This is a genomic window from Pseudomonas sp. NUPR-001 (assembly GCF_052147955.1).
GTDB lineage: Bacteria > Pseudomonadota > Gammaproteobacteria > Pseudomonadales > Pseudomonadaceae > Aquipseudomonas.
Window position 1 is genome coordinate 407,018 of record NZ_CP197353.1, and the last position, 56,762, is coordinate 463,779.

Here is a 56,762-nt window from a genome sequence, read left to right on the forward strand (position 1 = left end):
GGGAATCCCCAGGCCAACCCAGGACAGCACGTCCCAGGCGTCATCACCGAGCAACGCGGCAAACAGCCCCGCGGCGCCCAGCAGGCCAATCACAAGGGGCCAGGCAAAGATCGTCCGGGTAGATTGCGAGCGATGGCTCATGCGCTGGCCTCCTGCACCCGCGGGCGCCGATGTTTGCTCCACCACAGGTACAGGCCGCTGCCCAGCACGATGATGGTCAGCACATCGAGCACGGCCCAGAGGATCTGCATCGGCCGGCCGCCGTAATCACCAAAGTGCAGCGGTTGCGACAGCAGCATCGCGTCCATGTACCAGGGACGGTCACCGACGGCGGTCACGGCCAGTGTCGAAGCATCGATCAGCACTGGCGTCAGCAGGTGCGAGGTGAGGTGTGTGCCGCCTTTCATGAACACGGCGTAATGGTGCTCGCTGGAAAAGCGCGTGCCGGGGAATGCGATGAAGTCCGGGACCATGCCGGGTGCGGCGCCTTCAGCGATATCCAGTACACGGCTGACTGGAGCCAGTTCGGTCAAGGGCGGAGCGTCCCGGTAAGGTGCGACCAAGGCACTCAGGCTGTCGTTGCGCCAGGCGGCGATCACCAGGTCCGACAGGGCGCTGATGACCCCGGTGACACCCACCACCAACGCCCAGGTCAGGGTGACGATGCCGATCAGGTTGTGCAGGTCGAGCCAGCGCAGCCGCGACGACTTCTCATGGCGCACGGAGGCGAATTTCAAGCGGCGCATGAAAGGCGCGTAAAGCACCACGCCGGAGATGATCGCCACGACGAACAGCAAGCCCATGAACGCCAGCAGCAGTTTCCCCGGTAGCCCGGCAAACATGTCCACGTGCAGGCGCAGCATGGTCATCATGAAGCCACCGTTGGAAGACGGCATTTCGACGGCTTCGCCGGTGCGGCCATCGAGCATGAAGGTGTGCGACAAGTCAGGGTGAGTACCGGCAGTGGCCGCCATGATGGTGATCACACCGTTACTGTCGTCTTCATCCCAGCCGAAATACTGCATGGCCTCGCCCGGGCGATGGGCCTGGGCCTTGAGTACCAGCTGTTGCAGGTCCAGCTTCGGCGTGTCGGCGGGCATCTCTTTGAGTTCCGGCGCATTGCCCAGCAAGTGGTCGATCTCGTGGTGAAAGATCAGCGGCAAACCGGTCAGCGCCAGCATCAGCAGGAACAGGGTGCAGATCAGGCTGGTCCAGGTGTGGATGAACGACCAGCGGCGTATGGTTGAGCTTTTCATTACATTTTATTTCTCAGCTTTCAGAAATACCAAAGCCGTCCACGGTGGGACGGCTTGGTCTTTACCCAGGTATTTTCAGGCCGTTACCACCTGTAGGTGGCGCTGGCGACAACGCTGCGCAGGTCTCCGTAGTAGCAATAGAAGCCGTCGCAGGTGGAGATGTAATCCTTGTTGAATACGTTGGTGGCGTTGACGGCCAACGATGCGCCTTTGAGGCTGTTGTCCAGGCGGCCCAAGTCGTAGTGCACGGCGGCATCGAACACGGTGTAGGCATCTGCCTTGCCCAGCCAGGTGTTGGCCTGGTCGCCGTAGGTGTTGCCGGTATAGCGCGCACCGCCACCGATACCAAAGCCATCGAGCACACCGCTGTGCCAGGTGTAGTCAGCCCACAGCGAGGCTTGCTGGTTTGGCATCAGCTGCAAGCGGTTGCCTTTGTACTGGCCGTCTTGCACTTCGGATTTGGCCAGGGTGTAGGCGGCGATCACTTTGAGGTTTTCAGTGACGTCGGAAACGGCTTCGAGCTCAAGGCCGTGGACTTTCACTTCACCGGTCTGGCTGGTGACGGTGATGTTGCCGATGTTGTTGGTCACTTCCACATTTTTCTGGGTGAGGTCATAAATCGCCGCACTCAACAGGGTGTTGGAACCTGGTGGCTGATACTTGATGCCCAGCTCCCACTGCTTGCCTTCGGTAGGCTTGAACGATTCTTGCGGATCAGCACTGGCGTTGCTGGTTGGCTGGAAGGATTCGGCATAGGACAGGTACGGTACAAAACCCGAGTCGAACACGTAGCTGATTGCAGCGTTGCCGCTGAACTTCTTGTCGCGTTCGGTGTTGGTGGCATCGCCTTTGTTATAGAACTTGGTGCCGGTATGAACCCAGTCCTCGCGACCACCCAGGGTCAGACGCCAGTTGTCGAGCGCCATTTGGTCCTGAATGTAGAGCCCGGTTTGGCGGGATTTCTGGTTGTAATCGAAATCGAAAGCGCCGGGCACCGTTGGGCGAACGATGGGGAGCCCGTATTCCGGGTGGTTCACATTCACGCCTGGCGCAGTACCGAACAACGACAGATAGTTGGTGTTGATGCGCTGGTGATCCAGGCCAATCAATAAGGTGTGGTTGATCTCACCTGTAGCGAAGTCGCCCTGGAAGTTGTTATCCACCGCGAACTGGCTGATGTCTTCATCCACGTTGGTGGTAGACCTGCCAGTGTTCCCTTCGTTGTCGACTTCAAGGCCGAATTCGGGGACATAGGCGCTGACGGTAATTGTCTGGAACGCCAGGTCCGATTTGGTATAGCGCAGGTTCTGGCGGAACTGCCAGACATCATTGATGCGATGTTCGAAGGCATAGCCCAGCGCGTAGTAAGTGCGGTCGTAAAACTCGTAATTCGGATCGCCCAGGTTCTTGTGGTGTGAGATATCGCCGAACGGCATGTCGATCTTGGTGCCCTGGATCGGGCGGAATTGACTGGTCACACCGGTATCGTCGCGGGTGAATTGCGACAGAAAGGTCAGTTTGGTGTCTTCGTCGATATTCCAGGTCAGGCTCGGAGCAATGTTGTAGCGCTTGTCGTCGACATGATCGATCTGGGTACCACTGTCGCGCAGTACGCCGCTCAGGCTGTAGAGAAACTGGCCTTCATCATCGATTTTACCGGTGCTGGCAAAGTTGATCTGACGATGATTATCACTGCCGTACTGGAGCTGAATTTCGTGAGCACTTTCGGCCTGCGGGCGACGGCTTACCATGTCCAGCAAACCACCGGGCGGCGTCTGGCCGTAGATTGAGGAAGCCGGCCCGCGCAGCAAGGCGAGGCGATCCAGGTTCCAGGTTTCGGCTTTCGGGTTGGCGTACACACCTCGTGGCAGCGGCAGGCCGTCGAGGAACTGCGTGGGCTCAAAGCCACGCACGCGCATCCAGTCATAGCGTGTGTCGCTGCCATAGCTGGCGGAGACGATACCCGGCATGTAGCGCACGGCATCATCCAGGCTGTGCACGCCGCGGTCGTCCATTTGCTCGCGGGTGGCGATAGAGATGGAGCGAGGTGCTTCGACCAGTGCGGTATCCGTTTTGGTTCCTGCTGCAGTACGTTTGGCGAGGTAGCCCTCTACCGGCCCCCAGGCATTTTCAGAATCGCCAACAGCGTTGATGCTGGTTTCCGGCAGCGCCATCGCACCTTCCGGGGTTGCCACCAGGCTGTAGGTGCCAGCGCTGCTTTGCTCCAGTTGCAGGCCGGTGCCACGCAAGGCCGCCTGCAGCGCGCCAACGCCGTTGTACTGGCCGTTGACCGGTGCCGAGGTGCGACCGTTGGCCAGGCTTGGGTCCAGGGCCAGGGCGATGCCGGCCTGGCTGGCGATCTGGTTCAGGGTGCTCGACAGCGGGGCAGCGGGCAGGTTGTAGGTACGCAGACCCGATTGCTCGGCAGCGACCAGCGAGCTGCTCACCACCGGGGCGGACAGGGCAATGGCGATGGCCAGCAAGCTGGGACGCAGGAAGTTTTGAACAACGCGGGACATGCAGCGACTCCTCGACGAATAAGTGCTAACTAGCTTCCTTGCCGAGTGAGTTGAGAAAAGTGATAGGGCTTAGTGAAAATAATTTAGATTTTGATTGCAGCGTAGACGGCAGACGCAGAATTTCGCGGGGCAAGCCCGCTCCCACTTGGAATTACAAACTCTGTGGGAGCGGGCTTGCCCCGCGATAGAGCCTTCAAGGCTTATCGCGTTTCGCCACCACCGTCACCCACCACGGGGTGTGTTGCTCGATCTGCACCGGCAGGGTCGGCAGCAATGAGGTCAGGGCCAGGTTGGTATCGGTCAGCGGGAAGCTGCCGGTAATGCGCAGGTCGGCCACTTCCGGGGCAACCCCCAGGTAACCGCTGCGGTAGCGGCCCAGCTCGTCAACCAGGTCTTCCAGGCGCACGTTGTCGACCACCAGCATGCCGCGGGTCCAGGCATCGGCGCCGATATTCAGGCCAGCGATCTGGCCGAGGCGGTCATGGCTCATGACTACCTGCTGGCCTTCATGAAGAATCTGTTCGTCGCCGCTGTCTTGTGGCTTGGCCGCCACTGCCGACTGCAGAACGCTCAGGCGCGTGCCCTGATCTTCCACCTTGACCAGGAAACGGGTGCCGAGCGCGCGTAGGCGCCCATCTTCGGTGGCGACAACAAAGGGTCGGTCGTCCTTGTGCCCGGTCTCGATAGAGATTTCGCCCTCGTGCAGAACGATCAGGCGTTCTTTGCCATCAAAGCGGATGTCTACCGCCGAGTGGGTATTGAGGCTGATCAGGGTGCCGTCGCTCAGGCGCAGGCTGCGTTGCTCGCCAGTTGCCGTGCGTTGGTCGGCCAGCCAGTAGCCCAGCGACTGATACGTGCTGACCCAGCTGAGCAACCCTGCCACCAGCACCACACTGGCCAGGCCGCTGCCGACTTTGCGCACGCGCTGGCGCAGGTTGGCGCGCGATTGCAACAAGGCCTGGCGCGCCGGCCCTGCGGCGGCATTGAAACGTTGATCGAGCATGCCCAGCTGCATCCAGGCCCGGGCGTGCTCTTCACTGGCGCCATGCCAGTGGGCGAACTCGGCCTGCTCCTCGGCGCTGCCGCTGCCGGAGTCCAGGCGCAACTGCCAGGCAATGGCGGCGTCGAGGACGCGAGCACTGACCGGTTTGTTGTTCATGTCGGCTCGCCGTACAGGGCGATGTAGCACTGGCGCATGCCTTGGGCCAGGTACTGGCGCACGCGGGACACCGAAACGCCCAGGCGTTCGGCAATTTCTGCGTGGTTGAGGCCGTCCAGGCGGTTGTACAGGAACGCCGCACGGGCTTTGCTCGACAACTTGCCGAGCAGGCGGTCAATGGCCTTGAGGTCTTCGAGAATCAGGTGTTGTTCTTCCGGGGAAGGTTGTTCGGCTTCAGGGAGCAGCGCCAGCTCGGCCAGATAGGCCTGCTCCAGCGCCGCACGGCGAAAGTGGTCGAACAGCAGGCCCCTGGCAATCGCCAGAAGAAAGGCTCGGGGTTCGCGCGGTGCAGGCAGCTGGTCGCGACTGAGCAGGCGCACGAAAGTGTCCTGGCTCAGGTCTTCGGCACGCTCGGCGCAGGCGATATTACGCCGTAGCCAGCCAAGTAGCCAACTGCGATGGTCGCGGTAGAGCGTACCGACCAGCTCACCGTGTGGGCTTTGTACGGACGACAAGACGTTCCCCGAAAAAGATACGTTAACTAACGATAATTATTCGCAATTGTTACAGGATCTTCTTGTGAAACGCAATTGACGCTCATCGGATGTCGTTAGAAGCCAAGGCTCTGCTGCCGTCTGCGCCGCGAACGCTGCAGGTGTTGATCGAGCTGCAGCGGGCTGTCCAGATGCTGGCGCCGGGCCTGACTGAACAGAATCAGGGCCAGCTCGGCGGTAACCATCGCATCGGCACTGGCGTTGTGCCGCTCGATGGCCTCCAGGCCGAAACAGGCCGTCCAGTCGTCGAGCCCGGCTTCGCGCAGGGTGATCTGCGGATTGAGCAGTGGCGCCAGTTCGGCGACATCGAAAAACACATGCTGCAAGCGATAGCCCAGGTGATCTTTCAGCGCCCGTGCCAGCATGCGTTGGTCGAAGGGGGCGTGAAAGGCCAGCACCGGGCTGTCGCCGATGAAGTTCATCAAGTCGAGCAGCGCTTCGGCCGGATCGCAGCCCGCGGCAATAGCGCTCGGCCCCAGGCCGTGGATCAGCACGCTGGAGGTCAGCTTGTGATCGCGCTGGTGCAGAGTGCGTTCGAACTGCTGACTGAAGTCGATGGCGCCGTCTTCGATCACCACTGCGCCAATCGACAGCACCTGATCGCGCTGGGTGTTCAGGCCGCTGGTTTCCAGGTCCAGCACTACCCAGCGTTGTGCCCGCAGCGAGTCGCTGCGCAGGGCAGTCGGGGCGGGCAGTTGCGCGACGCGCTGGCTGATCTGGTTATCGATTTGTCGGGGGCGCAACCAGGCAAACAGACTCACAGCTGATACCTCAGGGCCAGACTGCTTTGCAGGCGTTGGGCCTGGCGCAGCGACTCACGCAGGATGCGCCGGTCGAGGTGGTTGAGGCTGTCGGGATCGACGCGGTTGGAGTAGGGCAGGTTCTGCCGACTTTGCAGTTGATGTTGCTGCATGCGGGTTTGCTGGATGAAGTGATACGCCTCCTCGTAGGCGGCGCCGTCGAGCGGGTCGATCACTTCGCGGCTGACCAGTTCGCGCAAGCGTTCCAGGGTGTTGTTGGCGCTGATGCCGTTGGCCAGGGCCAACAGGCGTGCGCCGTCGACGAAGGGCGTCAGGCCTTGCACCTTGAGGTCCAGCGTGGCGGCCTTGTCACTGCCTTGGCGGGTCAATACGAACTCACGAAAGCGTCCAACCGGTGGCCGTTGACGCAAGGCGTTGTCGGCCATCATGCGCTGAAACAGGCGGTTATCGGCGACCTGGTCAAGAATGCTCTGGCGCAGTTGTTCGCAGGCGGTGTCGTCACCCCAGACCACGCGCAGGTCGAAGTAGATGCTCGATGCCAGCAGGTTCTCCGGGGTGGCTTCGCGAATGAACGCGGCAAAGCGCCTGGCCCACTCGGCACGCGACAGGCACAGCTCGGGGTTACCGGCCATGATGTTGCCTTTGCACAGGGTGAAGCCGCATTGCGCCAACCCCTGGTTGATGTATTGCGCCAGTGGCAGCAGGCGCCCGCGGATCTCGGCCGCGTGGGCGGCATCGCGGGCTTCAAAGAGAATGCCGTTGTCCTGGTCGGTGTGCAGGGTCTGCTCGCGGCGGCCTTCACTGCCAAAGCACAGCCAACTGAACGGCACGCCCGGGTCGCCTTTTTCCTGCAGCGCCAACTCGATCACCCGGCAAACGGTGTGATCGTTGAGCAGGGTGATGATCTGGGTGATCTGCGTTGACGATGCGCCGTGGGCCAGCATGCGCTCGACCAACTGGCTGATCTCGCCACGCAGCGACACCAGATTTTCGATCCGTGGGGCGTGGCGAATGGTGCGGGCCAGGTGTACCAGGTCGACCCGTTGCAGGGAGAACAGGTCGCGCTCGGAAACCACACCGCACAGGCGCTTGTCTTCGACCAGGCAGACGTGGGCAATGTGCCGCTCGGTCATGGCAATCGCCGCATCGAAGGCACTGGCCTGTGGGCTCAGGTAAAACGGCTTGACGGTCATGTGGGCGCCGATCGGCTGGGTAAAGTCAGCACTGGCATCGGCGACCACCTGACGCAGGTCGCGCAAGGTAAAAATGCCAATCGGATAGCGCTGCTCATCGACGATGACGATGCTGCCAACCTGCTGCTCGTGCATTAACGCCACCGCTTCGCGCAGCGGTGTGTGTTGCGCGCAGACCACCGGGTGACGCATGGCCAGTTCACCCAAGCGAGTATTGAGCGAATACTGGGTGCCGAGGGTTTCCACGGCACGGCGCTGAACCTGCTGATTGACTTGGTCGAGCAGGCTGCTGACCCCGCGCAGGGCGAAATCGCGAAACACTTCCGACAGGGCAAACAGGCGAATGAACGCCGCTTTGTTCAGTTGCAGGCAGAAGGTGTCTTCGCCGGCCAGGTGCTCGGTTCGGGTCGCGCGCTCGCCAAGCAGGGCGGCCAGCGGAAAGCATTCGCCGGTGGTGATCTCGAAGGTGGTTTCTGTACCAGGGCGGGTGACGTGCTGGCGTTCGCCGACGACCCGGCCTTGCTTGACGATGAAAAAGTGTTCGACCGGCCCGTCGCTGGGCTTGATGATGCTCTCATTGGCTGCATAGAAGCGCAGCTGGCACTGTTCGACGAGAAACGCCAGGTGGGCGTTCTCCATCTGATTGAACGGTGGAAAGCGTTGCAGAAACTGCAGGGTCCCCTGGATGTTCTGCAGCACTGCAGTCTTTCCGGCCTGGGTGAAGGCGTCCATTTTGCTCATGAGCATTACCGCGTCTTTGTGTCGAGCTGTGTACATCGACCTTGTTGTTTTCAGCCCTCATGGTCGGTCGCAGGCTGGCCAGTGCCCATTGGACGTAAGTCTAAATGCTGCGGCACAACGGGCGGGAAATACGACCTGTGTCAAATTGCCGACGAGAGGTGGGTTGCAAGGCAATCAAAAGCAGTCTGAACTTGATTTGAGGGACTTTTTCCGGTCATTGATGATGAGACAACCATGCCCGACCCAGACGACTTACTGAGTGACGACGAACGTGAAGCGCTAGCAACGGTTACGGCGCCGCGGGCTGCGCCACAGAAGGTACTGGTCGTCGATGACAATCAGAGCGCGCGTGATGCACTGGTCAGCTACCTGAAGGCCAAGGGCATCAAGTGCCTGGTCGCGCAGAACGCCGAGCAAGCATTAACCTGCCTGGAAAACGAGCGTGATATTGGTTTGTTGATCACTGACCTGCGCATGAAGCCGTTGGATGGTCTGGAACTGATTCGGCAGATTCGCGAGTCGGACAAAGCGGCGTTGCCGATCATTATCGTGTCGGGGGATGCCGATGTACCGGACGCCATTGCGGCGATGCATTTGAGTGTTGTCGACTTTTTGCTCAAGCCGATCGATACGGAAAAGTTGATGGGGTTGGTGCGTAAAGAGTTGGGGATCCGGTGAAATAGATCGCGGGGCAAGCCCGCTCCCACACAGCAGTGGGAGAGGGCTTGCCCCGCGATAGGTCAGTTACAGACCGTTCTTGGCCTTGAACTCACGACGACGACGGTGCAGCACTGGCTCAGTGTAGCCATTCGGCTGCTTGGTGCCTTCGACCACCAGTTCGATTGCCGCCTGGAAGGCGATGTTGTTATCGAAGTCGGGTGCCAGTGGGCGGTACAGCGGGTCGTTGGCGTTCTGCTTGTCGACCACCGGCGCCATGCGCTTGAGGCCTTCGATAACCTGAGCCTCGGTGACGATACCGTGACGCAGCCAGTTGGCCAGCAACTGCGCGGAAATCCGCAGGGTGGCGCGGTCTTCCATCAGGCCGACATCGTTGATGTCCGGCACTTTCGAGCACCCTACACCCTGGTCGATCCAGCGCACAACATAGCCAAGGATGCCCTGGGCGTTGTTGTCCAGCTCGTTGCGGATTTCTTCTTCCGACCAGTTGGTGTTTTCCGCCAACGGGATGGTCAGAATGTCGTCCACCGACGCTGGGGTACGCTTGGCCAACTCGGCCTGGCGGGCGAATACGTCGACCTTGTGGTAGTGCAGCGCATGCAGTGCAGCGGCAGTCGGCGACGGTACCCAGGCGGTGTTGGCACCGGCCAGTGGGTGAGCGATTTTCTGCTCGAGCATGTCGGCCATCAGGTCGGGCATGGCCCACATGCCTTTACCGATCTGGGCGCGGCCTTGCAGGCCGGTTGCCAGGCCGATATCGACGTTGGAGTTCTCGTACGCGCCGATCCACTTCTGGGTTTTCATCGCGCCTTTGCGTACTACAGCGCCGGCTTCCATGGAGGTATGGATTTCGTCGCCGGTACGGTCGAGGAAGCCGGTGTTGATGAACACCACGCGCTCGCTGGCTGCCTGGATGCAGGCCTTGAGGTTGACCGTGGTACGGCGCTCCTCGTCCATGATGCCGACCTTCAGGGTATTACGCTTCATGCCCAGCAGGTCTTCGATACGACCGAACAGCTCGTTGGTGAACGCGGCTTCTTCAGGGCCGTGCATCTTCGGCTTAACGATGTACACGGAACCGGTGCGGCTGTTCTTGCGGCTGGTGTTGCCGTTGAGGTTGTGGATCGCGGCCAGGTTGGTCACCAGGCCATCGAGGATACCCTCAGGCACTTCGTTGCCGTCTTTGTCGAGAATGGCGTCGATGGTCATCAGGTGACCAACGTTGCGCACGAACAGCAGCGAACGACCGTGCAGGGTGACAGTGCCACCGTTCGGCGCGGTGTATTCGCGGTCCGGGTTCATGGTCCGGGTGAAGGTCTGGCCGCCTTTGTTGACGCTTTCAGCCAGGTCGCCCTTCATCAGGCCGAGCCAGTTGCGGTACACCACAACCTTGTCGTCGGCATCGACTGCAGCAACCGAGTCTTCGCAGTCCATGATGGTGGTCAGGGCGGCTTCCATCAGCACGTCCTTGAGCCCGGCAGGGTCGGTTTGGCCGACTGGCGTGCTGGCATCGATCTGGATTTCGAAATGCAGGCCGTTGTGCTTGAGCAGAATCGCGGTGGGTGCCGCGGCGTCGCCACGGAAACCGATCAGTTGCGCGTCATCGCGCAGGCCGCTGTTGCTGCCGCCTTTGAGGGCAACTACCAGCTTGCCGCCTTCGATGCGGTATGCAGTGGAGTCAACGTGCGAGCCTGCGGCCAGCGGCGCGGACTCATCGAGGAAGGCGCGGGCGAAGGCGATAACCTTGTCGCCGCGAACCTTGTTGTAGCCTTTGCCTTTTTCCGCGCCACCGGCTTCGCTGATGGCGTCGGTGCCGTACAAGGCATCGTACAGCGAGCCCCAGCGGGCGTTGGAAGCGTTCAGGGCAAAGCGCGCATTCATCACTGGTACGACCAGTTGCGGGCCGGCCATACGGGCAATTTCGTCATCGACGTTCTGGGTCGAGGCCTGGAAATCTGCGACTTCTGGCAGCAGATAACCGATTTCCTGGAGGAAGGCTTTGTAAGCCACGGCATCGTGAGCCTGGCCTTTGCGCGCCTGGTGCCAGGCATCGATCTGTGCCTGAAGCGCGTCACGTTTGGCCAGCAGTGCTTTGTTCTTTGGAGCGAGGTCGTTGATGATCTTTTCTGCCCCCACCCAGAATTGCTCGGCGTTGACGCCGGTTCCGGGAATGGCTTCGTTATTCACGAAGTCGAACAGGACTTTGGCGACCTGAAGGCCACCGACTTGAACGTGTTCAGTCATTGCTTGCCTCACTCTGCTCAGCTATTGCTCTTCTATTTAAGCCTTACGCGCTTCTCTAAACACGGCACCAGAACATGCCCGATGGGCGGCTGGGTGCGGCCAGCCAGACAGGCTGGCGAGCGGTTGCGTATTTTCACAGGCGCCTTGGCAGACATCGATTTGACGTTTTGTAGTCCGCGCTGCGGCATACTACATGATGCGCTGCGGTTGTGAAAATTAGACTAAATACGTCGTTCTGCGACCATCTGGTCGCATAAGGTCACGCTGGGAGCCAGTATGTTCTCAAAAAAGTGGCAGATTGTTCCAGATAAATCTTGAAACAGTACACGATTGGTATTCAAAACCTGCTGCGGCAGGTTGCCGCGCCTTGCCTATACTTTCCCCGCGCCCTTTGATTTCAGGGGCTGAACCTTTAAAAGCAGAGGGTTACCGCGTGGATCATCTTGTACTGACTGTGATCGCCCCTGACAAAGCCGGCCAGGTCGAACGTATCGCTCAATGCATTGCCGAGCACAACGGTAACTGGTTGGAAAGCCGTATGTCGCGCATGGCCGGGCAGTTTGCCGGGATCCTCAAGGTAGCGGTTCCAGCGGAGTCCTACAGCGAGCTGGTCGAAGCCCTGAACGCCTTGAGTAAACATGACATTCGCGTGCTGATCGCCGAAAGCGGCATCGAGCCGTCCTGCACCTGGAAGCCTATAGCCATGGAGCTGGTGGGCAATGATCGTCCGGGCATTGTGCGTGATATCACGCGCTTGCTGGCCGAGCTCAACATCAACGTCGAACGCCTGAGCACCGAGGTGCGCCCGGCGCCGATGAGCAGTGAGCCGTTGTTTCACGCCGATGCTTTGCTGGCGATGCCGCTGACCCTGTCGCTCGATGTGCTGCAGAGCAAACTTGAAGCGCTGGCCGATGATTTGATGGTCGAGCTGCACCTGCGCCCTGAGGAATAGTTATCCCGATTTGCCGGGGACCGGCCTGTGGATAAGCTGGGGGAAGCCTTCGCCAGCCCAAGCGGGCCGTAGCTTTGCTGGAATTGAGCAAAAAACCACCAATAATCAGTGGCTTGTGCACAAAGCACGGGGATGAGGGTGTGGATAACCTTGGGAGCGCTTGCTGCAGGCCACGGATTACGTGGCCTGCAGAGGTTTGTATGTTTTTTGATCAGCGGCGTCGGCGCAGGCTCAGCCAGGCATCGACGCTGTACAGGGCCAGGCCTGCCCAAATGAACATGAAGGCCACCAGCGTGCTGCTCGACAGGTGTTCACCAAACAGCAGCACCGCTTGCAGCAGTACTAGGGTCGGGGCCAGGTACTGAAGAAAGCCCAGCGTGGTGTACGGCAGGTGGCGGGCCGCCGCGTTGAAACACACCAGCGGAATGAGGGTGACCGGGCCTGCAGCCATCAGCCACAGTGCTTCGCTGCTGCTGTAGAAGCTGAGGTTGGCGCTGCTTGCCGATGGGTTGAGCAGCAGCCAGCCGAGGGCCAGCGGCACCAGCATCCAGGTTTCCACCACCAGCCCAGGCAGGGCGGCGACGGGGGCCTTTTTGCGGATCAGGCCGTAGAAGCCAAAGCTTAGGGCCAGAAACAGCGAAACCCACGGCAGACTGCCCACTTGCCAGACCTGCTGGGCCACACCGAGCGCCGCCAGGCCCACGGCAACCCACTGCAAGCGGCGCAGGCGCTCACCCAGGAGCAGCATGCCCAGCAGCACATTGATCAACGGATTGATGTAGTAACCCAGGCTGGCCTCAAGCATGCGGTCGTTGTTCACCGACCACACATAGATCAGCCAGTTGCTCGCAATCAAGGCGCCGCTGAGGGCAAGGATCGCCAGGCGCTTGGGGTTCTCGCGCAATTCGCGCCACCAGCCAGGGTGCTTCCACACCAGAAGCAACAGCGAACCGAACAACGCGGACCACAGCACGCGGTGGACGATGATTTCCACCGCAGGAACACTTTGCAGCGCTTTGAAGTAGAGCGGGAACAAGCCCCAGATAATGTAGGCGCTCAGGCCCAGGATGTACCCGCGGCGCGGGTTGGCAGCGTGCATGCAGTTTCCTTGCTTAGGCAGCTATCTAAAACACCGCTATTGTAGACAGACTTGCCCGCGCTTCAGAACAATTTCAGCGGTTCTTCATCCAGTGCCGCCATCTGCTCGCGCAGGGCGAGAATCTGGTCGCCCCAATAGCGTTCCTGGCCGAACCACGGGAAGCTGCGTGGAAACGCCGGATCGTCCCAGCGGCGTGCCAGCCAGGCGCTGTAGTGCAGCAGGCGCAGGGCGCGTAGTGGTTCGATCAGGGCCAGCTCACGTGGGTCGAAATCGTGGAATTCGTTGTAACCGTCCATCAGTTCGGCCAGCTGGCCCAGACGCTCCTGACGGCTGCCGGCCAACATCATCCACAGGTCCTGAACGGCCGGGCCCATGCGGCAATCGTCGAGGTCGACAATGTGGAACACCTCATCGCGGCACATCATGTTGCCGGGATGGCAGTCACCATGCAGTCGAATGATCTGGTGCGGGGTGTTGGCATAGATGGCTTCGACGCGCTTGAGCAGGTCGCGGGCGACGGACTCGAAAGCGGGCAGCAGGCTTTTCGGTACAAAGTTGCCTTCAAGCAGGGTATTGAGCGAGGCGTGACCGAAGTTATCCACTGCCAGCGCTTCGCGGTGCTCGAACGGGCGGGTTGCGCCGACTGCATGCAGGCGACCGAGCAACTGACCCAGGCGATAGAGCTGATCCAGGTTGCCAGGCTCTGGCGCGCGGCCGCCGCGGCGTGGGAACAGGGTGAAACGAAAGCCGCTGTGTTCGAACAGTGTCGTGCCGTTGTGGATAAGTGGCGCCACTACCGGGACTTCACATTCGGCCAGCTCGGCGGTGAAGGCATGTTCTTCGAGAATCGCTGCATCAGTCCAGCGGTCGGGGCGATAGAACTTGGCGATCAGTGGTTCAGCGTCTTCGATGCCTACCTGATAGACACGGTTCTCATAGCTGTTGAGTGCCAGAACGCGGGCGTCGCTGAGAAAGCCGATACTCTCCACCGCGTCGAGGACCAGATCGGGGGTGAGTGTGTCGAAAGGATGAGACATGTCGGCTCCTGCTGTGCGGTTGCCTGCATGGTATCGCACAACAGCCTGTAGGTGCGGCGGTGCGGCGACCCGACTTGCCCTGCGATAGCGGTGTATCAGATAGATCGCTATCGCGGGGCAAGCCCGCTCCCACAGGCGGTGTAAGACAGTTGCCCGACCGTTTTGTCAGGCGCCGACGATGCCGCCGTCTTCGCGGACGATGGCCATTACCGAGGAGCGTGGTTTGCCATTGGGCAGGTGCTCGGGGAAGGTCGAGCCGCCGGTTTCACCCGGATGCTGAATCCCCACGAACAAGGTGCGTTGATCAGGCGCAAAGGCGATACCGGTCACCTCGCAACCCACCGGGCCCACCATAAAGCGACGAATCTCGCCGCTGACCGGGTCGGCACAGAGCATCTGGTTGTTGCCCATGCCGGCGAATTCGCCAGCGTTGCTGTAATCACCGTCAGTGAGAATCCACAGCCGGCCCGCAGCATCGAAGCCCAGGCCGTCGGGGCTGTTGAACATGTTCTGCGGGGTGATGTTGCTGGAGCCGCCCTTGGCATCGCCGGGGTGGACCGCAGGGTTGCCGGCCACCACGAACAGGTCCCAATCAAAGCTCATGGCGCCATGATCATCTTCGCTTTCGCGCCAGCGCAGAATCTGCCCGTAGAGGTTCTTCTCGCGTGGGTTGGGGCCGCCCACCGGTTGGCCTTCTTCGCCGCGTTTGACGTTGTTGGTCAGGGTGCAATAGATCTGGCCGTCCTTGGGGCTGACCACGATCCATTCCGGGCGGTCCATGCGGGTGGCCTTGAGCAGGCTGGCAGCCAGGCGCGCGTGGATCAACACCTGGGCCTGGCTGGCAAAACCGTTGGCAGCATTCAGGCCATTCTTGCCGTGGGTCAGCTCAAGCCACTGGCCTTTGCCGCGCGGATGGTCGGCGTTGCTGTCGCCGTCGTCGAAGCGCGCGACATACAAAGTGCCGTGATCGAGCAGGTTGCGGTTGGCGCTGGGGTTTTTGTGGTCAATGCGGTCACGGCTGACGAATTTGTAGATGAACTCACCACGCTCATCATCGCCCATGTACACCACGGCGCGGCCATCGCGGGTTTCGCCAAGCCCAGCGTTTTCGTGCTTGAAGCGGCCTAGGGCAGTGCGCTTGACCGGTGTCGAGTCCGGGTCGAAGGGATCGATCTCTACCACCCAGCCATGCCGGTTGAGTTCGTTGGGGTTCTTGGCCAGGTCAAAGCGCGGATCGTGCTGATGCCAGCCCACTTCCTTGCCGGTCACCGAGGCGCCATAGCGTTTTTGCCCGGCATCAAACACCTGAGCCGGATCGCTGCTGCCGAAGCAGTCGGTGAAGTTTTCTTCGCAGGTCAGGTAGGTGCCCCACGGGGTTTTGCCATTGGCGCAGTTCTGGAAGGTGCCGAGCACCTTGCGCCCGCTGTTGTCGGCTGCGGTTTTCAGCCAGGCATCACCGGCCGCCGGGCCACTGACGCGAATCGGCGAGTTGCCGTGGATACGCCGGTTGTAGGGCGAGCCCTGAACGAACTGCCACTGACCGTTGTTGCGCCGCACTTCAATCACCGATACGCCTTCGGCAGCCTGCGCCTTGTGCACCTCTTCGGCAGAGGCCGGTTGCCCGCCGTGGGCGAACAGGTAGCGGTAGTTGGTGTACTCGTTGTTGATCGCCATCAGCGCCCGATTGGCATCATCGGCGAAGGGGAACAGGCTCATGCCGTCATTGTTGTCACCAAACTGCAGCTCCTGGGCCTTGGCGCTGCCGTTACCGCTGACGTCGAAGGCGGGCGAGTCCGCGTGCAGCGGCTGGCCCCAACTGATCAGTACCGAGGCTTTGTAGCCTGGCGGCAGGCTGATGCTGTCAGCGGTTGCGCTGGGGATGCTGGCAAAGCCGAGCAGGCTGCTGTTGGCCGCACTGACGCTGGCGGCCATGACGCTGCGGCTGAGCAGATTGCCACCCAGAAACAGCGCTGCGCCGCACAGGGCGCCGGCGCCAATGAAGCGACGGCGGCTGAGGCTGACCAGTTGTTCGAGGTCGGTAGTTTGGTGTTCTTCTAATAGGTTCATGACAGGCTTCCTGCGGGTTTGGCAGTCACCTTAGTCAGCACTTATGACGGTTTTGTGTCCGTTTTTATAAGGGCGTTCCGATAAGTACGTAGGACGGCTGGAATTGAACGCGAATCTCGCTGCCTGCGGTCACGGCATGGCTGTTGAGCCAGGCAGGCTCGGCAAAGGCACACAGGGTTTGCCCATTGCTCAAGGTCAGGCGAACTTCGGTGGGCCCCAGCGGCTCGTCAAGCAACTGCTCAACCTTGGCTTGCAGGCAGTTGTAGCCCGCATGCGGGCTGTCGTGCGGCGCGAGCAGGGTCAGCCAGCCCGCTTTGATCAGCGCCACCACCGCGGTGTCGGGCGTCAGCTCCAGGCGCTGGGTGCTGTCGCGGGTAATCAGTGCGTCGATGCTCAAGTTACCCGCCAGGGCCAGACTGATGCGGTCGTAATGGCCTTCGGCCTGAATGGCACTCACGCGGCCGTGCAACTGGTTTCGCGCACTGGTGCGCAGCATCAGGCGTCCGAGTAAATCGAGGTCGCTGGCATCTTCGGCGGCTTCCAGGATCTGTGCCTGCAGGGCTTGCAGGCGTTGATACAAGCGCAGCACCCGCTGACCTTCCTCGGACAGTTTGGCGCCACCACCGCCACGCCCGCCGACACTGCGCTCCACCAAGGGGCTGGCGGCCAGGTTGTTGAGTTCGTCGATGGCATCCCAGGCAGCCTTGTAACTCATGCCAGCGCTTTTTGCCGCGCGGGTGATCGAACCTTGTTCGGCAATGTGCTGCAGCAAGGCGATGCGCTGCGGACGGCGGACGATGTGTTGAGTGAGCAGGGCTGGCAGGGACATGTGCGGGCACGGGCTATGGGCGGTATCAGCCACGAAAGTGCCCGCAGCCTGACGGCAAGTCAAGCGCTGCCGGGCTTGGCCGTGCGTGCCAGGCAATAGATATCGACGCGCCGGGCCCCGGCCTTGAGCAGCAGGCTGGCCAGCGCCTGGGCAGTGGCGCCGGTGGTCAACACATCATCGATCAGGGCGACGTGGCGGCCTTCGATGGGGGCGGAGGTTGTCACGCTGAAGGCCTGGTGCAAATTACGCTGGCGTTCCCGGGCACTGAGGCCTTGCTGGGCAGCGGTGTCGAGCAGGCGTGTGAGCACCTGTTCGTTGCAGGCAATGCCGGTGTGCCCGCTCAGCCAGCGAGCCAGCATGGCGGCCTGGTTATAACCGCGCTGGCGCAAGCGACGACGGCTCAAGGGCACGGGTAGAAGCAGCGTTGGGCGCGGCAGGTCTTCGTTGTAACGGTGATTCAGCCAGCGGCCAAGCAACTGTGCCAGCAGGTTACCCAGCGGCCACTGGCTGTTGTACTTGAACCGGCTGATCAGCGCGTCCAACGGGAAACCATAGTGCCAGGGCGCCTCAACTCGATAGAACGCCGGGGGCCTGCGGCGGCATTCAGCGCAGGTCAGCCCCTGCATCGGCAAAGGCAGGGCGCAGGTCTGGCAACCATCGTCGAGCCAGGGCAACTCGGCCTCGCAGGCAACGCACAGCGGGTAGGGCTGTTCAGCTGGTTCGTCGCAGAGCAGGCACGCATGGTTATTATTTAACCAGTTGTAAACCATGCTTTTCAGTGGTGGTTGACAGCGCATCGGCCTTCCTTAACTATGCGAGCTATCCGTGATGCGCTGGCGGGCAGTCCTGCCCCGGCGCCAGTCAAAGCCTAAAACAAGGAACCGCCGATGAGCGCCAGCACAACTGCAACAACACGTCACGACTGGTCCCTGGCTGAGGTCAAGGCGCTGTTCCAACAGCCGTTCAACGACTTGCTGTTCCAGGCGCAGACCGTGCACCGCGCGCACTTCGACGCCAACCGCGTGCAGGTCTCGACCCTGCTGTCGATCAAAACCGGCGCTTGCCCGGAAGATTGCAAATATTGTCCGCAGTCCGGTCACTACAACACCGGGCTGGAAAAGCAAAAGCTGATGGAAGTGCAAAAGGTCCTTGAAGAAGCGGCCCGCGCCAAAGCCATCGGCTCCACCCGCTTCTGCATGGGCGCGGCCTGGAAACATCCTTCGGCCAAAGACATGCCCTACGTGCTGCAGATGGTCAAAGGGGTCAAGGCCATGGGCCTGGAAACCTGCATGACCCTGGGCAAGCTCGACCAGGAACAGACCCAGGCGCTGGCCGAAGCGGGTCTGGACTACTACAACCACAACCTCGACACCTCGCCGGAGTTCTACGGCAGCATCATCACCACCCGTACCTACAGCGAGCGTCTGCAGACCCTGTCGTACGTGCGTGATGCCGGGATGAAGATCTGCTCGGGCGGGATCCTCGGTATGGGCGAATCGCTGGACGACCGCGCTGGCCTGTTGATCCAACTGGCGAACCTGCCGGAGCACCCGGAGTCGGTACCGATCAACATGCTGGTGAAAGTGGCCGGCACACCGCTGGAGAATGCCGAAGAGGTCGACCCGTTCGACTTTATCCGCATGCTCGCTGTGGCCCGGATCCTGATGCCGAAATCCCATGTGCGGCTGTCGGCCGGTCGTGAGGCGATGAACGAGCAGATGCAGGCCCTGGCGTTCTTCGCTGGCGCCAACTCGATTTTCTACGGCGAAAAACTGCTCACCACCGCCAACCCGCAAGCCGATAAAGACATGCAGCTGTTCGCCCGCCTCGGTATTCAGCCTGAAGCGCGCGAAGAGCATGCCGATGAAGTTCACCAGGCCGCAATCGAACAGGCCCTGATCGAACAAAAGAGCAGCGAGATGTTCTACAACGCCGCCTCGGCCTGAGGCGGTCATGGCTTTCGATCTTCGTGCGCGGCTGGAACAACGCCGCGCCGCTGACCTGTACCGGCAGCGCCCATTACTGCAAAGCCCGCAAGGCCCGGAAGTGGTGGTCGACGGTCAGCCGTTGCTGGCCTTTTGTAGCAACGACTACCTGGGCCTGGCCAATCATCCCGAGGTGATCGCCGCCTGGCGTGCTGGCGCCGAGCGCTGGGGCGTGGGTGGTGGCGCTTCGCATCTGGTGATTGGCCACAGCGCGCCGCATCACGAAGTGGAAGAGGCCTTGGCCGACCTCACTGGCCGCCCGCGCGCACTGCTGTTTTCCACCGGCTACATGGCCAATCTGGGCGCACTGACCGCCTTGGTGGGGCAGGGCGACACGGTCCTGCAAGACCGCCTCAATCACGCCTCGCTGCTGGATGCCGGGTTGCTCAGTGGCGCACGCTTCAACCGCTACCTGCATAACGATGCGGCAAGCCTTGCCAGTCGCCTGGACAAGGCGGTGGGCAATACCCTGGTGGTCACCGATGGGGTTTTCAGCATGGATGGCGACATCGCCGACCTGCCAGCCCTGGCCTCAACTTCCAAGGCGCGCGATGCCTGGTTGATGGTCGATGACGCCCATGGCCTGGGTACCCTGGGCCGCAACGGTGGCGGGATCGTCGAGCATTTCGGTTTGAGCCATGAGCAGGTGTCGGTGTTGATCGGCACGCTGGGCAAGGCCTGCGGTACGGCCGGTGCGTTCGTGGCGGGCAGTGAAGAACTGATCGAATGCCTGATTCAATTCGCCCGTCCTTATATCTACACCACCAGCCAGCCACCTGCGCTGGCCTGTGCCACCTTGCGCAGCCTGCAATTGTTGCGCAGCGAGCACTGGCGCCGTGAGCATCTGGCCGCACTGATCCAACAGTTTCGCAGTGGCGCCGAGCAGATCGGCCTGCAGTTGATGGACAGCTTCACCCCGATTCAGCCGATCCTGATTGGCGACAGCGCGCGTGCCTTGCGCCTGTCGCAGATGCTGCGTGAGCGCGGCTTGCTAGTCACCGCTATTCGCCCGCCGACGGTCCCGGCTGGCAGCGCGCGCCTGCGGGTGACCTTGAGTGCGGCGCACAGCGCGGCGCAGGTGCAGCTATTGTTGGATGCGTTGGCCGACTGTTATCCGCTGCTGGAGCCTGCTGATGCGTAATCGACTGATACTGTTACCGGGCTGGGGTTTGGGACGTTCTGCACTGCAGCCGTTGGTGGCGGCGTTACGCGCCATCGATCCCGGCTTGCAGGTCGAGATTCATGACTTGCCCACTCTGGTGTCGAGCGAGCCGAAGGACTGGCTCGACAAGCTCGATGGGCAATTGCCGCGCAATGCCTGGCTCGGCGGCTGGTCGCTGGGCGGCATGCTGGCTGCCGAGCTGGCGGCGCGCCGTGGTGATGACTGCTGTGGGCTGATCACCCTGGGCAGCAACCTCAGCTTTATCAGCCGCCCCGATTGGCCGCACGGAATGGCGCCGGACACCTTCCAGACCTTTCTCGAGGGTTGCCGCTACCACACCCAGGTGACCTTGAAACGCTTCATTTCCTTGTGCAGCCAGGGCGCCGAAGAGCCTCGCAGCCTGGCCCGCTTACTCGGCGCCAGCCTGCCGGAGCCTGCTCCCGAGCAACTGGTGGCCGGGCTTGAGGTCTTGGGCAAGCTCGACACCCGCGCTGCGCTGCAGGCCTATGGCGGCCCGCAATTGCACCTGTTCGCTGGCCGTGACGGGCTGGTACCGGCAGAAGTTGCCGGGGTATTGCTAGAAGAACTGCCCGACGTGGAAGTCGGGCTGCTGGAAGACAGTGCTCATGGTTTTGTGATGGAAACACCTCATGAGTTGGCGGCAGCCATAAAGGCCTTTGTACATGAGAGTGGCGATGACTGATCTTTCTCTGCCGGGCCTGCCCGGTGCCTTGCCCGACAAGCGTCAGGTCGCCGCCTCGTTCTCGCGTGCGGCCGCCAGTTACGACAGCGTTGCCGAGCTGCAACGCGCAGTGGGCAGCGCATTGCTTGAGCAATTGCCCGACAGCGTCGAGCCGCAGCGCTGGCTCGACCTGGGCAGCGGCACCGGCTATTTCAGCCGAGCCCTGCGCAGCCGTTTTCCACAGGCCGCCGGCGTTGCCGTGGACATCGCCGAAGGCATGCTCCAGCACGCGCGCGGGCAAGAGGGCGCACACCACTATGTGGCCGGTGATGCCGAGCGTTTGCCCCTGCACAGCGCCAGTGTCGATCTGATCTTCACCAGCCTGGCGGTGCAGTGGTGCAGCGATTTTCGCGCGGTGCTCGATGAGGCCTTTCGCGTGCTGCAGCCGGGTGGTGTGCTGGCGTTTGCCAGCCTCTGTGCAGGAACATTGCATGAGCTGCGCGAGAGCTGGCAGGCGGTCGATGGCCTGGTGCATGTCAATCGCTTCCGTCAGTTGCAGGACTACCAGCGCTTGTGTGCGCACAGTGAATTACGCGTGGTGAGCCTGCAGGCGCGTCCTCATGTGCTGTATTACCCCGATGTTCGTAGCCTGACCCATGAGCTCAAGGCCCTCGGCGCGCACAATATCAACCCGGGGCGCCCAGCCGGGCTGACCGGTCGGGCGCGCATGCAGGGGCTGTTGCAGGCTTATGAGCAGTTTCGCCAAGCGCCAGGGCTGCCCGCCACCTATCAAGTAGTCTACGGTGTACTGCAAAAGCCGCTGACAGAAGGGAATTGAGATGAGCCCAGCCTATTTCATCGCCGGGACCGACACTGACGTCGGCAAAACCACGGTGGCTGCCGGGTTGCTGCATGCAGCGCAGTTGGTAGGACTGAGTACCTTGGGCGCCAAGCCGGTGGCTTCGGGGTGCGCGGCTACCAACAAAGGCCTGCGCAACGATGATGCGCTGGCGCTGATTGCACAGAGTTCGATCAAGCTGCCGTACGACCAGGTCAATCCCTTCGCGTTTGAACCGGCGATTGCCCCGCATCTGGCTGCCCGTGAGGCGGGGGTCGCGCTGAGTGTTCAGGCGTTGCTCAAGCCCATGCAACAGGTACTTGCCCAAGGTGCTGACTTCACCTTGATCGAAGGCGCCGGAGGCTGGCGCGTGCCGCTGTCTGATCAGGCTAACTTGTCGGACCTGGCGATTGCCTTGAAGCTGCCGGTCATTCTGGTGGTGGGTGTGCGTCTTGGGTGTATCAACCATGCCTTACTCAGTGCTGAAGCCATTGCTCGGGATGGTTTGCAGCTGGCCGGCTGGGTGGCCAACATTGTCGACCCGCGCACCTCGCGTCTTGAAGAGAACCTCGCCAGTCTGGCCGAGCGGTTGCCCGCGCCGTGCCTGGGACGGGTACCAAAACTCAAGCAGGCAAGCGCCGAAGCGGTGGCGGAACACTTGCAGTTGGACCTGCTGGACTAGCCTGAGTCTATTGCATGGCAACATGCTATTAGCGTTTTCAACGGGCCTTTTATCGGTGGGTCTGCTTCAATAAGTGCTGTTCGCCTTCAGCATCATGGAGTTTTGACATGGAAATCTCGGGCAACTCAGCATTCTACGCAGGGCTGGGCGCTATCCAGGCCGGGCAGAGCCGGGTCGACCAGGCTGCCAGCCAGATCGCCAACACCACTGTCGAGCGCGCAGCCACCAGCCAGTCCAGTGACTATCAGGCCGAGCGCCTGCGTTCGGTCGATCGCAGTCAGCAAATGGACCTGACCACCAGCACGGTGGAAATGGCCTTGGGCAAGCATCAGGTCGAATTGGGTGTCAAAGTCGCCAAAGCATCCGACGAAATGCTTGGCACATTGATCGACACCTACGCCTGACCTTTCTGGCGCGTTTGCCGCGCACCTTCAACTAGTCTTTGAGTATCAGCGCCTTGCCGTTGCTGGCAGGCGCCTGGCTGCGCGTTCGTGCCGGTTTTCAGCGGCACAAACGCGCAGTTTTACATGACCGGTGAGTCTCCTGGTTGATGCTTGACAAGTTTTCGGCGTAAACGTATGTTTCAAACAACTGTTTGACCGAAAGCCACCAAGAGCTGGTCGGTCTCCCAATCCAGGATTCATCAGCAGAGGTTCATCGCTATGCCTGATTACAAAGCCCCCTTGCGTGATATTCGCTTCGTTCGTGACGAGCTGCTGGGTTACGAAGCGCATTATCAGAGCCTGCCGGCTTGCCAGGACGCCACTCCAGACATGGTGAATGCCATCCTTGAAGAAGGCGCCAAGTTTTGTGAACAGGTACTGGCCCCGCTGAATCGCGTTGGTGACCTGGAAGGCTGCACCTGGAGCGAGTCGGGCGTGAAAACCCCTACCGGTTTCAAGGAAGCCTACAACCAGTTCGTCGAAGGCGGCTGGCCGAGCTTGGCGCACGATGTCGAGCACGGCGGTCAGGGCTTGCCTGAGTCGCTGGGCCTGGCAATCAGCGAAATGGTCGGTGAGTCGAACTGGTCCTGGGGTATGTACCCTGGCCTGTCCCACGGCGCGATGAACACGATTTCCGAGCACGGCACCCCTGAGCAGCAGGAGACCTACCTGACCAAGCTGGTGTCTGGCGAGTGGACCGGCACCATGTGCCTGACCGAACCGCATTGCGGCACCGACCTGGGCATGCTGCGCACCAAGGCTGAGCCTCAGGCCGATGGTTCCTACAAAGTGACCGGTACCAAGATCTTCATCTCGGCCGGTGAACACGACATGGCCGGCAACATCGTGCACATCGTGCTGGCGCGTCTGCCCGATGCACCAGCTGGCACCAAAGGCATCTCGCTGTTCATCGTGCCGAAGTTCCTGCCGACCGCCGAAGGCGCTGTGGGTGAACGCAACAACGTCAGCTGTGGTTCCATCGAACACAAGATGGGCATCCACGGTAACGCCACCTGCGTGATGAACTTCGACGCGGCTACCGGTTACCTGATCGGCCCGGCCAACAAAGGCCTGAACTGCATGTTCACCTTCATGAACACCGCTCGCCTGGGTACCGCGCTGCAAGGCCTGGCCCACGCTGAAGTAGCGTTCCAGGGCGGCCTGAAATACGCTCGCGACCGCCTGCAAATGCGCTCGCTGACTGGCCCGAAAGCGCCAGAAAAAGCGGCTGACCCGATCATCGTCCACCCAGACGTACGTCGTATGCTGCTGACCATGAAGGCCTTCGCCGAAGGTAACCGTGCGATGGTGTACTTCACTGCCAAGCAGGTCGACATCGTCAAATACAGCCAGGACGAAGAAGAGAAGAAGAAAGCCGACGCGCTGTTGGCGTTCATGACTCCAATCGCCAAGGCGTTCATGACCGAAGTTGGTTTTGAAGCGGCCAACCACGGTGTGCAGATCTACGGCGGCCACGGCTTCATCGCCGAGTGGGGCATGGAGCAGAACGTACGCGACAGCCGAATCTCCATGCTGTACGAAGGCACCACCGGTATTCAGGCGCTGGACCTGCTCGGTCGTAAGGTACTGATGACCCAGGGCGAAGCACTCAAAGGCTTCACCAAGATCGTGCACAAGTTCTGCCAGGGCAACGAAGGCAACGAAGCGATCAGCGAGTTCGTTGCACCGCTGGCCCAACTGAACAAAGAGTGGGGCGAGCTGACCATGAAGGTTGGTATGGCCGCGATGAAAGACCGCGAAGAAGTCGGTGCTGCTTCGGTGGACTACCTGATGTACTCCGGCTACGCCTGCCTGGCTTACTTCTGGGCCGACATGGCACGCCTGGCTGCCGAGAAGCTGGCTGCCGGTACTGCTGATGAGGCGTTCTACACCGCCAAACTGCAGACCGCGCGCTTCTACTTCCAGCGCATCCTGCCGCGTACCCGTACTCACGTTGCTACCATGCTGTCGGGTGCCAACAACCTGATGGACATGAACGAAGAGCACTTCGGTCTCTCGTACTGAGTTAGCTGCGGTAACACAAAACGCCTGCCCTCACCGGCAGGCGTTTTTTTTTGGTCTGGTAGGAGCGGGCTTGCCCCGCGATGCGATCTGTCAGTCACATCGCATCGCGGGGCAAGTCGGGTCGCCGCACCGCCGCTCCTACAAAGGGTATTCATCTATTCATGTGCGCTGCCGATACATTAAAGGCACAATGCCATTATTGATCTGCCGGGTCGGAGATTACCCTTGTTTCGTTTATCCGCTGTACGCCCAAGCCACTTCCTGCCGTCAGTTTGTCTGCTGGTGTCTGGGCTCGCTGCCGCGTATGTGAAAGACCTCAACGTCTTTTTCACGTCGCTGTTCAATGTTTTGCCTACCCTGGTTTTGTTGCTGGGTGGTGCCTATTGCACCGTGTATCGCCGTCAGCGCGAGCTGTTCCTGATGGCCACGGTGTACATCGCCTATTTCCTGCTCGATACCCAGGCCGACTTTTACCGTGACAACGCTCGCGTACGGGAAGATGCGGCGGTTGTTTTCCATCTGGTCTGCTTGCTGTTGCCGCTGATGTTCGCCCTTTACGGTGCCTGGCAAGAACGTACCCATCTGTTCCAGGACATGGTTGCGCGCTTTGCCGTTCTGCTGGCCGTGGGCAGTGTCGCCCTGGGCCTGGAGCAAAGTTTTCCCCAGGCGCTGCTGGGCTGGTTGGCCGAGATTCGCTGGCCGTCACTGCATGGCCAGTGGATGAGTTTGATTCAGCTGGCTTATCCGGTGTTCTTGATTGCTTTCGTGGTGCTCGTGGTGCAGTACCTGCGTCAGCCCAGGCCCCTGCATGCAGCGCAGATCGTCGGCCTGATCGGGATTTTCTGGATGCTGCCGCAAACCTTCATCCTGCCGTTCACCCTGAACATCATGTGCAGCCAGGTGATGCTGATGATTGCCGCAGCGGTTTCCCACGAGGCCTATCAGATGGCCTTTCGTGATGAACTGACCGGCTTGCCCGGGCGCCGGGCGCTCAATGAGCGGATGCAGCGCCTGGGGCGTAATTATGTGCTGGCGATGACCGACGTCGACCACTTCAAGAAATTCAACGACACCCACGGTCACGACGTCGGCGATCAGGTGCTGCGTCTGGTGGCGAGCAAGTTGTCGAAGGTCACCGGTGGTGGCCGCGCCTATCGTTACGGGGGTGAAGAGTTTGCGCTGGTGTTCGCCGGTAAAAGCATCGAGGAATGCCTGCCGCATCTGGAAGCAGTACGCGAGGTGATCGCCAACTACAACATCCAGTTGCGTAACCAGGAGAGCCGACCTCAGGACGATCAGCAGGGTCGCCAACGGCGCGGAGCCTCAGCGGCGTCCAGCGTGTCGGTCACCATCAGTATTGGTGTGAGTGAGCGTCTGATCGATCACCGCTCACCCGACGAAGTGCTCAAATCGGCCGACCAGGCGCTCTACAGCGCCAAGGGCGCGGGGCGTAACTGCGTCATGGCTTATGGTCATCAGGCCAAGCGTGGGGCAATTCGTACGGTGTGACTAAAGTTGACCATTCGGTCGCTAGATGACCCTATGTCTCGCAAAAGTTGTTCGGTTACACTGCCTGCATAACAGTGACGCGGTCCCGTGGGGCCGCCCCCGACTCTAGTGTGAGAGGTTGCCATGGCTGACTATAAAGCGCCCCTGCGCGATATGCGCTTCGTCCTCAATGAAGTCTTCGAAGTGTCCAAACTGTGGGCGCAATTGCCGGGCTTGGCCGAAGCGGTCGATGAAGAAACCGCTCTGGCGGTGCTGGAGGAGGCGGGCAAGGTCACTGGCAAGAGCATCGCCCCGCTCAGCCGCAGTGGCGATGAAGAAGGCTGCCATTGGGACAACGGTGCCGTGCGTACCCCAGCCGGTTTCATCGACGCCTACAAAACCTATGCCGAAGGTGGTTGGGTTGGCGTTGGCGGTGACCCGGTCTACGGCGGTATGGGCATGCCCAAGGTGATCTCGGCGCAAGTCGAGGAAATGGTCAACTCCTCGAGCCTGGCGTTTGGTCTGTACCCGATGCTGACCGCGGGCGCCTGCCTGTCGATCAACGCGCATGCCAGTGATGAGCTCAAGGAAAAGTACCTGCCGAACATGTACGCCGGTGTCTGGGCAGGCTCCATGTGCCTGACCGAACCGCATGCAGGCACTGACCTCGGGATCATTCGTACCAAGGCCGAGCCTCAGGCTGACGGCAGCTACAAAGTCAGCGGCACCAAGATTTTCATCACCGGTGGTGAGCACGACCTGACCGAAAACATCATTCATCTGGTGCTGGCCAAGCTGCCGGACGCACCGGCCGGGCCAAAGGGCATTTCCCTGTTCCTGGTACCCAAGTTCCTGGTCAACCCGGACGGTAGCCTCGGCGCGCGCAACCCGGCCAACTGTGGCTCGATCGAGCACAAGATGGGTATTCAGGCTTCGGCCACCTGCGTGATGAACTTCGATGAAGCCGTAGGTTATCTGGTCGGTGAGCCGAACAAAGGCCTGGCGGCAATGTTTACCATGATGAACTACGAGCGCCTGGGCGTGGGTATTCAGGGCCTGGCGTCGGCCGAGCGCTCTTACCAGAACGCCATCGAATACGCCCGTGACCGCCTGCAGAGCCGTGCACCGACCGGCCCGCAAGCCAAGGACAAGGTCGCTGATCCGATCATCGTGCATCCGGACGTGCGCCGTATGCTGCTGACCATGAAGGCGCTGAACGAAGGTGGCCGGGCTTTCTCCACCTATGTGGCGATGCAACTTGACACCGCCAAGTTCAGCGAAGACGCCAGCACCCGCAAGCGTGCCGAAGACCTGGTCGCCCTGCTGACCCCGGTCGCCAAAGCGTTCCTGACCGACCTCGGCCTGGAAACGGCGGTGCACGGCCAGCAAGTGTTCGGTGGCCATGGTTACATTCGCGAGTGGGGCCAGGAGCAACTGGTGCGCGACGTGCGCATCACCCAGATTTACGAAGGCACCAACGGCATTCAGGCCCTGGACCTGATGGGCCGCAAGGTGGTGGGTAGCGGCGGTGCACTGTACAAACTGTTTGCCGACGAGATCCGCCACTTCACTGCCAGTGCTGGCGGCGAGTTGGCTGAATTCGTCAAACCGCTGAATGCGGCGCTGGACAACCTCGACGACCTGACGGCCTGGGTGCTGGACCGCGCCAAGAACAATCCGAATGAAATTGGCGCCGCGTCGGTGGAATACCTGCAGGTATTCGGCTATACCGCTTATGCGTACATGTGGGCACTGATGGCGCGCACCGCATTGGCCAAGCAGGGCGAAGACGATTTCTACGCCAGTAAGCTCGGTACCGCACGCTTCTACTTCGCCCGCCTGCTGCCGCGTATCCACTCGCTCAGCGCTTCGGTGAAGGCAGGTAGCGAGTCGTTGTACCTGCTGGATGCGGCTCAATTCTGACCCAGTCACGTCGTGTAAGCATTTGCTTACACGACGTGATGACTTTTAGCCTCTATCGAAAGATTGGATCCACAGCTAATCTTCACACATGGACGTCGCGCAGGAAGCGCACTGTACAGAACACGGACACGTAGGATTCCTGCCAGGATGGTGGGGCGAAAAGGATGTCAGGGAAACAGTCTGCAAAGCCCCGCCTCGGCGGGGTTTTCTTTTGCCTGAAGAAAAGTTGCAGAGGGCTTCAGCCCAGTACGTCCAGAGGAGAGACCCCAAGGTGCCGAGGGTCGGTTTCCTCTTCCAGCAGGGTGCGCAGCAGCTCGACCGAAGCTTGCTGGCGCTGTGCGTCGCGGAACACCAGGCCAATCTTGAGCGGCACGCGCGGCTCACTCAGTGGCTTCCACAGCAGTTCCTGATCGTCTTCGACCACTTCCTTGGCGCGGCCCGGCAGCACGGTTGCCAGCGAAGTGTGGCCGAGGCTGTCGAGAATCCCGCCCATGTTGTTCATTTCTGCCTGTACCTGTGGCCGCCGGCCCAGGTTGGCCAATTGCGTCTGCCAGATCTGGCGCACCTGAAACTCTTCGCCGAGCAGCAACATGGGCAGCTCGGCAGCCTGCTTGAGCGAGACTTTCTTGAATTCACGCAATGGATGAGTGTTGGGGATGACCAGTTGCAGTTCATCTTCGTACAGCAGCAAGCCGTGTAAGCCAGGTTGGCGTGGCGGCAGATAGCTGATGCCGATGTCCAGGCTGCCATTGAGCAGGCGCCGCTCGATCTCCAGGCCCGACAGTTCGTAAATCTGCACCACCAGGTGCGGCTGTGCCTTGCGCACCTTATCGAGCAACTGCGGCACCAGGCTCGGACGTACCGTTTGCAGGACGCCAATGGCCAGGGTGCGCAGTGACTGCCCTTTGAAGTTGCGCAGCGCCTCGCGGGCCCGCTGCATGCCGTCGAGCAGGGGCAAGGCATGGTTGTACAGCGTGTGCGCGGCGAGGGTCGGCAGCAGGCGCTTGTTGCCACGCTCGAACAGGCTGACATCCAGGCTATGTTCAAGCTGGCGAATCTGCTGTGAGAGCGCCGGTTGCGACAACGACAGGCGCTCGGCCGCCCGGCCCACATGGCCTTCTTCATAGACCGCGACGAAATAACGCAGTTGGCGAAAATCCATAAGTAATACTTATCAAAAATGCTCGAAAAACCAAATGGCTGTTAGCCGCCGATGCGCCTAGTCTATCCCGTATTCACAAGGCTTGCAGGGCCACGAGGCGGGATGAAAACTGTGTATCTCGATATTGTTTACATAGGATTGGCAAAAGGGTTGAAAACATGAATCTGTTCAGTTTTCGCCGCCCGACGCCCGTAGTAGCTGAACGCAAACCGGTAACGGTTACCGAGGCGCCTCGTGACACACTGTCTCGCGAGTACCTGATGCCTGCCACCGAGCGCGCGCCGCAGGTGTTCGTACGCGGTCAAGGCTCCTGGCTTTGGGACAATCAAGGCCACGCCTATCTCGATTTCACTCAGGGCTGCGCAGTCAATAGCCTCGGTCATAGCCCAAGCGTACTGGTCAAAGCCTTAAGCGGTCAGGCCCAGGCGCTGATCAACCCGGGTGCCGGTTTTCATAACCGTGGCTTGCTGAAACTGGTCAACCTGCTGTGCCAGAGCTCCGACAGTGACCAGGCTTACCTGCTCAACAGCGGCGCCGAGGCCTGCGAAGGAGCGATCAAGCTGGCGCGCAAGTGGGGGCAACTGCATCGCAATGGCGCCTATCACATCATCACCGCCAGCCAGAGTTGTCATGGGCGTAGCCTGGGCGCGCTGTCGGCGTCAGATCCGTCGCCCTGCAATCGCTGCGAGCCTGGCCTGCCAGGTTTCAGCAAGGTGCCGTTCAATGACCTGGAAGCCCTGCACGCGGCTGTTGATTCGCGCACCGTGGCGATCATGCTTGAACCGATCCAGGGCGAAGCCGGGGTAATTCCGGCGACCGCCGCGTACCTCAAGGGTGTCGAGCGCCTGTGCCGTGAGCTGGGCATCCTGTTGATTCTGGATGAAGTACAGACCGGTGTGGGCCGCTGCGGTGCCTTGCTAGCCGAGCAAACCTACGACGTGCGCGCCGACATCATCACCTTGGGCAAGGGCTTGGGCGGAGGTGTGCCGCTGGCCGCCTTGCTTGCGCGGGGCAGCGCCTGCTGTGCCGAAGCCGGTGAGCTGGAAGGCAGCCATCACGGCAATGCACTGATGAGTGCAGCGGGCCTGGCAGTGCTGGAGACCGTGCTGGAGCCGGGTTTCTTCGAGCACGTGCAGGATTCCGGACGCCACTTGCGTGACGGCCTGAGCCGCCTGGCCGGTCGTTATGCTCAGGGTGAGGTGCGTGGTCAGGGCCTGCTGTGGGCACTGCAACTGAGCGAAGACAACGCTGGCGAACTGGTCAAGGCCGCGCTGCAGGAAGGCTTGCTGCTGAACGCCCCGCAACCCGATGTACTGCGCTTGTCGCCCGCCCTGACAGTGAGCAAGGGCAACATTGATGAAATGCTTCTGCGCTTGGCGCGGGCTTTTGCCCGGGTGCATTCGGCGCAGCAACACCAGCGTCGTGAAGCCACGGCCTGAGCCCCTCGAATTTTCTGAACCGTCTAGCGTTCCTGCGCATCGCCCTGGGCCTGTAGTTTTTGGCCCGGGGCGTTTTTTTATCGGTTGAACCCTGAGCCAGCGCTACAGTCTGTTCTAGTACATCACTAAAGGGAGCTGCTTCAATGGACTTTATCCGCATCATCATCGCCATTCTCTTGCCACCGCTTGGCGTGTTCCTGCAGGTCGGCTTTGGCGGTGCGTTCTGGCTCAATATCTTGCTGACGTTGCTGGGGTACATTCCGGGCATCGTGCATGCGGTGTATATCATCGCCAAGCGCTAGGTTTTGGTGATCCTGTAGGAGCGGGCTTGCCCCGCGATCTCGATCTGTCAGTCACATTGCATCGCGGGGCAAGCCCGCTCCTACCGGGTGAGTACCCGCTGATAGAACCGCCATTCCTCTTCCAGCGCATGGGCCAGGTTGGCCGCCGTGCGAAAGCCATGACGCTCCGAAGGGTAGAAGTGCCCTTCAGCCTGAATACCATTGGCCTTGAGCGCTGCCAGCATCGAGCGGGTCTGTTCAGGTACGACCACCGCATCCAGTTCACCCTGAAAGAAAATCACCGGCACCTTGATGCCTGAGGCATGAAGCAAGGGCGTGCGCTGCTGATAGCGCTCGGCATCGGCCAGCGGATCACCGATCAGCCAGTCCAGGTAGTCGCCTTCGAACTTGTGCGTAGCCCGGGCCAGCGCTTGTGGATCGCTGACCCCATAGAGGCTGGCACCGGCGCGAAACACATCATGGAAGGCCAGGGCGCACAGCGTGGTGTAGCCACCGGCGCTGCCGCCGCGGATGAACGCCTGGCGCGGGTCGATCAGGCAGCGCTGGGCCAGGTGCTCAACCACCGCGCAGGCATCCTCGACATCAATTTCTCCCCAACGCAGGTGCAGGGCCTGGCGATACGCCCGACCGTAGCCGGTACTGCCGCGGTAGTTGAGGTCGGCGACCGCGAAGCCGCGTTGCGTCCAATACTGGATACGCAGGTCGAGCGCCGGGTAGCAGGCCGACGTCGGCCCGCCATGGACGAAGACGATCAGCGGTGGGCGTTGGCTGCCGTTCATGGCCGGGTAGAAAAAACCGTGAGCGGTGCCGTCACCGCTGGGGTAACTCAGTGGTTGCGGGCGGCTGATGCATTCGGCCGGCAGCGGCGAGGTGCCGCCGGCCAGCACTTGCACATGATGGTCCGCGCGGTTGATGGCAATCACCGCAGGCGGGCGGGTGGGCGATGCAGCAATGGCATAGAACCTGTGTTGATCCAGATCCAGGCAGCGCAAGCGGCTGTACTCGGTTTCTACCGCTTGCAGTGAGCCGTCAGCCTGACACAGGCCAAGGCGATTGAAGCCGCCTTCGAACCAGGTCGCCAGGTACTGTTGTTGATCCAGCGGTAACCAGGTGCAGGCACCCAGTTGCCACGGCGCTGCAGCGTGATCGGCATGGGGGGCCGCAAGTGCACGCCAGCCTTGGTCTGTTTCCCCCCACGGCTGCCAGAAACCGTTGCGGTCAGACAGGCAGTACAAGCGACCCTGTTCATCAAAGCGTGGCTGCTGCAGCGATTGCGCCGGGCCTTGCTGGCCTGCGACGCAAAACGCCTCGCCCCAACCGCCGTCTTCCATCCGCTCACAGCACAGCAGCCTGCTCGCCGTCCAGGGTTGTTCGGGGCGACTCCATTCGATCCAGGCCAGGCGCGTGCCATCAGCGCTCAGGGTCGGCGAAGCATAGAAGTCGGCCCCTTCGGCGAGCACTTCTCGCTGCTGTGCGCTGATGGCCACCAGACGATGTTCAACCCTTTCAGCGCCATGGGTTTCTTCCACCGCCAAAACCTGGCCTGCCGCCCAGCGTAGATCGCCGTAACGGCGTGTGCCTTGGGTCAAGGGCTGGGGCGCACCGCCTTGCAGGTCCTGGCTGTAGAGCTGCTGATCGGCCTCGTTGACGAACACCAGGCCGTTGTCGCTCAGGCAGAAGCTGCCACCGCCGTACTCGTAGACCCGGCTGCGCACGCTGAAGCCATCCGGGGTCAGACAATGCGCCTGGCCATCACGCCAGTGCCAGATCCGACAGGCGCCATCACGCGGGCGGAATTCATTCCAGAACAAGCCCTGAGGACCGACCCGCAATTCGGCAAAGTCGGTGCCAGCGGCTACAGCCTGCTCGGCGCTGAAGCGCTCAGCCACGGGCGATGACACGGGAATTTCGCTCATTGCGGAAGGTTAACTCGTCGATGTTCAACTGGGCGTGCTCGGCTTCTTCGCGGGCTTTGAGGATGATGCCGTGGTCGGCTGACTTGGCGCACACCGGGTCGGCATTGCTGGCATCACCGGTGAGCATAAAAGCCTGACAGCGACAGCCGCCAAAGTCCTTTTCTTTCTCGTCACAGGAGCGGCACGGCTCGGGCATCCAGTCGTAGCCGCGAAAGCGGTTGAAGCCGAACGAGTCGTACCAGATGTGCTGCATGCTGTGCTCGCGCACGTTGGGAAACTGCACCGGTAGCTGGCGAGCACCGTGACACGGCAACGCGGTACCGTCTGGCGTCACTGTGAGGAACACGCTGCCCCAGCCGTTCATGCAGCCTTTGGGGCGTTCTTCGTAGTAGTCCGGGGTGACGAAAATCAGCTTGCACGGATTACCGGCAGCCTTGAGCCGCTCGCGGTACTCGTTGGTGATGCGCTCGGCGCGCTCCAGCTGGGCACGGGTCGGTAGCAAGCCGACGCGGTTCAACTGTGCCCAACCATAGAACTGGCAGGTGGCCAATTCGACGAAGTCGGCATCCAGGGCGATGCACAGCTCGATGATGCGGTCGATCTTGTCGATGTTGTGCCGGTGGGTGACGAAGTTCAGCACCATCGGATAGCCGTGGGCTTTGACCGCGCGGGCCATTTCGAGCTTTTGCGCGAAAGCTTTTTTCGAGCCGGCCAGCAGGTTGTTGACCTGCTCGTCGCTGGCCTGAAAGCTGATCTGGATGTGGTCCAGGCCGGCCGCTTTGAACGCCGCAATTTTTGCTTCGGTCAAACCGATGCCGGAGGTGATCAGGTTGGTGTAGTACCCCAGGCGTCGGCCTTCGCCGATCAGCTCGGCGAGGTCCTGGCGCACCAGCGGTTCGCCACCGGAAAAGCCCAACTGCGCCGCGCCCATTTCGCGGGCTTCGGCCATGACCTTGAACCACTGTTCGGTGGTCAACTCCTGGCCCTGGGCTGCAAAGTCCAGAGGGTTGGAGCAGTAGGGGCATTGCAGTGGGCAACGGTAGGTCAGCTCGGCGAGCAGCCAGAGCGGCAAGCCGACCTCCGGTTTGGCCGGCACTTCACTCAAGGACGATCCAGTGTTCGGCACGGGCGACCTCCATGAATTGCTCGATGTCATCAGCAAGCTCGGCTACACCGGGGAATTGCTGGTCCAGCACGGTGATGATTGCCGCCACATCACGCTGGCCATCGATCAGCCCGCCGATCAGCGCGGCGCTCTCGTTGAGCTTGATCATGCCCTCGGGGTACAGCAGCACATGGGCCTTTTGCGCGGGCTCGTACTGGAAGCGATAACCCGCTCGCCATTTCGGGATGTGTGCGCGATCAAAACTCATAAGGCGATACCTTTGTGCCAGACCCGTTCGCTGGTGACACTGTGATAGGGCGGTCGGTTCAGTTCATAGGCCATGCTCATGGCATCGAGCATGCTCCAGAGGATGTCCAGTTTGAACTGCAGGATCTCCAGCATGCGTTGCTGGGCCTCTACTGTAGTGTAGTGCTGCAGGGTGATCGCCAGCCCGTGTTCAACATCACGCCGGGCCTGGCCCAGGCGCGTGCGAAAGTACTGGTAGCCGGCCGGATCGATCCACGGGTAGTGCTGCGGCCAGCTGTCCAGGCGCGACTGGTGAATCTGCGGGGCGAACAGTTCGGTCAGTGAACTGCTGGCCGCTTCCTGCCAACTGGCGCGCCGTGCAAAGTTGACGTAGGCATCGACTGCAAAGCGAACGCCGGGCAGCACCAGCTCCTGCGAGCGCAGTTGCTCAGGGTCCAGGCCAACCGCCTGGCCCAGACGCAGCCAGGCTTCGATACCACCGTCTTCACCGGGGGCGCCGTCATGGTCGAGCAGGCGCTGAATCCACTCGCGGCGCACCTCGCGGTCCGGGCAATTGGCGAGGATCGCGGCATCCTTGAGCGGAATGTTCACCTGATAGTAGAAGCGGTTGGCTACCCAGCCCTGAATCTGCTCGCGGCTGGCGCGGCCTTCATACATCGCCACATGGTAGGGGTGATGGATGTGGTAGTAAGCGCCTTTGGCGCGCAGGGCCTGTTCGAATTCGGCGGGAGACAGTGCTTTGGCGTCGCTCATGTTGGCTCCTAGAGAGTGATGCTCATACCGTCGAAGGCCACTTCGACGCCGCGGCGATCCAGTTCAGCGCGTTCGGCTGAATCTTCATCGAGGATCGGGTTGGTGTTGTTGATGTGGATAAGTACCTTGCGTTGCCTCGGGAAACCTTCCAGCACCTCCAGCATGCCGCCGGGGCCGTTCTGTGCCAGGTGGCCCATCTCGCGTCCGGTGCGCGTGCCAACCCCACGGCGCTGCATTTCATCGTCGTCCCAGAGGGTGCCGTCGACCAGCAGGCAGTCGGCGTCGGCCATCATCTGCAGCAGGTTTTCATCGACCTGACCAAGGCCCGGGGCATAGAAGAGTTTGCCGCCCGTGCGCAGGTCTTGGACCATCAGCCCGAGGTTGTCGCCTGGGTGTGGATCGAAGCGGTGCGGTGAATAGGGCGGGGCAGCGCTGCGCAACGGGAACGGGGTGAAGCGCAGGTTCGGGCAGGCCTCAATCACAAAGCTGCCCTGCAGCTTGATGCGGTTCCACTGAAGGCCGCCATTCCAGTGGCTGAGCATGTTGAACAGCGGAAAGCCGCTGCTCAGGTCTTGATGGACCATCTCGGTGCACCAGACTTGATGGGGGCAGCCCTCGCGCAAACTCAACAGGCCGGTGGTGTGATCGATCTGGCTGTCGAGCAGGATGATTGCGTTGATACCGCTGTCGCGCAGGGCGCGCGCCGGTTGCATGGGGGCGAAGCCTTGCAGTTGCGCGCGGATATCGGGCGAGGCATTGCACAACACCCAGTGGACGCCGTCGTCGGAGAGGGCAATCGATGACTGGGTACGCGCCGATGCGCGCAAGGTGCCGTCACGAAAGCCTTTGCAGTTCTCGCAGTTGCAGTTCCACTGCGGGAATCCACCACCGGCGGCGGAACCTAGAATCTGGATGTACATGGCCTCTCCTGCCGCGTCTTGAAACAAAAACGCCCCGGCTGACCGAGGCGTTGGCACGCAAGCGAACTCAGCGGCTTGCGAAATACATGGTCACTTCAAAACCGATACGCAGGTCAGTGTAAGCAGGTTTGGTCCACATGGGATTACTCCTTCCGGATAGGTCTGGGGTTGGACATCTACTTATTTAGTTCACCCTCGTCAGGAGGGGCTCTAAAAGCAAAGATTGCGCTATCTTACTAAAAATTGCAGTGCTGAAAGGTTAAATCTGCGATAAACGTCGTTACATTTTTGACAAGAATGACTCGCTTACCCAGCCGCCAGTGTCTGGGGCGGGGCCATTGGCCAGACAAATCCAGCCTTGCCTGGCGTGCAACAGATCGTCGGCACATCGGCGCAGCTTCTGCTCATCTACGCCGAGAATAGCTGCCTTCAGCTCCGTCAGCCGGGCTCGCTCGCGGCCAGCCAGCTGGGCCTGCCAGGCCCATTCGGCGACGTCGGCATTGCTCATGACCGCTTCGTCCATCTGGTCGGCGAGGGCCAGACGGGCTTCGGGGTTACACCTCAGGGTAGACGCTAGGGGCGCAAGAAACTCATGGATATGGCTGAGGATCTGTTCGTGGCTGGCGTTCGCTGACTGTACGCCGAACAGCAAGCCGCTACAGCCCTGTAGCTGACGGAAGGCGCTGAACACGGCGTAGCCCAATTGCAGCTCAACCCGCAGGCGTTGGTAGAACGGCCCCTGAAGGTGTTGTGCCAACAAGCGGCCGCAGGCCTCGTCAGCGGCAGCTAGCGGGCAGAACAGCAGCAGAGCCTGCTCACTGGCGCGGGGCGCGAGCACTTTCCAGCGACGAACCGCCTCTAGCGACAGCGGTCGATGACTGCCTGGGTGTCCGGGAACCTGTTGCAGAGCCGCATTGAGCGCGTGTTGCAAACGCGGCTCGAAACCGCTCGCCATCGCTTGCCACTGGGCCTGCGCCCACAAGCGCTGCAGATCGTTTTCGTTCAACTGGCCGTTGGGCAAGGTTGGCTGTTTGTGGCTGAACAGGTGCTCGGGCAGCAGGCGCAGCAAGACCCGAATCGGCATGTTCTCGGGCTCGCCCATAGGCTCGCTGGCCCAGTCGGCTGCACTTGGGTGTTGCAATACCATCAGCGCTTGCTGGACCACCGAGACGACAGTGTCGGGAATGCCTGCGCAACGCAGTTGCCAGAACGCGTCGCTGGTGTCCAATTGCACGCTGACGCCAGCCTTGAGTGCACGCTCTTTCAACGAGTGCAGCGCTCGATTGACCACCGGCCAGAGTCGATCCTGCAGCGCCGCCGAGACCTGCCAGCGGATGTAGACGACCCCGTGCTGGCGCGCAGGGGGTAGCAACGGGCTCACGGTCAGGCCGGCCGGCAGCGGGTGTGTGCCGGTGTCGGGGAACTGTACGTTGAGCAATGGCTCCGGGGCCGGTAAATACCAGGGCTCAGTGCCTGGCGCTGAGCTGTCTTGCAGCAGTGCGTTGAGCACGCTGTTCAGCGCTTGCTCAGCTTGCTTGTCCATACCTGTAAATGGCCGGGCCGCGCTGTCACGGCAGGCCAGCTCCAGGGCGCTCGCAGTCTGCGCGCGACTCCGCTGCAAGCGCGCGTACTCCTGGTTCAGCGAAGTGCGGTCGGCGTCGCGGAAAAACCGCAACCAATCTTGCAGCAGCTCCTCTACCGGGGCGGCCACCGCAGCATCATTGAGCCTCAGCCGGGTATGCAGCAAAGTCTGCCCGGCAAAGCTGTACAGAGGGGCGCTGTCGATTGCATGCAACCAGCCACGCTGGCGCAGCGTCGCTACCAGTCCGCCGGGGCGTGCATCGGTGAGCCAGGTGCAGAGGTAGTCGATGGCCTGATCCAGGCCTGGTGGTTGTTGCTCAATGACGTGAAGCAGATCCAGTTGCTGGCCGCTCAATCGTGGCGCCAGTCTGCTGTCGGCAAGTTTTACCGGCGCTGAGCGCTCGATCTGCTCGGCACTGGCGAGACGGCTTGCAGCACTGCGTGCCAGCGCTTGAAGTTGCTCAAGGCTTTGCGGACCGCATAGGCTCAAGATCATTTGTCCTGCCTGGTAGTAACGCTGGTGATAGCCCGATAACGCTGCCTGAAAGGCCGGGCTGTGCACCGGCAGACTGTAGCGATTGCCGGCCTGGAAACTGTGCAACGGGTGTTCATTGGAGACGCTCTGAAGCAGCGCGAACTGAGCCTGAGCTTGTGGGTTACGAGACCAGGCGATGAACTCGGCATGGATCACTTCACGCTCGCGCAGTTGTTGCTGCAGATCGAAACACGGGTGAGCGAGCATGTCGCACAAACGCTCAAGACTACCTGCAAACGCCGCTTGCGGGACTTCGAAGAAGTAATCGGTGCTGCGCTCGCGGGTACTGGCATTGACCTGTCCGCCGTGACGCTGCACGTAACGCATCAGGCCATCGTCGACCGGAAAGCGTTGGGTGCCGAGGAACAACAGGTGTTCGAGAAAGTGCGCGAGCCCAGGGTAGGCGCGTGGGGCGTCATGACTGCCGGCCTGCACCCGCACTGCGGCAGCACAGCGCTTTAGCTGCGGGGCGTGGCGCAGGATGACCTGCAGGCCGTTGTCGAGGGTGAGGTGTTGCACAGAGCTAGGCATGACGGTTCCGTTGCAGCGCGAACCGTCATGCTAGCGGATTATCCGCGCTCCCGTGGATCGCCATACAGCTCGGGGCGCAGGTCGTGCAGATAAGGCGTGTTGGCGCGCCCTTCGTGAACCCGCTGCAGTTCCAGATCCGCTTGCAACAAGGCGCTGTCACGACCGGCCATGGCCAGGAGGCTGCCGTCTGGCCCGACGATACTGCTTTGCCCGCAATAGTGAATCTCGTCTTCGCTGCCGCAATAGTTGGCGTAGGCCAGATAGCACTGGTTTTCATAGGCACGGGCGCGCACGGTTACCTGGCAAACGAAGTCGTAGGGCACCATGTTGGCGGTCGGCACCAGAATCAGTTCGGCACCGGCCAGCGCCAGGCGCCGGGCATTTTCCGGAAACTCGATGTCGTAGCAGATCAACAAGCCCAAACGCCAACCGTTCAACTCCACCACTGGAAAGTGATCAGGCCCGGGGCTGAACATCGCCCGGTCGAGACCGCCGAACAGGTGGGTTTTGCGGTAGTTGCACAGGCTGCTGCCGTGGGCGTCGATCAGTTGCACGGCATTGTAGATGCGCCCGTCCTCGGCCAGTTCTGGGTAGCCGTAGGCAATGGCGATACGGTTGCTCTGGGCGATCTCTACCACGGCCATGGCCGACGGCCCGTCTTCGGCCTCGGCCAGGCGCGCCACGGCTTCGCTGCCGATGTTGTAGCCGGTCAGAAACATCTCCGGGCACACCAGCAACTCGACGCCACGTGCTGCCGCCAGCTGCGCCTGTTGGTGCAGGCGCTCAAGGTTGCCGGGTACATCCAGAGGTTGTGGAGCACCTTGATACAGCGCGATGCGCATGGCGTTTCTCCCGTCAGTCGGCCAGTGCGATCGGTCCGATTTCATTGAACACATCGCCAGGGCCTGGGTTGTCCGGATGGGTATGTCCTCCGAAGTGAGTCATGATACCCCACACCGCATTGAGCGAGGTTTGTACCGCGCCCTCGACCCACGCCGGGGTCCAGGACACGTCGTCACCGGCGATGAAAATACCGCGCTGTTCGGCAGGCATGTCCTGCTGCATGAAATGCGCGTACATGCGCTGGTTGTAACGGTAATGGCCGGGCAGGGCACCTTTGAAGGCCCCGAGGAAATGCGGATCGGCTTCCCACGACACGGTGATTGGATCGCCGATGATGTGGCCGGCGATGTCCACTTTCGGGTAGATCTTCTTCAACGCATCGAGCGCCAGCTTCACGCGTTTTTCCACTGGGTGCGGGAGCATCTTCAGGGCATCGCTCATCCATGAGTAGGACAGGCAGATGACCCCCGGTTTATCGTCGCCGTTATCGAACAGGTAGGTGCCGCGGGTCAGGCGGTCGGTCAGCGTCATGCTCATCAGGTCGCGGCCAGTTTCCGGGTCTTTGTCTTTCCAGAAGGGGCGATCGACCATGACGAAGGTCTTCGATGACTGCATGTAGCGGGTGCGGTCCAGGGCCATCCACATCTTCTGCGAGAACAGCGATTCTTCGCATTCGATCTGGGTGGTCAGCAGCCAGCTCTGGCACGTGGTGAGCACTGCCGCGTAATGGCGTGTGTCACCCCAGTTGTCAGTGACGGCCAGGCTGCCATCAGCGTTGCGGGCGATGCTTTTCACCCCCGGGCGCGGCGCGCCACGGTGCAGCGAGCTGAGGCTGGTGCCTGCCGGCCAGTGCGCGCAACGTTCAGGCACGTGGCGCCAGATGCCCAGGGGTACCTGCTCGACGCCGCCTACTACCAAGTGCTGATGGTCGTCGCAGTTGGTCATGACCACGCGGAAGATTTCCAGCATCGAGTTGGGGAAGTCTGAATCCCAGCCACCAGTGCCGAAGCCGACCTGACCGAACACTTCGCGGTGCAGGAAGCTGAGCTTGGCAAACGCCTTGGAGGTGGCGACAAAGTCGTAAAAGGTGCGGTCGTCCCAGAGCGGCACCAAGGTGTTCCACAGCGCTTTCAGGCGGGGTACGTCGCGATCACGAATCGCCTGCTGGATATCGCCAAAGCGGGCGCCGTCTTCCAGAGCGTCGGCCCAGGCATCGGCAACCTCCTGGAACAGCTTGGGCAGGTCGGAGAGCTTTTCGGCGTAATGGGTCTGGCCTTCCAGATCGATTACCGTACTGCCGGATGCCGGAGTCAGCGGGTTGGGGAACGGTTTGGTCTGCAGGCCGAGTTTGTCGACGTAGTGATAGAACGCCGTGGACGACACCGGAAAACGCATACCGCCGAGTTCGGCGATGATGCCATCGGTGCCCTCGAAGGTTTGCGAACGCAGGCGACCGCCCATTTTCGAGGCTTCGTACACCACTGGCTTAAGGCCCAGCTTCATCAGCTCGTAGGCCGCCACCAGCCCTGCGATGCCGGCACCGACAATCGCGACCTCTTCGCCGTGACGCTCAGCGGGAATACTGCCCAGGCCTGCGGGATGTTCGATCCAGTCGTCAAAGGCGAAGGGAAAATCCGGGCCGAAGATGGTGACAGGTTTCTTGCCGTCGGCGGGGTGGCGATTGTTCTTGTTCATAGATGACCTTGCCAGGGCTGCGCAGGATGCGGAGCTTGAGTATAGGAGCTGCTGGCGGTCAGTTTAGAGGGTGGTGGTTACGTAATTAAGAAGCAATGTGTCGTCGATATGCGCTGTTTTCAGTCGTTATGACTTACCAATAGATCATATCGACGAAATCGGTAGGAGCGGGCTTGCCCCGCGATTGCGGTTCACCAGACATATTGCAATCGCGGGGCAAGCCCGCTCCTACCCGCGGTCTACTTTGCTGCTGAGGATGATCGAAGTGGTGGTCTTCTCCACGCCATCGACACTGCCAATCTGGTCGAGCAGTTGATCCAGTTGCTCCGGCGAGTCGCTGCGTAACCAAGCCACATAATCGAACTCACCACTTACCGCACAAAGTTGCTGCACCTGTCCCATGGCGCTGAGGCGACGCACCACTTCCTTGCCTGAACGTGGTTGTACCTTGATCCCGACATACGCCTGCAAACCACCATCGACTAAACGCTGACCCAGGCGCACACCGTAGCCACTGATGACTTTGGTTTTTTCCAGGCGAGCCAGGCGCGAAGTTACCGTGGTGCGGGCAATACCCAGTTGCCGGGCGAGGGTGGCAACGCTTTCGCGGGCATTGATTTGCAGCAGCGAGATCAGCTGGCGATCGATATCGTCAAGGGTGACGGGGCGGCTGTCGGACATGGAAACTCTCTGGCGAAGGCCACATAGCATGATGATGGAATGAGGGTAATAGCCTATCGACTCCACCCGCCGTTGAGCAAGGTAACAGGCTGCGCTATTTGAGCTTCGGATGGAGCTGAAACAGCCCGCATTAAACAATTTTTTTTGCCTGTTTGAACAATCAGCTAAGATCCGCGGCCGCGCGTTAGCGGTATCTCAGGATTAGTTGGTGGTTCAAGGATTGTGTGGTGAGTAAGATCAAGTTTGATGTAGATGCTGTGTACTGTATTTCGCTTAAAGAACGCACCGACAGGCGTGAGTTGTTCAGACAGACCTTAGGGAATTTGCTCGAAAACCAAGTGATATTCCACGTTGTCGAGCGAAACGAAGACCCGGTCAAAGGTTGCTACGAGTCGCATCAGGCCTTGGCAAAAGTCGCTCTGGCTCAAGGCCTGGAGCGAGTTCTGATTTTTGAAGATGACGTCAAACCCTACGAATTGAAGGCAACGCCGATTCGCTGGATCAATCGCTTTATCCGTACGCGTCGTTTTGAGGCCTTGCATTTGGGTTACAGCATGGGGAGAACCTGGTTGACCTGGTTTCCATTCATTGCTCGTGGCCGGGTTGTGGCGCTGCATGCCTATATTCTGTCGCGCGATGGTTGCCAGATATTGGCCGACTCCTCATACAACGGAACACCTGTAGACGTTGTATTTAAAAAGCGCATAAAACAACACTGCGTGTTCCCGATGCTGTTTCGCCAACATGCTGCGTCAGCGACCGGCAGTGATATCGAAAGCGTGGTCAGGAATGAAGACGAGTGGTGGGAGCACAATTGGAATCGGCACCGTCGATCTCCCCTCAAGAACTTCTGGAGAACGATGTTTCGGCTGAATTTCTAAGAATTGCCTACCCGTTGAATCGGTCTGTGGCCTAATCAGGGCGTGGTTCAACGGATGGTTTTCTACAGGCACGAAAAAGCCGCGCAATGCGCGGCTTTTTTGTTTGGTGGGCCCACACGGACTCGAACCGTGGACCAAAGGATTATGAGTCCTCTGCTCTAACCGACTGAGCTATAGGCCCCAGTGGTCGCGGATTATAACGAGGGTTTCCTTGCGGTGCTATCCGAAAAGTCTGAAACAGTTGTATTCAAAAATGAATCAGCAAAGGCTTCGGCGGGCAGCGGCAGGCTGACGATGTAGCCTTGAATCTGTTCACAGCCTTCGGCAGCGAGGAATTGCTGTTGCGGCTGGTTCTCGACGCCTTCGGCAATGATGGTCAGTTGCATGCTGCGCCCCAGGGCAATGATCGCGCGGGCAATGGCGGCATCGTGGGGGGCGTCCGGAAGGCCGCGAATGAACGACTGGTCGATCTTGAGGATGTCCAAAGGCAACCGCTTGAGGTAGCTCAGGGATGAGTAGCCGGTACCAAAGTCGTCGATAGCCAGTTGCACGCCCAGGTGCTTGAGCTGATGGAGCACGGCCAGGGATTCTTCGGCCTGGCTCATGATGAAGTTCTCGGTGATTTCCAGCTGCAGGTCACCGGCGTTGAGTTGGTGCGTCTTGAGCAGGTACTCAATGCGTTTGATCAAGCCGGGCTGACGCAATTGGGCGCCAGCGAGGTTGACCGATAGCGGGCCGAAGGCCTGGTAGTGTTTTTTCCACGCCTGCATTTGCCGGCAGGCATGTTCAAGCACCCAGTCGCCCAGCTGCAATATCATGCCGTTCTCTTCGGCCAGGGCGATGAAGTGTTCCGGAGGTACCTCACCGAACATCGGGTGGGTCCAGCGTATCAGGGCTTCGGCGCCTACCAGCGTCTGGGTTTTCAGGCTGAGTTTGGGTTGGAAATTCAGGCTCAGTTCATCGCGCTCGATGGCCCGGCGCAATTCGTGCTCCAAGGCAATCCGCTCGCTGGCTTGAGCGGTGAGGTCACGGGTGTAGGACTCAACGCGGTTACGCCCCTTGGCTTTGGAGCGATACATGGCCGCGTCGGCATTTCGGATCAGCGAGGCAACATCGCTGCCGTCTTGCGGGTACAGGCTTGTGCCAATACTGGCGCTGGTGAAAAACTCATGCTCCCCGGCCTGGAACGGGGCGGCGAAGCACGCCAGTAGTTTGTTGGCAATCAGGCTGGCGTCACTGGGTTGGTGCAGGCCAGGCAATAGAATGATGAACTCATCACCGCCCAGGCGCGCGACGGTGTCGATATCGCGCACCTGTTCCTTCAAGCGCTGGGCAATGCCTTTGAGCAACAGGTCGCCGACCGGATGGCCAAGGCTGTCGTTGATGTGTTTGAAGCGATCAAGGTCCAGAAACAGCACCGCTCCCTGGCGCTTGGAGCTTTGCGCGCAGGTGAGGGCGGCTTGCAGGCGGCTCTCGAACAGGGTGCGGTTGGGCAGGCCGGTGAGTGGGTCGTGGTGTGCCTGATAGTCGAGTTTCGCCTGCGCATGTTTGAGGCTGGAGATATCGGCAAACACAGCCACGAAGTGGGTGATCAAACGCTCGCTGTTGCGTACGGCGCTGATGGTCAGCCAGCTGGGGTACAGCTCGCCGTTTTTGCGTCGGTTATAAATTTCGCCTTGCCAGTGCCCTTCGGCATTCAGTTGGTGCCACATGGCGACATAAAAGGCGCTGTCGTGCTGGCCGGAGGCAAGTAGGCGCGGCGTTTGTCCGAGGGCTTCGAATTCGCTGTAGCCGGTGATCTCGCTGAAGGCGCGGTTGACGGCACTGATGCGCTGTTCGGTGTCGGTGATCAACACGCCTTCGGCGGTGTTCTCGAACACGGTGGCCGCCAGTTGCAGCTTTTCCTGCATCAGATGGCGCTCGGTAATGTCACGGGCGATGGTCAACATGCAGTCCACTCCGGCAATCGGCAAGGGCCGGGCAGACAGCTCACAGAGGCGTATCTGGCCGTCGCTGCGGCGGATATGGCAACTAAAGTCGCGCACGAAGCCGTCGCGTTGCAGCATATCCAGCAAGCGTCGGCGTTCGTTGAGGTTCACCCAGATGCCCAGATCCAGGGTGGTGTGATCCAGTGACATGTGGCTGTCAAAGCCGGTCAGGCGGCAAAAGCCTTCGTTGACTTCAATCAGCAAGCCATCACTCTGACGTGAGAGCAGCAGGCCGTCGGGCGAGGCGTGGAACGCTTTGGCAAATTTCTGTTCCGAGAGGCGCAGGGCCTCTTCGGCGTTCTTGGTTTCGCTGATGTCGATCATCAGGCCACGCATTACCGGCTTATGGCCGTGCTCGATCAGGCTGACGATGTCTCGCACCCACAGGCTGCGGCCGTCGGCGCGGATCACCCGATAATCGAGGCTGTGGTCGCGCCCGGCAGCGGTTTCGCTGTCGCAGAAGGCCTGGGCCCACTGTGCGTCGTCAGGATGGATGATGCTGCGCCAGAAGCCTGGGCGCAGCCATTCGCTCTGTGGATAACCGAGCAAGTCTTCAGCATGCGGTGAAACGTAGCTGTAGGTGAAGTCATTGGCATCAGCTTCCCAAGCGATCGCCGACAGGCTTTCGACCAGGCCACGGTAATGGTATTCGCTGCTGCGCAGTTCCTGCTCAAGGGCGATGCGGCGGGAAATCTCTGAGCTCAGGCGCCTGTTGATGCGCACCATTGCCGCCAGTATGGCGACCAGAATCAGGATGCCGGGCAGTCCATAGAGCAGCAGGTCGTACCACAGGGTGCGGTGATCCAGGACCTTGCCGACCCAGCGCTCCTGGATATTGCTGATGTCACCGGCGCTCATGTCGGCCATGACCTTGTCGATAATGCCGACCAGGATTTTCTGCTCGCGTGGCACGGCCATCGCCAGTTGATAGCGATAAGGGGTTTCGCCGCTGACATACAGCCCTTCAAGCTTGAGCTGGCGCAGGCTCCAGATGCTGGAGGCGAGGTCGCCGACCACCGCGTCGACTTCATCGGTGGCCAGCGCCTGCAGAGCTGAGCTGACGTTGGGCAGTGGCACCAGGTTGAGGTCGGGGTGGTGAGTACGCAGCAGTTCATGCGGCGCGTAGTTTTCGACAACGGCAATCTTCAGCCCGTAGAGCTCTTTGAGTGCCCGCGGCTGCGCCCCGCCTTCATGGGCGAGGATGACAATCGGGAAGTCCAGATAGGGGCGGGTGAAGGCCAGAAAACCCTGGCGCTCGGGGGTCGACATGATGCCTGGGAGCAGGTCCAGCTTGTTCTGTTGCGCCTGTTCAAGCACAGCGGTCCAGCTGGTCGGCTCCACGGGTTTGAACACCACGCCCAGTCGTTCTTGAATTACAGCAATGTAGTCGGCAGCCAATCCCTGGTAGCGGCCGTCCTGGTCACGGTATTCGAAGGGTGGCCAGGACGCATCGACGCCCAGGCGCAGCTGCGGATGCGCGCTGAGCCAGGCTTGTTCTTCTTTGGTCAGGGTCAAGGCGCCGGCCGTTGCGCTCCAAAATAGCTGGACGAGCAACAGGAGGGCCGGCAATTTGGGCATAGCGGCCTCGTTACACAGGTGGACTGCTTCGAGTGTAGACGGGCATTTCTGCGGTGGGGTAGTGGCGAAAGGCTTAAAGTTTGCCGCGCACAAAAGAAAAACCCCGGCCTGGGCCGGGGTTTGTCATCACTCGTCGAGGAAGGAGCGCAGATGCTCGCTTCGCGTCGGGTGGCGCAGCTTGCGCAGCGCTTTGGCTTCAATCTGACGGATCCGCTCACGGGTCACGTCGAACTGCTTGCCGACCTCTTCGAGGGTGTGATCGGTGTTCATATCGATACCGAAACGCATGCGCAGCACTTTGGCTTCGCGTGCGGTCAGACCGGAGAGCACATCACGGGTCGCTTCCTTGAGGCTTTCGACCGTGGCCACGTCGATTGGCGATTGCATGGTCGAGTCTTCGATGAAGTCGCCCAGATGCGAATCTTCGTCGTCACCGATCGGGGTTTCCATGGAGATCGGCTCTTTGGCGATCTTCAATACCTTGCGGATTTTGTCCTCAGGCATTTCCATGCGTTCGCCCAGCTCTTCCGGCGTCGGTTCACGACCCATTTCCTGCAGCATCTGCCGGGAAATACGGTTGAGCTTGTTGATCGTCTCGATCATGTGCACCGGAATACGGATGGTGCGTGCCTGGTCAGCGATCGAACGGGTGATCGCCTGGCGAATCCACCAGGTGGCGTAGGTCGAGAACTTGTAACCGCGACGGTATTCGAACTTGTCCACCGCCTTCATCAGGCCGATGTTGCCTTCCTGGATCAGGTCGAGGAACTGCAGGCCACGGTTGGTGTACTTCTTGGCGATCGAGATCACCAGACGCAGGTTGGCCTCAACCATTTCTTTCTTGGCACGACGAGCCTTGGCTTCACCGATCGACATGCGACGGTTGATGTCCTTGATCTCGGCGATGGTCAGGCCGGTTTCGCTTTCGAGGTCGATCAGCTTCTGCTGGCAGGCCACGATGGCGTCGCTTTTCTCACCCAGGGCCGCAGCCCACTTGGTGCTGCGCTTGGCCAGGTCGCTGGCCCAGGTCTGGTCGATTTCGTTGCTTGGGAACAAGCGCAGGAAATCGGCACGCGGCATGCGGGCGTCACGGACGCACAGTTGCATGATGGCGCGTTCTTGCTGACGCAGACGGTCCAGGGCGCTACGAACGCGCTCTACCAGTACTTCGAACTGCTTGGGTACCAGCTTGATCGGCATGAACAGCTCGGCCAGCTCAAGCATCGCCTGCAGGCTGTCCTTGTGCTGACGGCCGTTCTTCTTCAGGACTTTGAGGGTAGCGTTCAGTTGCTCCTGAACGGCACCGAAGCGCTGGCGAGCAACTTCAGGATCAGGACCGCTTTCGGTCTCTTCCTCTTCGTCACTGCCTTCTTTCTCTTCGTCTTCGTCGTCGTCAGCTTCTTCCTTGGCCGGCGCTTTCGGATCGACCGGCGGCGGTACTTCGGCCGGAGGGGCGATGCCGTCATCCGGGTCGATGTAGCCACTGAGAACGTCGGACAGGCGGCCGCCTTCGGCAGTTACCCGGTCGTATTCGCTGAGAATGTATTCGACAGTACCCGGGAAGTGAGCGATGGCGCCCATGACTTCGCGGATACCTTCTTCGATACGCTTGGCGATTTCGATCTCGCCTTCGCGGGTCAGCAGCTCGACGGTACCCATTTCACGCATGTACATGCGCACTGGGTCAGTCGTGCGACCGATATCGGTTTCCACAGCCGCCAACGCAGCGGCAGCTTCTTCAGCGGCGGCTTCGTCGGTGTCGGCTTCGGCCAACAAAAGGGCATCCGCATCCGGAGCACTCTCGAATACGTTGATCCCCATGTCGTTGATCATGCGGATGATGTCTTCCACCTGCTCCGGATCTGAAATATCCTCTGGCAGGTGGTCGTTGACCTCCGCGTAAGTCAGGTAGCCCTGCTCACGACCGCGGGTGATCAACTCTTTGATGCGAGACTGCTGTTGCGCTTTTCCGGACATAACACCCTATCCACTGAAGGTCTTGGCGGGCAAAAAACAAGCCGAGGATTATACCCGAGCTAGGACCTCACGCGCCAGTTGAGGTCGGGGTTTGTGCGGGAACATTCCTGCTGAGCAGGTCGCGCAGCTGATTTTTTTCCTCTGCGCTCAACTCGCTTTGACGTGCTTTTCTGAGCAAATGTTCCAGGCTTCGCTCGCGTTGGCGAGCTGACAAGCTAGTTATAGTGTCGAAAAACTGTTGTTCAAGGTTGTCGGCATCGATCAACCATTCCTTTTCTGCCAATGCCCGCAGCAAGCGGCCTTGCTCGGTGCCGTGCCAGCGCGCAATCAGCTGTAGTGAGCGTAGCTCAGGATTCTTTTGCAAGGCTTCGAGCAGCGCCACCAGCAGCTGGGCGTAGACGTGTTCTTCGGCCGCAAAGTGGCCGGCGTCTTCAACCTTTTTGGCCAACTGCGGGTGGTGCAGCAAGGTGCGCAGGGCGCTCAAGGTCGGGGGTTCCACCGAGGTCGGTACACGCGGTGGTGCGTCCTGGCGCTGACCGTTGCGCTCCCATGGCTTGCCCTTTTTGTCCCACGGCTTGCCGTCCCATTTCTTCTTGCCGCCCTTGTTCGGCGTCCACTGCTGTTGCGGTGGCGTGTACTCGGGCTGGTGAAAATCGCCGTAGTCAGGGGTGTAGTCGGGAAGGGCGTCGTAGTCGATGCCTGGGTCGTAAGCGGGCGGCGCCTCGGGGGCGGTGCTGTGGCTGAGTTGCTCCACTTGCTGATTGTCGAGCCCGGTGATTTCTTTGAGGCGATTGCGCATCAGAGCGCGAAGGTTGGCGCCCGGAACTTTTTCGATCAACGGTGCTGCCAGGGTGGCCATGTGCGCTTTGCCTTCCAGCGAGCGCGGGTCGGCTTCCTCGGTCAACTGCTGGAAAAAGTAGTCGGCCAGGGGCTGGGCATGCTGATTGATGCGGGCACGGAAGGCATCGGTGCCTTCGGCACGGATCAGGGTATCCGGGTCTTCACCCTCGGGGAGAAACAGGAAGCGGGCTTTGCGGCCATCCTGCAGGCTCGACAGGGTGGCTTCCAGGGCGCGCCAGGCGGCGTTGCGGCCTGCCTGGTCGCCGTCGAAGCAGAACAAGACGCTGGGAACCACTCGGAACAGGCGCTTGAGGTGTTCTTCGCTGGTGGCTGTGCCCAGCGTTGCCACGGCATTGCGCAGGCCTTGCTGGGCCAGGGCAATGACGTCCATATAGCCTTCAACCACGATGATTTCATCGAGGTTGCGGTTGAACTTGCGTGCCTCGTACAGCCCGTAGAGCTCCTGCCCCTTATGGAATACCGGCGTCTCCGGCGAGTTCAGGTACTTGGGCTTGTCGTCGCCAAGCACTCGGCCACCGAAAGCAATGACCCGGCCGCGGCTGTCACGGATCGGAAACATCACCCGGTCGCGGAAGCGATCGTAGCGTTTGCCTGATTCGGCATTTTCGATCAGCAGGCCGGCATCGATCATGGCCTTCTGTTGCAGGGTGTCACTGCTCAAATGCTTGAACAGGTTGTCCCAGCCGGGTGGGGCATAGCCCAGGCCGAAATCGCGGGCGATTTCTCCGGACAGGCCGCGGCCTTTGAGGTACTCCACGGCCGAGCGACGGGTGGGGTGGCCTTTGAGCGCCTGGCGATAAAACTCGGCGGCCGCTTCCAGCAAGGGATAGAGCGGGGAGTCGGTAGGCTGTCGGGGCTTTTGCCCGCGCCCGCCTTCTTCGCGCGGAACCTCCATGCCAGCAGCTTTGGCCAGTTCCTCGACCGCCTGGGGGAAGTCCAGGTTGTCGTGGTCCATGATGAAGCCAAGGGCATTGCCGCCGGCGCCGCAGCCGAAGCAGTAGTAGAACTGCTTGTCGGGGCTGACGCTGAAAGACGGCGTTTTTTCCTTGTGGAACGGGCAGCAGGCGGTGAGGTTTTTGCCGGCCTTTTTCAGTTGCACGCGCGAACTCACCACATCGACGATGTCGGTACGGTTGAGGAGGTCGTCAATGAAACTTTGGGGGATCAACCCGGCCATGGCACTCTCGTCATCAGGCGATAAACAAGTGTAATCGCTAACGCTGCGGGAACGGCTGCGCGTTCGAGCGGTATCGAATGGCGTAACACAAAATTCGGAAAGAAGTGCTCGTCTGTAGCCGGTGAGGGCTCGTCAGTAATGACGTGCACAGCTGGCGTTGCGGCCAGTTCTGACGATTCAGGCAGGTTGTCCGCATTGCCAGGCAATGGGACGCCTCGGGCACAAAGGCCTGAGGATAAAACAACTGCTGCCGGCAGCCCGGCTTTGGGCCGGGCGAGGCAGAAGCTTGCGACGAGCGTCTGTATTAGTACAGACGAACGGCGCGGCGCTGTTCGCGCTGAACTTTCTTGGCGTGACGTTTAACAGCGGCTGCTGCTTTGCGCTTACGCTCAGAAGTCGGCTTCTCGTAAAATTCGCGGCTACGAACTTCAGCCAGAACACCGGCTTTTTCGCAGGAGCGCTTGAAACGACGCAGAGCTACGTCGAAGGGTTCGTTCTCTTTAACTTTGACGGCTGGCATCCAGAGCTACCTTCATTCATTACCGGGGGTCAACGAACTCGTGGCAAAAATGTGCACTGGAGAACGTCGGTTTTTAAGGGTTGCGGATGTTAACCCTTAGCCAGCCGGAATGCAAAGCCTCTGATCGAAAACCGCTGGTCGGCATCGGGAGTGAGGACTATCATGCGCGCCTTCGAATTCAGCCTCAACAAGGCGCAGACCCATGCTAGTACTGGGATTGGAAACATCCTGCGACGAAACCGGCGTCGCATTATACGACAGTGAACGTGGTCTTTTGGCTGACGCACTGTTCAGTCAGATCGACCTGCATCGCGCCTATGGCGGTGTGGTGCCGGAGCTGGCCTCGCGTGATCACGTCAAGCGCATGCTGCCGCTGATCAAGCAAGTGCTGGCCGAGGCCGACTGCGTAGCTACCGAAATCGACGCCATTGCCTACACCGCCGGCCCTGGGCTGGTCGGTGCCCTGCTGGTAGGGGCTTCCTGTGCGCAGGCACTGGCGTTTGCCTGGGGCATTCCGGCGCTGGGCGTTCACCACATGGAAGGCCATCTGCTTGCGCCGATGCTGGAGGAGCAGCCGCCTGAGTTCCCGTTCGTCGCCTTGCTGGTATCCGGTGGCCACACCCAGTTGGTGCGCGTGGACGGCATCGGCCGCTACGAACTGTTGGGCGAAACACTCGACGATGCAGCCGGCGAAGCGTTCGACAAGACTGCCAAGTTGATGGGATTGAATTACCCCGGTGGCCCGGAAATCGCTCGCCTGGCGACTCAGGGGGTGCCTGGGCGTTTCGTATTCCCGCGGCCGATGACCGACCGTCCTGGCCTTGAGTTCAGCTTCAGCGGCCTGAAAACCTTTGCCTTGAATACCTGGCAGCAGTGCCAGCGTACTGGCGACGACGGTGAGCAAACCCGTTGCGACGTGGCGCTGGCGTTCCAGCAGGCGGTGGTGGAGACTCTGACCATCAAGTGCAAGCGTGCCTTGAAGCAAACCGGTCTCAAGCGCCTGGTGATCGCCGGTGGCGTGAGTGCCAACAAGGCGCTTCGCACTTCATTGGAGGAGATGCTCGCGGGCATCAAGGGCAATGTGTATTACGCCCGGCCGCAGTTCTGCACTGACAACGGTGCCATGATTGCCTACGCAGGTTGCCAGCGACTGGCGGCGGGGCAGCAGGAAAGCCTGGCGATCAGCGTGCAGGCGCGCTGGCCGATGGAGCAATTGGCGCCGTTGTAATGAGCGGTGCTCATGCACAAGATTCAGAAATGCCGTTCGCGGCCGGCAAACAGGTCGCGTAGATTGCTGCGATGGCGCCAGACGATCAGCAGCGTCAGCACGCTGATCGGCAACAGCGCTTCCGGCTCGCGCCAGGCCAGCAATGGCAGGGTAAGGGGCGTGGCGATCAGTGCTGCCAACGAGCTGGTGCGAGTGAGGTAAAAGGTCAGCCCCCAGGCGCCGATAGCCAGCAATGCTGCCGGTGGGTACAGGCCCAGCAGCAGGCCGGCGGCGGTGGCGACACCTTTGCCGCCGCGGAAGCAGAAGTACACGGGGAACAGGTGGCCGATAACCGCGCACACGCCAATCCAGGCCTGTTGCTGCAGGTCGAGGCCGGCAAGATTGGCGATCAGCACCGGCAGCAAGCCCTTGCACAGGTCGCCAAGCAGGGTCAGGACCGCCAGTTTGCGGCCGGCCAGGCGCAGCATATTGGTTGCACCGGCATTGCCTGAACCGCTCGAACGCGGGTCCGGGCTGCCATTGAGGCGGCTTAGGAGAATGGCAAAGGACAGCGAGCCGAGCAGGTAGGCGAGCAGCGCCAGCAACCAAAACATGCTAACTATTCCGGGCGAGGACGCCCTGATTCTAACGGCGCCAGTCGCCCTTGTCGTGCAGTGGAGAGAAGTGCTTGGACAGAGTGTTCATCGAAGGCCTGGAAGTCGATACCGTAATCGGTGCCTATGACTGGGAGCGGGGTATTCGTCAGTGCCTGCGTCTGGACCTGCGATTTGCCTGGGATAACCGTCCGGCTGCAGCGGGCGACGACCTGACCCTGGCGCTCGACTACGCCAGTGTCACGGCGCGCATTCAGGCATTCGCCGAGAAATCCGAGTTCCAATTGGTTGAGACCTTTGCCGAGCGTCTGGCCGCCGTGTTGATGAATGAGTTCCAGATCCCCTGGCTGCAGCTCAAGCTGACCAAGCCTGGCGCGGTATCGGCCGCCACCGGAGTGGGTGTGGAGATCGAGCGCGGATGTCTCTGAACCGGGTTTATCTTGGTCTTGGCAGCAATGTCGAGCGTGAGCGGCATTTGACTGCAGGGCTGGATGCGCTGGCTGAAATACTGACCGATATGTGCTGTTCGGCGGTGTTCGAAAGCCAGGCGGTGGGTATCAAGAGTGGGCCCTTTTTCAATCTGGTGGTAACCGGGCTGACCAGCCTGCCGTTGATGGAGCTCGACCGTCGGCTCAAGTTCATCGAAGCCGATAACGGCCGTTATGCGCCTGAGCGCAAAGGCTTGCCGCTGGATATCGATGTGCTGATGTACAACGACCTGCATGGCAGCTTCGATGGTTTGGTGCTGCCGCGGGCAGAGATTCTGAAAAATGCCTTTGTGCTGTGGCCGTTGTCATTGATCGCGCCGCAGCTGGTGCATCCGGGCGTGGGCAAGAGCATTGCTCAGCTGTGGGCTGAGGCGCAGATTGAGCAGGTGCTGGCGCCGGTGCCGTTCGAGTGGCGTGGGCAGCAGTTGACCAGTCTTTGATTGATCGCGGGGCAAGCCCGCTCCTACAGGCCCGTAGGAGCGGGCTTGCCCCGCGATGCCTTCAACCGCTAACGCTGCCCTTGTAGGCTTTCAACGCCTTCAGGCGCTCACCCTTGAGCGCATCACCCAGTGCTTGCCCGGTCAGGCCTTTCTGTACCAGCGGTTGCACTTGCACCGCCCGCGCCGCCGCAGCTGCACCGCGCAGGTATTCCGCCTGCGGATAGTCGCGTTGCTCCAGGCCTTTGCGCCCCCGGGCGTCCATTTCGCAGGCGGCAATGAACTCCTCGAAGCGCTGTGGCCGACGGTAAACATCAAAGCTCTGCAGCAGCTCCAGCAAGGTCGAAGCCTTGAGCTCCAGGGCGCGGTGGCAATGGGTGTGGTACTCGCCGACCAACATCGCCAGCTCCTGGCAGTCGCGTGGCACCTTGAAGCGCTGATTGACCGCTTTGATCAGCTTGAGCCCACGATGTTCGTGAGCGATGTGCCGAGGCCATTCCTCCTGCGGGGTCAGCCCTTTGCCCAGGTCGTGCAGCAGGCATGCCCAGCGTACGCTCAGGGGCTGCTGGTGCTGTGCGGCTTGTTCCAGCACTGCCAGGGTGTGGATGCCGCTGTCGATTTCGGGGTGGTGCGCAGGTGGTTGTGGTACGCCAAACAGCGCGTCGAGCTCCGGGATCAGCTCACTCAGGGCGCCGCAATCGCGCAGTACCTGGATAAAAACCTGCGGTTGATCTTCCATCAGTGCCCGGGAAATTTCTTTCCAGCTGCGCTCGGCGGTCAGCGCTTGAAGCTCACCGGACTCGCTGAGCTGGCGCATCAGTTCAAGCGTCTCGGGGGCCACTGTGAAGCCCATTGCGGCGTAGCGCGCAGCAAAACGGGCGACGCGCAGAACCCTTAAAGGATCTTCGGCGAACGCCGGGGAAACGTGGCGCAAGATGCGCTCATCGAGGTCTTTCTTGCCGTTGTAGGGGTCGCAGACATTACCCTGTTCATCCTCGGCCATGGCGTTAATGGTCAGGTCGCGGCGGATCAGGTCTTCTTCAAGGGTGACCTCAGGGCTGGCATGGAAGGTGAAACCGCCGTAACCGCGTCCGCTCTTGCGCTCAGTGCGCGCCAGCGCGTACTCCTCGCCGCTTTTGGGGTGGATGAAAACCGGAAAGTCGGCGCCCACCGGCCGATAGCCAAGTGTCTGCATTTGCTCTGCGGTAGCGCCGACCACCACCCAGTCGATGTCACTGACCGGTTGGCCGAGCAGGCGGTCGCGCACGGCACCGCCGACTTTGTAGATCTGCATGTAAATCCTCCGTTGATGCCACAGGATACCCTGTCTGGCAGCAACGGAGGGGCAGGTCAGAGGTGTACGACGGCCAGGTCCAGGCGCCCGTACTCGGCTTCGCTGTGTTCGCCTTTGGGCGGCACATGGTGGGTTTTCATGATCTGGTCACCCTGCAGGGTTTCCAGGTGGATATCGAAGCCCCAGAGACGGTGCAGGTGCTTGAGGACCTCCTCGGTAGAATCACCCAGTGGTTTGCGGTCGTGTTGCTGGTGGCGCAGGGTCAGTGAGCGGTCGCCGCGACGGTCGATGCTCCAGATCTGTACGTTGGGTTCACGGTTGCCCAGGTTGTATTGGGCGGCAAGGGTTTCGCGAATGATCCGGTAGCCGCTTTCGTCATGGATGGCCGGCACCAGCAGGTCATCACGTTGGTCGTCATCGAGGATGCTGAACAGCTTCAGATCCCTGATCACCGTGGGCGACAGGTACTGCAGGATAAAACTCTCGTCCTTGAAACTGCTCATGGCGAACTTGATGGTCGAGAGCCAGTCGCTGCCGGCGATGTCGGGGAACCAGCGGCGGTCTTCTTCGGTGGGGTTTTCGCACATGCGCCGGATGTCGCGGTACATGGCAAAGCCCAGGGCATAAGGATTGATGCCGCTGTAGTAGGGGCTGTCGAATCCGGGCTGGAACACCACGCTGGTGTGCGACTGCAGGAACTCCATCATGAAACCTTCAGTCACCAGGCCTTCGTCATACAGGTCGTTCATCAGGGTGTAGTGCCAGAAGGTGGCCCAGCCTTCGTTCATCACCTGGGTCTGGCGCTGAGGGTAGAAGTACTGGGCGATCTTGCGCACGATGCGCACGATCTCGCGCTGCCAGGGCTCAAGCAGCGGCGCATGCTTCTCGATGAAGTAGAGAATGTTTTCCTGGGGCTCGGCCGGGAAGCGCGCGTTGTCACGTTCGCTGTTCTTGTCGGCGCCTTTGGGGATGGTTCGCCAAAGGTCATTGATTTGCTTCTGCAGGTGCTCTTCGCGCTCTTTCTGCCGGCGTCGTTCTTCCTCGGCGGAGATCGGGTAAGGGCGTTTGTAGCGGTCGACACCGTAGTTCATCAGGGCATGGCAAGAGTCGAGCAAATCCTCCACCGCATCAATGCCGTGGCGCTCCTCGCACTGGGTGATGTACTGCTTGGCAAACACCAGGTAGTCGATGATCGAACTGGCGTCTGTCCAGGTGCGGAACAGGTAGTTGCCCTTGAAGAAGCTGTTGTGGCCGTAGCAAGCGTGAGCGACGACCAGTGCCTGCATGCAGATGGTGTTTTCTTCCATCAGGTAGGCAATGCACGGGTCGGAGTTGATCACGATCTCGTAGGCCAGGCCCATCTGGCCGCGGCTGTAGGACTTTTCGGTGCTGAGGAAGTGTTTGCCGTAAGACCAATGGTGGTAACCCAGGGGCATGCCGACCGAGGCATAGGCGTCCATCATCTGCTCGGCGGTAATCACTTCGATCTGGTTAGGGTAGGTGTCCAGGGCATAGCGCTCGGCCAGGCGGCTGATTTCCCGGTCATAGGCCTGGATCAGTTCGAATGTCCATTCGGACCCGGTGGAAATGGGTTGGCGCTTCTGCTCTCTAGCGGTCATGTCACTAACCTGCGCTGGAAGAGTTCACGGAAGACCGGATAGATATCGCCGGCCGATACCAGCTGCTGCTGGGC

Annotated in this window: 49 protein-coding genes and 1 tRNA gene (2 of these 50 running past the window's edge); 17 read left to right on the forward strand and 33 right to left on the reverse strand. The window is 60.7% G+C overall.

The window, feature by feature from the left end; translation table 11 throughout:
• From ACP6KB_RS01815 to ACP6KB_RS01845, 7 genes are all read right to left on the reverse strand, one after another.
• A protein-coding gene (locus tag ACP6KB_RS01815) for a hypothetical protein (RefSeq protein ID WP_442111694.1) crosses the window boundary here: on the reverse strand, window positions 1-141 show its 5' portion. 51 nt of this gene lie to the left of the window's left edge; 141 of the gene's 192 nt are visible here — the first part of the coding sequence; its start codon is at window positions 139-141; the stop codon falls past the left edge of the window.
• Complete coding sequence (locus tag ACP6KB_RS01820) at window positions 138-1,256, reverse strand: PepSY-associated TM helix domain-containing protein (protein ID WP_442111696.1); 1,119 nt, start codon at window positions 1,254-1,256, stop codon at window positions 138-140. The genes ACP6KB_RS01815 and ACP6KB_RS01820 overlap by 4 nt, the downstream gene beginning before the upstream one ends.
• Window positions 1,257-1,339: 83 nt before the next feature.
• Entirely contained in the window at window positions 1,340-3,775 is a 2,436-nt protein-coding gene (locus ACP6KB_RS01825) for a TonB-dependent siderophore receptor (RefSeq protein WP_442111698.1), read from the reverse strand.
• A 193-nt stretch (window positions 3,776-3,968) separates the two neighbouring features.
• Window positions 3,969-4,934, reverse strand: coding sequence for a FecR domain-containing protein (locus tag ACP6KB_RS01830; protein WP_442111700.1), 966 nt, complete (start codon window positions 4,932-4,934; stop codon window positions 3,969-3,971).
• Window positions 4,931-5,449 carry an RNA polymerase sigma factor gene (locus tag ACP6KB_RS01835; protein WP_442111702.1) on the reverse strand — a complete coding sequence of 173 codons (519 nt, stop codon included), beginning with the start codon at window positions 5,447-5,449 and terminating at the stop codon, window positions 4,931-4,933. Before ACP6KB_RS01835 ends, ACP6KB_RS01830 begins: the two co-directional genes overlap by 4 nt.
• A gap of 95 nt (window positions 5,450-5,544) precedes the next feature.
• Complete coding sequence (locus ACP6KB_RS01840; RefSeq protein WP_442111704.1) at window positions 5,545-6,249, reverse strand: 3'-5' exonuclease; 705 nt, start codon at window positions 6,247-6,249, stop codon at window positions 5,545-5,547.
• Window positions 6,246-8,183: a DUF294 nucleotidyltransferase-like domain-containing protein gene (locus tag ACP6KB_RS01845; protein ID WP_442114242.1), complete on the reverse strand. Its 1,938-nt coding sequence runs from the start codon at window positions 8,181-8,183 to the stop codon at window positions 6,246-6,248. Before ACP6KB_RS01845 ends, ACP6KB_RS01840 begins: the two co-directional genes overlap by 4 nt.
• A gap of 234 nt (window positions 8,184-8,417) precedes the next feature.
• Here ACP6KB_RS01845 and ACP6KB_RS01850 point away from each other — a divergent pair, with 234 nt between their 5' ends.
• Window positions 8,418-8,861: a response regulator gene (locus ACP6KB_RS01850; RefSeq protein ID WP_442111706.1), complete on the forward strand. Its 444-nt coding sequence runs from the start codon at window positions 8,418-8,420 to the stop codon at window positions 8,859-8,861.
• 66 nt (window positions 8,862-8,927) lie between these two features.
• Here the strand turns inward: ACP6KB_RS01850 and ACP6KB_RS01855 are convergent, their stop codons facing one another.
• Window positions 8,928-11,105 carry a malate synthase G gene (locus tag ACP6KB_RS01855; protein ID WP_442111708.1) on the reverse strand — a complete coding sequence of 726 codons (2,178 nt, stop codon included), beginning with the start codon at window positions 11,103-11,105 and terminating at the stop codon, window positions 8,928-8,930.
• 433 nt (window positions 11,106-11,538) lie between these two features.
• Here ACP6KB_RS01855 and ACP6KB_RS01860 point away from each other — a divergent pair, with 433 nt between their 5' ends.
• Window positions 11,539-12,057, forward strand: a complete 519-nt coding sequence (locus tag ACP6KB_RS01860; protein WP_442111710.1) for a glycine cleavage system protein R — start codon at window positions 11,539-11,541, stop codon at window positions 12,055-12,057.
• A gap of 211 nt (window positions 12,058-12,268) precedes the next feature.
• Here ACP6KB_RS01860 and rarD read toward each other — a convergent pair whose 3' ends face one another.
• The 5 genes from rarD to ACP6KB_RS01885 form a co-directional block, all read right to left on the reverse strand.
• The gene (rarD, locus tag ACP6KB_RS01865; protein ID WP_442111711.1) at window positions 12,269-13,156 is read right to left on the reverse strand and encodes an EamA family transporter RarD; all 888 of its coding nucleotides are present in this window, start codon (window positions 13,154-13,156) and stop codon (window positions 12,269-12,271) included.
• A 62-nt stretch (window positions 13,157-13,218) separates the two neighbouring features.
• Window positions 13,219-14,193, reverse strand: a complete 975-nt coding sequence (locus ACP6KB_RS01870) for a serine/threonine protein kinase (protein ID WP_442111713.1) — start codon at window positions 14,191-14,193, stop codon at window positions 13,219-13,221.
• Window positions 14,194-14,358: 165 nt separating this feature from the next.
• Complete coding sequence (locus tag ACP6KB_RS01875) at window positions 14,359-16,260, reverse strand: PhoX family protein (protein WP_442111715.1); 1,902 nt, start codon at window positions 16,258-16,260, stop codon at window positions 14,359-14,361.
• 64 nt (window positions 16,261-16,324) lie between these two features.
• Window positions 16,325-17,089 (reverse strand): TOBE domain-containing protein, encoded by a 765-nt coding sequence (locus ACP6KB_RS01880; protein ID WP_442111716.1) that lies wholly within the window; start codon window positions 17,087-17,089, stop codon window positions 16,325-16,327.
• Between the two features lie 59 nt (window positions 17,090-17,148).
• Window positions 17,149-17,886, reverse strand: coding sequence for a ComF family protein (locus ACP6KB_RS01885; protein WP_442111718.1), 738 nt, complete (start codon window positions 17,884-17,886; stop codon window positions 17,149-17,151).
• 90 nt (window positions 17,887-17,976) lie between these two features.
• Here ACP6KB_RS01885 and bioB point away from each other — a divergent pair, with 90 nt between their 5' ends.
• From bioB to ACP6KB_RS01930, 9 genes are all read left to right on the forward strand, one after another.
• A complete protein-coding gene (gene bioB, locus ACP6KB_RS01890; protein ID WP_442111720.1) occupies window positions 17,977-19,035 on the forward strand; it encodes a biotin synthase BioB in 1,059 nt (352 codons plus the stop codon).
• Between the two features lie 7 nt (window positions 19,036-19,042).
• Window positions 19,043-20,215: an 8-amino-7-oxononanoate synthase gene (gene bioF, locus ACP6KB_RS01895; RefSeq protein WP_442111721.1), complete on the forward strand. Its 1,173-nt coding sequence runs from the start codon at window positions 19,043-19,045 to the stop codon at window positions 20,213-20,215.
• Window positions 20,208-20,939: an alpha/beta fold hydrolase gene (locus tag ACP6KB_RS01900; RefSeq protein WP_442111723.1), complete on the forward strand. Its 732-nt coding sequence runs from the start codon at window positions 20,208-20,210 to the stop codon at window positions 20,937-20,939. The genes bioF and ACP6KB_RS01900 overlap by 8 nt, the downstream gene beginning before the upstream one ends.
• The gene (gene bioC, locus ACP6KB_RS01905) at window positions 20,932-21,756 is read left to right on the forward strand and encodes a malonyl-ACP O-methyltransferase BioC (RefSeq protein ID WP_442111725.1); all 825 of its coding nucleotides are present in this window, start codon (window positions 20,932-20,934) and stop codon (window positions 21,754-21,756) included. Before ACP6KB_RS01900 ends, bioC begins: the two co-directional genes overlap by 8 nt.
• Window position 21,757: 1 nt before the next feature.
• Window positions 21,758-22,438, forward strand: a complete 681-nt coding sequence (gene bioD / locus ACP6KB_RS01910) for a dethiobiotin synthase (RefSeq protein WP_442111726.1) — start codon at window positions 21,758-21,760, stop codon at window positions 22,436-22,438.
• Window positions 22,439-22,545: 107 nt separating this feature from the next.
• Window positions 22,546-22,842 carry a pyrroloquinoline quinone biosynthesis protein PqqE gene (locus tag ACP6KB_RS01915; protein WP_442111728.1) on the forward strand — a complete coding sequence of 99 codons (297 nt, stop codon included), beginning with the start codon at window positions 22,546-22,548 and terminating at the stop codon, window positions 22,840-22,842.
• A gap of 258 nt (window positions 22,843-23,100) precedes the next feature.
• Window positions 23,101-24,906 carry a phenylacyl-CoA dehydrogenase gene (locus tag ACP6KB_RS01920; protein ID WP_442111730.1) on the forward strand — a complete coding sequence of 602 codons (1,806 nt, stop codon included), beginning with the start codon at window positions 23,101-23,103 and terminating at the stop codon, window positions 24,904-24,906.
• Between the two features lie 225 nt (window positions 24,907-25,131).
• On the forward strand, window positions 25,132-26,415 hold the full coding sequence (locus ACP6KB_RS01925) for a GGDEF domain-containing protein (RefSeq protein ID WP_442111731.1): 1,284 nt from the start codon (window positions 25,132-25,134) through the stop codon (window positions 26,413-26,415).
• A 123-nt stretch (window positions 26,416-26,538) separates the two neighbouring features.
• Window positions 26,539-28,317, forward strand: a complete 1,779-nt coding sequence (locus ACP6KB_RS01930; RefSeq protein WP_442111733.1) for an acyl-CoA dehydrogenase C-terminal domain-containing protein — start codon at window positions 26,539-26,541, stop codon at window positions 28,315-28,317.
• 238 nt (window positions 28,318-28,555) lie between these two features.
• Here the strand turns inward: ACP6KB_RS01930 and ACP6KB_RS01935 are convergent, their stop codons facing one another.
• Window positions 28,556-29,479, reverse strand: a complete 924-nt coding sequence (locus ACP6KB_RS01935) for a LysR family transcriptional regulator (protein ID WP_442111735.1) — start codon at window positions 29,477-29,479, stop codon at window positions 28,556-28,558.
• A 158-nt stretch (window positions 29,480-29,637) separates the two neighbouring features.
• On the opposite strand from ACP6KB_RS01935, the gene ACP6KB_RS01940 reads away from it, so the two are divergent.
• Together ACP6KB_RS01940 and ACP6KB_RS01945 are read left to right on the forward strand one after the other, a co-directional pair.
• On the forward strand, window positions 29,638-30,918 hold the full coding sequence (locus ACP6KB_RS01940; RefSeq protein ID WP_442111736.1) for an aspartate aminotransferase family protein: 1,281 nt from the start codon (window positions 29,638-29,640) through the stop codon (window positions 30,916-30,918).
• A gap of 143 nt (window positions 30,919-31,061) precedes the next feature.
• Entirely contained in the window at window positions 31,062-31,220 is a 159-nt protein-coding gene (locus ACP6KB_RS01945; protein ID WP_003177654.1) for a YqaE/Pmp3 family membrane protein, read from the forward strand.
• An 80-nt stretch (window positions 31,221-31,300) separates the two neighbouring features.
• Here the strand turns inward: ACP6KB_RS01945 and ACP6KB_RS01950 are convergent, their stop codons facing one another.
• The 10 genes from ACP6KB_RS01950 to ACP6KB_RS01995 all read right to left on the reverse strand — a co-directional run bounded on the left by ACP6KB_RS01950 (window position 31,301) and on the right by ACP6KB_RS01995 (window position 42,047).
• Window positions 31,301-33,136, reverse strand: coding sequence for a S9 family peptidase (locus ACP6KB_RS01950; protein WP_442111738.1), 1,836 nt, complete (start codon window positions 33,134-33,136; stop codon window positions 31,301-31,303).
• Window positions 33,102-34,262: a pyrroloquinoline quinone biosynthesis protein PqqE gene (gene pqqE, locus ACP6KB_RS01955; protein ID WP_442111740.1), complete on the reverse strand. Its 1,161-nt coding sequence runs from the start codon at window positions 34,260-34,262 to the stop codon at window positions 33,102-33,104. Before pqqE ends, ACP6KB_RS01950 begins: the two co-directional genes overlap by 35 nt.
• A complete protein-coding gene (gene pqqD, locus ACP6KB_RS01960; RefSeq protein ID WP_442111742.1) occupies window positions 34,234-34,509 on the reverse strand; it encodes a pyrroloquinoline quinone biosynthesis peptide chaperone PqqD in 276 nt (91 codons plus the stop codon). The genes pqqE and pqqD overlap by 29 nt, the downstream gene beginning before the upstream one ends.
• Window positions 34,506-35,261, reverse strand: a complete 756-nt coding sequence (pqqC, locus tag ACP6KB_RS01965; RefSeq protein WP_442111744.1) for a pyrroloquinoline-quinone synthase PqqC — start codon at window positions 35,259-35,261, stop codon at window positions 34,506-34,508. The genes pqqD and pqqC overlap by 4 nt, the downstream gene beginning before the upstream one ends.
• A gap of 8 nt (window positions 35,262-35,269) precedes the next feature.
• Window positions 35,270-36,181 (reverse strand): pyrroloquinoline quinone biosynthesis protein PqqB, encoded by a 912-nt coding sequence (gene pqqB, locus ACP6KB_RS01970; RefSeq protein WP_442111745.1) that lies wholly within the window; start codon window positions 36,179-36,181, stop codon window positions 35,270-35,272.
• A gap of 67 nt (window positions 36,182-36,248) precedes the next feature.
• The gene (pqqA, locus tag ACP6KB_RS01975) at window positions 36,249-36,320 is read right to left on the reverse strand and encodes a pyrroloquinoline quinone precursor peptide PqqA (protein WP_008365141.1); all 72 of its coding nucleotides are present in this window, start codon (window positions 36,318-36,320) and stop codon (window positions 36,249-36,251) included.
• Window positions 36,321-36,461: 141 nt separating this feature from the next.
• A complete protein-coding gene (pqqF, locus tag ACP6KB_RS01980; protein ID WP_442111747.1) occupies window positions 36,462-38,828 on the reverse strand; it encodes a pyrroloquinoline quinone biosynthesis protein PqqF in 2,367 nt (788 codons plus the stop codon).
• Between the two features lie 38 nt (window positions 38,829-38,866).
• Complete coding sequence (locus ACP6KB_RS01985) at window positions 38,867-39,670, reverse strand: carbon-nitrogen hydrolase family protein (protein ID WP_442111749.1); 804 nt, start codon at window positions 39,668-39,670, stop codon at window positions 38,867-38,869.
• 13 nt (window positions 39,671-39,683) lie between these two features.
• Window positions 39,684-41,366 carry a flavin monoamine oxidase family protein gene (locus tag ACP6KB_RS01990; protein ID WP_442111751.1) on the reverse strand — a complete coding sequence of 561 codons (1,683 nt, stop codon included), beginning with the start codon at window positions 41,364-41,366 and terminating at the stop codon, window positions 39,684-39,686.
• A gap of 228 nt (window positions 41,367-41,594) precedes the next feature.
• Window positions 41,595-42,047: an Lrp/AsnC family transcriptional regulator gene (locus ACP6KB_RS01995; RefSeq protein WP_442111753.1), complete on the reverse strand. Its 453-nt coding sequence runs from the start codon at window positions 42,045-42,047 to the stop codon at window positions 41,595-41,597.
• 227 nt (window positions 42,048-42,274) lie between these two features.
• Between ACP6KB_RS01995 and ACP6KB_RS02000 the strand changes: the two genes are divergently transcribed.
• Window positions 42,275-42,928: a hypothetical protein gene (locus ACP6KB_RS02000; protein WP_442111755.1), complete on the forward strand. Its 654-nt coding sequence runs from the start codon at window positions 42,275-42,277 to the stop codon at window positions 42,926-42,928.
• Window positions 42,929-43,032: 104 nt separating this feature from the next.
• Here ACP6KB_RS02000 and ACP6KB_RS02005 read toward each other — a convergent pair.
• The 5 genes from ACP6KB_RS02005 to rpsU form a co-directional block, all read right to left on the reverse strand.
• Window positions 43,033-43,109: transfer RNA gene (locus tag ACP6KB_RS02005), tRNA-Ile, on the reverse strand.
• 13 nt (window positions 43,110-43,122) lie between these two features.
• Window positions 43,123-46,494 carry a bifunctional diguanylate cyclase/phosphodiesterase gene (locus ACP6KB_RS02010; RefSeq protein WP_442111757.1) on the reverse strand — a complete coding sequence of 1,124 codons (3,372 nt, stop codon included), beginning with the start codon at window positions 46,492-46,494 and terminating at the stop codon, window positions 43,123-43,125.
• 126 nt (window positions 46,495-46,620) lie between these two features.
• Entirely contained in the window at window positions 46,621-48,471 is a 1,851-nt protein-coding gene (rpoD, locus tag ACP6KB_RS02015; RefSeq protein WP_442111759.1) for an RNA polymerase sigma factor RpoD, read from the reverse strand.
• Between the two features lie 67 nt (window positions 48,472-48,538).
• The gene (dnaG, locus tag ACP6KB_RS02020) at window positions 48,539-50,509 is read right to left on the reverse strand and encodes a DNA primase (RefSeq protein WP_442111761.1); all 1,971 of its coding nucleotides are present in this window, start codon (window positions 50,507-50,509) and stop codon (window positions 48,539-48,541) included.
• A gap of 304 nt (window positions 50,510-50,813) precedes the next feature.
• Window positions 50,814-51,029, reverse strand: coding sequence for a 30S ribosomal protein S21 (gene rpsU / locus ACP6KB_RS02025; protein ID WP_002551877.1), 216 nt, complete (start codon window positions 51,027-51,029; stop codon window positions 50,814-50,816).
• A 202-nt stretch (window positions 51,030-51,231) separates the two neighbouring features.
• On the opposite strand from rpsU, the gene tsaD reads away from it, so the two are divergent.
• Entirely contained in the window at window positions 51,232-52,257 is a 1,026-nt protein-coding gene (gene tsaD / locus ACP6KB_RS02030) for a tRNA (adenosine(37)-N6)-threonylcarbamoyltransferase complex transferase subunit TsaD (protein ID WP_442111763.1), read from the forward strand.
• Between the two features lie 23 nt (window positions 52,258-52,280).
• Here the strand turns inward: tsaD and plsY are convergent, their stop codons facing one another.
• A complete protein-coding gene (gene plsY, locus ACP6KB_RS02035; RefSeq protein WP_442111765.1) occupies window positions 52,281-52,850 on the reverse strand; it encodes a glycerol-3-phosphate 1-O-acyltransferase PlsY in 570 nt (189 codons plus the stop codon).
• Between the two features lie 74 nt (window positions 52,851-52,924).
• Here plsY and folB point away from each other — a divergent pair, with 74 nt between their 5' ends.
• Entirely contained in the window at window positions 52,925-53,278 is a 354-nt protein-coding gene (folB, locus tag ACP6KB_RS02040) for a dihydroneopterin aldolase (RefSeq protein ID WP_442111767.1), read from the forward strand.
• A complete protein-coding gene (gene folK / locus ACP6KB_RS02045; protein ID WP_442111769.1) occupies window positions 53,269-53,778 on the forward strand; it encodes a 2-amino-4-hydroxy-6-hydroxymethyldihydropteridine diphosphokinase in 510 nt (169 codons plus the stop codon). The genes folB and folK overlap by 10 nt, the downstream gene beginning before the upstream one ends.
• Window positions 53,779-53,839: 61 nt before the next feature.
• On the opposite strand, the gene ACP6KB_RS02050 is transcribed toward folK, so the two are convergent.
• The 3 genes in view from ACP6KB_RS02050 to ACP6KB_RS02060 are tightly spaced (at most 56 nt apart) and all read right to left on the reverse strand, a layout consistent with a single transcriptional unit that may run on beyond the window.
• Window positions 53,840-55,069, reverse strand: a complete 1,230-nt coding sequence (locus ACP6KB_RS02050) for a multifunctional CCA addition/repair protein (protein WP_442111771.1) — start codon at window positions 55,067-55,069, stop codon at window positions 53,840-53,842.
• Window positions 55,070-55,125: 56 nt separating this feature from the next.
• Window positions 55,126-56,688: a SpoVR family protein gene (locus ACP6KB_RS02055; protein ID WP_133214226.1), complete on the reverse strand. Its 1,563-nt coding sequence runs from the start codon at window positions 56,686-56,688 to the stop codon at window positions 55,126-55,128.
• A protein-coding gene (locus ACP6KB_RS02060; protein WP_442111773.1) for a YeaH/YhbH family protein crosses the window boundary here: on the reverse strand, window positions 56,685-56,762 show its 3' end. It continues 1,194 nt past the right edge of the window; the window shows 78 of its 1,272 coding nt (coding positions 1,195-1,272); its start codon lies off the right edge, out of view; the stop codon is at window positions 56,685-56,687. Before ACP6KB_RS02060 ends, ACP6KB_RS02055 begins: the two co-directional genes overlap by 4 nt.

Excerpts from the sequence above, each read along its gene's own strand:
- folK (WP_442111769.1), top strand. The coding sequence starts at position 53,269 with ATGTCTCTGAACCGGGTTTATCTTGGTCTTGGCAGCAATGTCGAGCGT.
- bioF (WP_442111721.1), top strand. The coding sequence starts at position 19,043 with ATGGCTTTCGATCTTCGTGCGCGGCTGGAACAACGCCGCGCCGCTGAC.
- ACP6KB_RS01990 (WP_442111751.1), bottom strand. The coding sequence starts at position 41,366 with ATGAACAAGAACAATCGCCACCCCGCCGACGGCAAGAAACCTGTCACC.
- bioC (WP_442111725.1), top strand. The coding sequence starts at position 20,932 with ATGACTGATCTTTCTCTGCCGGGCCTGCCCGGTGCCTTGCCCGACAAG.
- ACP6KB_RS01945 (WP_003177654.1), top strand. The coding sequence starts at position 31,062 with ATGGACTTTATCCGCATCATCATCGCCATTCTCTTGCCACCGCTTGGC.
- dnaG (WP_442111761.1), bottom strand. The coding sequence starts at position 50,509 with ATGGCCGGGTTGATCCCCCAAAGTTTCATTGACGACCTCCTCAACCGT.
- rarD (WP_442111711.1), bottom strand. The coding sequence starts at position 13,156 with ATGCACGCTGCCAACCCGCGCCGCGGGTACATCCTGGGCCTGAGCGCC.
- ACP6KB_RS01940 (WP_442111736.1), top strand. The coding sequence starts at position 29,638 with ATGAATCTGTTCAGTTTTCGCCGCCCGACGCCCGTAGTAGCTGAACGC.
- ACP6KB_RS01900 (WP_442111723.1), top strand. The coding sequence starts at position 20,208 with ATGCGTAATCGACTGATACTGTTACCGGGCTGGGGTTTGGGACGTTCT.
- pqqB (WP_442111745.1), bottom strand. The coding sequence starts at position 36,181 with ATGTACATCCAGATTCTAGGTTCCGCCGCCGGTGGTGGATTCCCGCAG.
- ACP6KB_RS01820 (WP_442111696.1), bottom strand. The coding sequence starts at position 1,256 with ATGAAAAGCTCAACCATACGCCGCTGGTCGTTCATCCACACCTGGACC.
- ACP6KB_RS01880 (WP_442111716.1), bottom strand. The coding sequence starts at position 17,089 with ATGTCCCTGCCAGCCCTGCTCACTCAACACATCGTCCGCCGTCCGCAG.
- ACP6KB_RS01850 (WP_442111706.1), top strand. The coding sequence starts at position 8,418 with ATGCCCGACCCAGACGACTTACTGAGTGACGACGAACGTGAAGCGCTA.
- ACP6KB_RS01885 (WP_442111718.1), bottom strand. The coding sequence starts at position 17,886 with ATGCGCTGTCAACCACCACTGAAAAGCATGGTTTACAACTGGTTAAAT.
- ACP6KB_RS01930 (WP_442111733.1), top strand. The coding sequence starts at position 26,539 with ATGGCTGACTATAAAGCGCCCCTGCGCGATATGCGCTTCGTCCTCAAT.
- ACP6KB_RS01995 (WP_442111753.1), bottom strand. The coding sequence starts at position 42,047 with ATGTCCGACAGCCGCCCCGTCACCCTTGACGATATCGATCGCCAGCTG.
- ACP6KB_RS01935 (WP_442111735.1), bottom strand. The coding sequence starts at position 29,479 with ATGGATTTTCGCCAACTGCGTTATTTCGTCGCGGTCTATGAAGAAGGC.
- ACP6KB_RS01915 (WP_442111728.1), top strand. The coding sequence starts at position 22,546 with ATGGAAATCTCGGGCAACTCAGCATTCTACGCAGGGCTGGGCGCTATC.
- ACP6KB_RS01875 (WP_442111715.1), bottom strand. The coding sequence starts at position 16,260 with ATGAACCTATTAGAAGAACACCAAACTACCGACCTCGAACAACTGGTC.
- ACP6KB_RS01920 (WP_442111730.1), top strand. The coding sequence starts at position 23,101 with ATGCCTGATTACAAAGCCCCCTTGCGTGATATTCGCTTCGTTCGTGAC.
- rpsU (WP_002551877.1), bottom strand. The coding sequence starts at position 51,029 with ATGCCAGCCGTCAAAGTTAAAGAGAACGAACCCTTCGACGTAGCTCTG.
- pqqF (WP_442111747.1), bottom strand. The coding sequence starts at position 38,828 with ATGCCTAGCTCTGTGCAACACCTCACCCTCGACAACGGCCTGCAGGTC.
- ACP6KB_RS01870 (WP_442111713.1), bottom strand. The coding sequence starts at position 14,193 with ATGTCTCATCCTTTCGACACACTCACCCCCGATCTGGTCCTCGACGCG.
- rpoD (WP_442111759.1), bottom strand. The coding sequence starts at position 48,471 with ATGTCCGGAAAAGCGCAACAGCAGTCTCGCATCAAAGAGTTGATCACC.
- ACP6KB_RS01855 (WP_442111708.1), bottom strand. The coding sequence starts at position 11,105 with ATGACTGAACACGTTCAAGTCGGTGGCCTTCAGGTCGCCAAAGTCCTG.
- ACP6KB_RS02055 (WP_133214226.1), bottom strand. The coding sequence starts at position 56,688 with ATGACCGCTAGAGAGCAGAAGCGCCAACCCATTTCCACCGGGTCCGAA.
- ACP6KB_RS01825 (WP_442111698.1), bottom strand. The coding sequence starts at position 3,775 with ATGTCCCGCGTTGTTCAAAACTTCCTGCGTCCCAGCTTGCTGGCCATC.
- bioB (WP_442111720.1), top strand. The coding sequence starts at position 17,977 with ATGAGCGCCAGCACAACTGCAACAACACGTCACGACTGGTCCCTGGCT.
- plsY (WP_442111765.1), bottom strand. The coding sequence starts at position 52,850 with ATGTTTTGGTTGCTGGCGCTGCTCGCCTACCTGCTCGGCTCGCTGTCC.
- ACP6KB_RS01845 (WP_442114242.1), bottom strand. The coding sequence starts at position 8,183 with ATGAGCAAAATGGACGCCTTCACCCAGGCCGGAAAGACTGCAGTGCTG.
- tsaD (WP_442111763.1), top strand. The coding sequence starts at position 51,232 with ATGCTAGTACTGGGATTGGAAACATCCTGCGACGAAACCGGCGTCGCA.
- bioD (WP_442111726.1), top strand. The coding sequence starts at position 21,758 with ATGAGCCCAGCCTATTTCATCGCCGGGACCGACACTGACGTCGGCAAA.
- ACP6KB_RS01985 (WP_442111749.1), bottom strand. The coding sequence starts at position 39,670 with ATGCGCATCGCGCTGTATCAAGGTGCTCCACAACCTCTGGATGTACCC.
- ACP6KB_RS02010 (WP_442111757.1), bottom strand. The coding sequence starts at position 46,494 with ATGCCCAAATTGCCGGCCCTCCTGTTGCTCGTCCAGCTATTTTGGAGC.
- pqqD (WP_442111742.1), bottom strand. The coding sequence starts at position 34,509 with ATGAGTTTTGATCGCGCACACATCCCGAAATGGCGAGCGGGTTATCGC.
- pqqC (WP_442111744.1), bottom strand. The coding sequence starts at position 35,261 with ATGAGCGACGCCAAAGCACTGTCTCCCGCCGAATTCGAACAGGCCCTG.
- ACP6KB_RS01950 (WP_442111738.1), bottom strand. The coding sequence starts at position 33,136 with ATGAGCGAAATTCCCGTGTCATCGCCCGTGGCTGAGCGCTTCAGCGCC.
- ACP6KB_RS01830 (WP_442111700.1), bottom strand. The coding sequence starts at position 4,934 with ATGAACAACAAACCGGTCAGTGCTCGCGTCCTCGACGCCGCCATTGCC.
- ACP6KB_RS02050 (WP_442111771.1), bottom strand. The coding sequence starts at position 55,069 with ATGCAGATCTACAAAGTCGGCGGTGCCGTGCGCGACCGCCTGCTCGGC.